General features: G+C 63.3%; 40 protein-coding genes and 1 pseudogene. 8 read left to right on the top strand and 33 right to left on the bottom strand.

The window, feature by feature from the left end; all coding sequences use genetic code 11:
• Nucleotides 1–584 precede the first annotated feature (584 nt).
• From ACX80L_RS15620 to ACX80L_RS15640, 5 genes are all read right to left on the bottom strand, one after another.
• Complete coding sequence (locus ACX80L_RS15620) at nucleotides 585–1,235, bottom strand: ATP-binding cassette domain-containing protein (protein ID WP_459290775.1); 651 nt, start codon at nucleotides 1,233–1,235, stop codon at nucleotides 585–587.
• Between the two features lie 2 nt (nucleotides 1,236–1,237).
• Nucleotides 1,238–3,505 (bottom strand): hypothetical protein, encoded by a 2,268-nt coding sequence (locus ACX80L_RS15625; RefSeq protein WP_459290777.1) that lies wholly within the window; start codon nucleotides 3,503–3,505, stop codon nucleotides 1,238–1,240.
• Between the two features lie 197 nt (nucleotides 3,506–3,702).
• The gene (locus ACX80L_RS15630; RefSeq protein ID WP_459290779.1) at nucleotides 3,703–4,143 is read right to left on the bottom strand and encodes a lactococcin 972 family bacteriocin; all 441 of its coding nucleotides are present in this window, start codon (nucleotides 4,141–4,143) and stop codon (nucleotides 3,703–3,705) included.
• Between the two features lie 148 nt (nucleotides 4,144–4,291).
• On the bottom strand, nucleotides 4,292–4,819 hold the full coding sequence (locus ACX80L_RS15635) for a hypothetical protein (protein WP_459290781.1): 528 nt from the start codon (nucleotides 4,817–4,819) through the stop codon (nucleotides 4,292–4,294).
• A complete protein-coding gene (locus tag ACX80L_RS15640) occupies nucleotides 4,813–5,310 on the bottom strand; it encodes a hypothetical protein (RefSeq protein WP_459290783.1) in 498 nt (165 codons plus the stop codon). The genes ACX80L_RS15635 and ACX80L_RS15640 overlap by 7 nt, the downstream gene beginning before the upstream one ends.
• 38 nt (nucleotides 5,311–5,348) lie before the next feature.
• Here ACX80L_RS15640 and ACX80L_RS15645 point away from each other — a divergent pair, with 38 nt between their 5' ends.
• Nucleotides 5,349–5,615 (top strand): hypothetical protein, encoded by a 267-nt coding sequence (locus ACX80L_RS15645; RefSeq protein WP_459290784.1) that lies wholly within the window; start codon nucleotides 5,349–5,351, stop codon nucleotides 5,613–5,615.
• Between the two features lie 119 nt (nucleotides 5,616–5,734).
• On the opposite strand, the gene ACX80L_RS15650 is transcribed toward ACX80L_RS15645, so the two are convergent.
• The 4 genes from ACX80L_RS15650 to ACX80L_RS15665 all read right to left on the bottom strand — a co-directional run bounded on the left by ACX80L_RS15650 (nucleotide 5,735) and on the right by ACX80L_RS15665 (nucleotide 9,661).
• Entirely contained in the window at nucleotides 5,735–6,256 is a 522-nt protein-coding gene (locus tag ACX80L_RS15650) for a hypothetical protein (protein WP_459290786.1), read from the bottom strand.
• A gap of 71 nt (nucleotides 6,257–6,327) precedes the next feature.
• On the bottom strand, nucleotides 6,328–6,906 hold the full coding sequence (locus ACX80L_RS15655; protein WP_459290788.1) for a DUF6504 family protein: 579 nt from the start codon (nucleotides 6,904–6,906) through the stop codon (nucleotides 6,328–6,330).
• Nucleotides 6,907–7,586: 680 nt separating this feature from the next.
• Nucleotides 7,587–7,967 carry a DUF2256 domain-containing protein gene (locus tag ACX80L_RS15660; protein ID WP_459290790.1) on the bottom strand — a complete coding sequence of 127 codons (381 nt, stop codon included), beginning with the start codon at nucleotides 7,965–7,967 and terminating at the stop codon, nucleotides 7,587–7,589.
• A 623-nt stretch (nucleotides 7,968–8,590) separates the two neighbouring features.
• On the bottom strand, nucleotides 8,591–9,661 hold the full coding sequence (locus tag ACX80L_RS15665; RefSeq protein ID WP_459290792.1) for a DUF6602 domain-containing protein: 1,071 nt from the start codon (nucleotides 9,659–9,661) through the stop codon (nucleotides 8,591–8,593).
• Between the two features lie 81 nt (nucleotides 9,662–9,742).
• On the opposite strand from ACX80L_RS15665, the gene ACX80L_RS15670 reads away from it, so the two are divergent.
• On the top strand, nucleotides 9,743–10,477 hold the full coding sequence (locus tag ACX80L_RS15670) for a GntR family transcriptional regulator (protein ID WP_459290794.1): 735 nt from the start codon (nucleotides 9,743–9,745) through the stop codon (nucleotides 10,475–10,477).
• A gap of 33 nt (nucleotides 10,478–10,510) precedes the next feature.
• Here ACX80L_RS15670 and ACX80L_RS15675 read toward each other — a convergent pair whose 3' ends face one another.
• The gene (locus ACX80L_RS15675) at nucleotides 10,511–11,281 is read right to left on the bottom strand and encodes a hypothetical protein (protein WP_459290796.1); all 771 of its coding nucleotides are present in this window, start codon (nucleotides 11,279–11,281) and stop codon (nucleotides 10,511–10,513) included.
• A gap of 475 nt (nucleotides 11,282–11,756) precedes the next feature.
• Between ACX80L_RS15675 and ACX80L_RS15680 the strand changes: the two genes are divergently transcribed.
• On the top strand, nucleotides 11,757–12,437 hold the full coding sequence (locus ACX80L_RS15680; protein ID WP_459290798.1) for a DUF4145 domain-containing protein: 681 nt from the start codon (nucleotides 11,757–11,759) through the stop codon (nucleotides 12,435–12,437).
• Here the strand turns inward: ACX80L_RS15680 and ACX80L_RS15685 are convergent.
• Nucleotides 12,431–13,045, bottom strand: coding sequence for a toll/interleukin-1 receptor domain-containing protein (locus ACX80L_RS15685; RefSeq protein WP_459290800.1), 615 nt, complete (start codon nucleotides 13,043–13,045; stop codon nucleotides 12,431–12,433). The two genes, ACX80L_RS15680 and ACX80L_RS15685, sit on opposite strands and share 7 nt — an antisense overlap.
• A 270-nt stretch (nucleotides 13,046–13,315) precedes the next feature.
• Between ACX80L_RS15685 and ACX80L_RS15690 the strand changes: the two genes are divergently transcribed.
• Together ACX80L_RS15690 and ACX80L_RS15695 are read left to right on the top strand one after the other, a co-directional pair.
• On the top strand, nucleotides 13,316–13,909 hold the full coding sequence (locus tag ACX80L_RS15690; RefSeq protein WP_459290802.1) for a recombinase family protein: 594 nt from the start codon (nucleotides 13,316–13,318) through the stop codon (nucleotides 13,907–13,909).
• Nucleotides 13,910–14,049: 140 nt separating this feature from the next.
• Nucleotides 14,050–14,928 (top strand): hypothetical protein, encoded by an 879-nt coding sequence (locus tag ACX80L_RS15695; protein ID WP_459290804.1) that lies wholly within the window; start codon nucleotides 14,050–14,052, stop codon nucleotides 14,926–14,928.
• A 143-nt stretch (nucleotides 14,929–15,071) separates the two neighbouring features.
• Here the strand turns inward: ACX80L_RS15695 and ACX80L_RS15700 are convergent, their stop codons facing one another.
• Nucleotides 15,072–20,087 (bottom strand): multicopper oxidase domain-containing protein, encoded by a 5,016-nt coding sequence (locus tag ACX80L_RS15700; protein ID WP_459290806.1) that lies wholly within the window; start codon nucleotides 20,085–20,087, stop codon nucleotides 15,072–15,074.
• A gap of 241 nt (nucleotides 20,088–20,328) precedes the next feature.
• Nucleotides 20,329–21,693 (bottom strand): BTAD domain-containing putative transcriptional regulator, encoded by a 1,365-nt coding sequence (locus tag ACX80L_RS15705; RefSeq protein ID WP_459290808.1) that lies wholly within the window; start codon nucleotides 21,691–21,693, stop codon nucleotides 20,329–20,331.
• Nucleotides 21,694–22,128: 435 nt separating this feature from the next.
• Here ACX80L_RS15705 and ACX80L_RS15710 point away from each other — a divergent pair, with 435 nt between their 5' ends.
• Nucleotides 22,129–22,896: a hypothetical protein gene (locus tag ACX80L_RS15710; protein ID WP_459290810.1), complete on the top strand. Its 768-nt coding sequence runs from the start codon at nucleotides 22,129–22,131 to the stop codon at nucleotides 22,894–22,896.
• A gap of 480 nt (nucleotides 22,897–23,376) precedes the next feature.
• Here ACX80L_RS15710 and ACX80L_RS15715 read toward each other — a convergent pair whose 3' ends face one another.
• Together ACX80L_RS15715 and ACX80L_RS15720 are read right to left on the bottom strand one after the other, a co-directional pair.
• A complete protein-coding gene (locus tag ACX80L_RS15715) occupies nucleotides 23,377–24,072 on the bottom strand; it encodes a GNAT family N-acetyltransferase (RefSeq protein WP_459290812.1) in 696 nt (231 codons plus the stop codon).
• A 134-nt stretch (nucleotides 24,073–24,206) separates the two neighbouring features.
• A complete protein-coding gene (locus ACX80L_RS15720; RefSeq protein WP_459290857.1) occupies nucleotides 24,207–24,515 on the bottom strand; it encodes a GAF domain-containing protein in 309 nt (102 codons plus the stop codon).
• Nucleotides 24,516–25,272: 757 nt separating this feature from the next.
• Between ACX80L_RS15720 and ACX80L_RS15725 the strand changes: the two genes are divergently transcribed.
• Nucleotides 25,273–25,563 (top strand): hypothetical protein, encoded by a 291-nt coding sequence (locus ACX80L_RS15725; RefSeq protein WP_459290814.1) that lies wholly within the window; start codon nucleotides 25,273–25,275, stop codon nucleotides 25,561–25,563.
• A gap of 117 nt (nucleotides 25,564–25,680) precedes the next feature.
• Here ACX80L_RS15725 and ACX80L_RS15730 read toward each other — a convergent pair whose 3' ends face one another.
• The 10 genes and pseudogenes from ACX80L_RS15730 to glsA all read right to left on the bottom strand — a co-directional run bounded on the left by ACX80L_RS15730 (nucleotide 25,681) and on the right by glsA (nucleotide 33,430).
• Nucleotides 25,681–26,160 (bottom strand): hypothetical protein, encoded by a 480-nt coding sequence (locus ACX80L_RS15730; RefSeq protein WP_459290816.1) that lies wholly within the window; start codon nucleotides 26,158–26,160, stop codon nucleotides 25,681–25,683.
• A 474-nt stretch (nucleotides 26,161–26,634) separates the two neighbouring features.
• The gene (locus ACX80L_RS15735; RefSeq protein ID WP_459290818.1) at nucleotides 26,635–26,850 is read right to left on the bottom strand and encodes a hypothetical protein; all 216 of its coding nucleotides are present in this window, start codon (nucleotides 26,848–26,850) and stop codon (nucleotides 26,635–26,637) included.
• Between the two features lie 371 nt (nucleotides 26,851–27,221).
• On the bottom strand, nucleotides 27,222–28,109 hold the full coding sequence (locus ACX80L_RS15740) for a universal stress protein (RefSeq protein ID WP_459290820.1): 888 nt from the start codon (nucleotides 28,107–28,109) through the stop codon (nucleotides 27,222–27,224).
• Between the two features lie 135 nt (nucleotides 28,110–28,244).
• A complete protein-coding gene (locus ACX80L_RS15745) occupies nucleotides 28,245–28,670 on the bottom strand; it encodes a hypothetical protein (protein WP_459290822.1) in 426 nt (141 codons plus the stop codon).
• Complete coding sequence (locus tag ACX80L_RS15750) at nucleotides 28,660–28,851, bottom strand: helix-turn-helix transcriptional regulator (protein WP_459290824.1); 192 nt, start codon at nucleotides 28,849–28,851, stop codon at nucleotides 28,660–28,662. Before ACX80L_RS15750 ends, ACX80L_RS15745 begins: the two co-directional genes overlap by 11 nt.
• 147 nt (nucleotides 28,852–28,998) lie before the next feature.
• On the bottom strand, nucleotides 28,999–29,352 hold the full coding sequence (locus ACX80L_RS15755) for a YciI family protein (RefSeq protein ID WP_459290826.1): 354 nt from the start codon (nucleotides 29,350–29,352) through the stop codon (nucleotides 28,999–29,001).
• A gap of 62 nt (nucleotides 29,353–29,414) precedes the next feature.
• Entirely contained in the window at nucleotides 29,415–29,894 is a 480-nt protein-coding gene (locus ACX80L_RS15760; protein ID WP_459290828.1) for a mycothiol transferase, read from the bottom strand.
• Nucleotides 29,891–30,292, bottom strand: a complete 402-nt coding sequence (locus tag ACX80L_RS15765) for a VOC family protein (RefSeq protein ID WP_459290829.1) — start codon at nucleotides 30,290–30,292, stop codon at nucleotides 29,891–29,893. The genes ACX80L_RS15760 and ACX80L_RS15765 overlap by 4 nt, the downstream gene beginning before the upstream one ends.
• Before the next feature lie 890 nt (nucleotides 30,293–31,182).
• Nucleotides 31,183–31,779: pseudogene (locus ACX80L_RS15770) on the bottom strand (recombinase family protein).
• A 682-nt stretch (nucleotides 31,780–32,461) separates the two neighbouring features.
• Nucleotides 32,462–33,430, bottom strand: coding sequence for a glutaminase A (glsA, locus tag ACX80L_RS15775; protein ID WP_459290831.1), 969 nt, complete (start codon nucleotides 33,428–33,430; stop codon nucleotides 32,462–32,464).
• A 170-nt stretch (nucleotides 33,431–33,600) separates the two neighbouring features.
• On the opposite strand from glsA, the gene ACX80L_RS15780 reads away from it, so the two are divergent.
• Entirely contained in the window at nucleotides 33,601–33,816 is a 216-nt protein-coding gene (locus tag ACX80L_RS15780; protein ID WP_459290833.1) for a hypothetical protein, read from the top strand.
• 41 nt (nucleotides 33,817–33,857) lie between these two features.
• Here the strand turns inward: ACX80L_RS15780 and mnhG are convergent, their stop codons facing one another.
• The 8 genes from mnhG to ACX80L_RS15820 all read right to left on the bottom strand — a co-directional run.
• Nucleotides 33,858–34,250 carry a monovalent cation/H(+) antiporter subunit G gene (mnhG, locus tag ACX80L_RS15785; protein ID WP_459290835.1) on the bottom strand — a complete coding sequence of 131 codons (393 nt, stop codon included), beginning with the start codon at nucleotides 34,248–34,250 and terminating at the stop codon, nucleotides 33,858–33,860.
• A gap of 5 nt (nucleotides 34,251–34,255) precedes the next feature.
• Nucleotides 34,256–34,513, bottom strand: coding sequence for a monovalent cation/H+ antiporter complex subunit F (locus ACX80L_RS15790; protein WP_459290837.1), 258 nt, complete (start codon nucleotides 34,511–34,513; stop codon nucleotides 34,256–34,258).
• Nucleotides 34,510–35,058, bottom strand: coding sequence for a Na+/H+ antiporter subunit E (locus tag ACX80L_RS15795; RefSeq protein ID WP_459290839.1), 549 nt, complete (start codon nucleotides 35,056–35,058; stop codon nucleotides 34,510–34,512). The genes ACX80L_RS15790 and ACX80L_RS15795 overlap by 4 nt, the downstream gene beginning before the upstream one ends.
• On the bottom strand, nucleotides 35,055–36,665 hold the full coding sequence (locus ACX80L_RS15800) for a Na+/H+ antiporter subunit D (RefSeq protein WP_459290841.1): 1,611 nt from the start codon (nucleotides 36,663–36,665) through the stop codon (nucleotides 35,055–35,057). Before ACX80L_RS15800 ends, ACX80L_RS15795 begins: the two co-directional genes overlap by 4 nt.
• Entirely contained in the window at nucleotides 36,662–37,180 is a 519-nt protein-coding gene (locus ACX80L_RS15805; RefSeq protein WP_459290843.1) for a Na(+)/H(+) antiporter subunit C, read from the bottom strand. Before ACX80L_RS15805 ends, ACX80L_RS15800 begins: the two co-directional genes overlap by 4 nt.
• Entirely contained in the window at nucleotides 37,180–40,176 is a 2,997-nt protein-coding gene (locus ACX80L_RS15810) for a Na+/H+ antiporter subunit A (RefSeq protein WP_459290845.1), read from the bottom strand. Before ACX80L_RS15810 ends, ACX80L_RS15805 begins: the two co-directional genes overlap by 1 nt.
• Nucleotides 40,177–40,441: 265 nt before the next feature.
• Nucleotides 40,442–41,170, bottom strand: coding sequence for a phosphatase PAP2 family protein (locus ACX80L_RS15815; protein WP_459290847.1), 729 nt, complete (start codon nucleotides 41,168–41,170; stop codon nucleotides 40,442–40,444).
• Between the two features lie 224 nt (nucleotides 41,171–41,394).
• A partial coding sequence (locus tag ACX80L_RS15820; protein WP_459290849.1) for an AI-2E family transporter occupies nucleotides 41,395–42,274 on the bottom strand: 880 nt, incomplete at its 5' end.

Consider the following 42,274-nt stretch of genomic DNA (forward strand, 5'->3'; position numbering starts at 1 on the left):
GAATCCTCCACACCGTGATACGGCATAGCCCAGTTCTCCAACTCGGGCCGCTGAGACCACTCGCGTATCCGGTTTCGCGCGGTGATTTCAGTCGTCGCAAAGTACGTAAGAGCTGCAACACCCAAGGTCGTCAGCGCGACCGCCGCTACCCAAATCATCCGCTTCATAAGACCTCCCTTCACACAAGCAACCCTTCATACAGGCAACACTTTTTAGACCCACGCGATCGGAGTGAACTTATCGACCACCAGCTTGTGGTTCCGCACACTGTCTTCCTTGGCGCGCCTGGCGTGACCGCGTCGGTCACAACCCGCAGCGCCATCATTCATCGCCCGTAACTCTGGCGATGAACGATCGGTATACGGCATTGATTCGTCTCAACATAGAGAGACGCCACCGCAAGCTACTCATAGCTCCGCCTCACCCCGAATGTCGGTCGCAGCTCACTGGCAGAGTTGCACCTTGAGGCGCTTTAGAGTGCCTTCAGTCGAAGGGCGCGCGCCTGTCACGAGTTCGCATTTGCTGATCAAGCGAGTTTCCGGTGTCCTTGGCCGCGAGGGTGGGAGCGATGCGGTATCACGCGCTTACTCAGATGCGCTTAGTGAGGAGATCCTGGAGCAGCGGCCGGCGACGAGGGGGTCGTGGGTTGCTAGAAGGATCGCTTTTCCCGCGTCAGCGAGCATTTGGAGTTGGTCGAGTACAGATGCGGCGGTGTCCCCATCCAGGGATCCGGTGGGTTCGTCCGCGATCACGATGTCGCAGGATTTCAGCAGCAGGCGGGCGATGGCGACGCGTTGTTGCTCGCCACCGGACAGTGTGTGCACGCGCCGCTTCTGAGTCCCTGGTAGCCCCACCTGCTCCAAGGCTGCATCTATCGCGTCGGCTTCAGAGGTGCCTGGCTTGGTGTATGCCATGGCCACTCGCAGGTTCTCGGCCACCGTTGCTCCGTCGATCAGTGCGTAGTTTTGAAACAGGTAGCCCAAGGTGTGACGACGAAGGAGTAACGCTGCCTTGCTGTGAGGCGCCGGCGCCGGCCGTTGAGCCAGCGAAATGCGCCCAGCATCGGGGGCTTCGAGGAGGCCGACGAGATTGAGCACCGTGGACTTGCCTGACCCGCTAGGCCCGGTGAGGGCCACCATCTCTCCAGCGTGTACATGGAGGTTGAAATTACGGAGGACGACGTGGTCTCCAAACCGTCTGGTAACAGATTCCAACTGCACGCTCGGTTCAGTCATCATTAGCCTTCCTTCAAGCCCGTGCTTAGTGATCGGCGTTCTACAGCCGTGATTGCCACGAGGATCGCCACGGCCTGGGCGGCTAGTACCGCTGCGCAGGCCAATATCACCGTCGGTGCGGTAGCTCCTTGGCCGTCGGCTGTGACGGGGCCGGCAATGGACAGCGCAGCGGCCGTGAGGATCACTTGCGCAGCGAGTGAGGCGCTGAGGATAAGGAAGACCTCTCGGTTGGCGCGGAAGATCCCGTGTCCGTGTAGGCGGCGAATAGCCCGTGCGCGGTTGAATTTGTCGGCCAACATGAGCACGACGGCCACTGCGAAACCCGCGACGGCGAGAGCGGAGGCGCCGGCAACGGCTGCGGTCCGGTTCAGTCCCTCCTCGAGCTCGCTGAGGTTTTGCAGGGCGGCTTCGTCGGGTGTCACCAGATAGCGGAGGTTGTCATCGAGGCGCAGGTTCTGGAGTGTCGGTTGCAGCGCGGTCAGGGTACGAGCGGAATCGCCGTTCACCTTGACTTTGAGTGCTGTGCCCAGAAATCCGGTGACTGCGTTGAAGCGGTCGATGGGAAGACTGTTGGAGGGTGTCATGATTTCGATGATGGGGTCGGTGACCATGCTGCGGTCAGTGGGTGCGACCGCTGGGTTGAACGTGAATACCTGCTGGCCGGGTTCGGTCCAGATGATGCGCACGCGCTGATCAGCGAAGCGTTCTGCAGGGGCGCCGACGATCCGCGTTTCGCCTTGGTAGGCGCCGTCTCGTTGCGCGTTACCGGTGCGTCGTACCTGGAACATGTCCTGAAGGATCTGACTGTCCGCCTTGTACTTGGCGGGAACAGCCACTACCCATTCCTCCTCGGATGACGGTACCGAGATGGCCTGCCCAGCTTCATCGTAAACCGGGTACTCCTGCAGATAGTTGGTGTTGACACGTATCGGCGGCGGGAATGGGCCCTGGTCGATGAGGCCTTGCTGGGGGTCGACCTCTTCGTAGGCAGATGCGTCGATGAAGAGCGCTCCGCGGGAGTCGAGCAGGGTGTACAGCTCGCGGGCCTCGGAGATGGTCGAAGCGTTGCCGCCGCTTGTCAGTTCCACCGCGTCGTCGCCGACGAGGCGAGGGTAGAAAACCGCGTAGTCACGGTTGCCTTCTTCTGCACTTGCCAACTGTCGCTGGGTCGTCAGCTCGCCCCGCTCGGTCCACAGATGGGCCAGGCTGGCCGATAGGACGACGCCGCTACAGGTACTGGCCACGAGGAGGGCTCCGAGCGCCGCCTTGCCAGCAACCGGGGCGGACTTGACGAGGTTGCTAATCCGGACACCGCGGACCACGAGAGTGGCCGCCCCGATTGTTGCGCCCAATGTGGCGAGCGAAAAGAGGGTGAGAGCGCCAAGGGCGGCGACACGCAACTCCCAGTCAGCTCCCGGGAGTACGGACAGGACGGCCAGAGACGCGACGGCAGAGGCTACGGAGACGATGATTTGGAGGCGGCCGACCACCGCGAACCAGATCCGGCTGGTGGAGTAGCCGTTGAGGCGCAGGACGCCGATACGGCGCCCATCGCGGAGGAGGATGTATAACGCCAGCAAGAACGTGGTAACCATGAGGAGCAGCGTGATGCCGGTCAGGTTCACCGGGGACTCCTGCGGAAGGGCAGCGTTGCTGGGGGCGCTTTGCAGGTCGCTGGCCGACACGGGTAGACCCGCGGCGGTCAGGCGGGCCGCGACGATGTCGAGGAACTGTTGTTGCGCGGCCGGGGTCGGCGCCTCGATGACGTACGTACCTGCGGCCGGAAGTGTCTCGTAGGCGGCGGGAAGGCCCAAGACGGTGATGTCGTAGGCGTTCAGCAGTACCGAAGGCTTGCCGATGACCGAGACGCCGGGTGCCTGCTCTGTGGTCGAGACTGCCACCGCTGCGCTTTTTAGTTCCTCGCTGTCCGGCCAGCGCCCGCTCGAGAGGTTGTAGGCGTCGAACAGGGCCGTTGTTGGCTGTTCAAGCAGGACGTACTGCGTGACCACTGTTCGATTACTAGCGGTGATCCCTACTGATGTACGCACGACATTCGACTGGGTTGTCTGGGCCGCCTGGGTGAGGATCGACAACGTCAGTGCCGGGTCGGCGCCCGGTCCGGCGTCGGGCCAGGTCATGGTGAGTCCGATTTTGCTGGCAGCGGCCTGCTCGTCGGCGCGGCGGTTCTGGATGTTCGCCACCAGAACCAAGGCGGACACCATCGCTGTGATCGCCAGCAGGGCTACGACAAAGAGCAGTCGACTGCGCACGTATCTCCCGGTTCTTCGTGGTGCCTCGCGCCCTTCGGGCGTTGCACCGCATAGGCAGACTCCCGGCCGTGCAACGGCGCGGCGATGCGCGTCGGACGACCGGGAGCCTGCGTCAGTTTCATGTCGCTCAAGCCCTTGAGGCCTGGCCTACTATCTCATGGCTGCATGCTGGCTCAGCTGGCCAGCGGCAGGGGCTCTCAGTAGGTGTTCCAGTACGTCCTGCAGCCGGTGGTGAAGAACCCGTTCTTGGTGACTGAGGAGTTCGCGTACAGCGAGGGGTCGGCGAATCTCTTGCTGTTTCCGTCGCCGAAGATAGTGGTGGCACTGTGGTACACCGAATTGTGCACGTAGTTGGAGAAGCACTTGTCGTTGGGGAATGCCACGGCCTGCCTGCCGTAGGTCCAGGTCCCACCTCCGACCTTCGTCGTGGTGGCGAGTGTCGACGCCATACCGGGCTTGGGCTTGGTGACGTCGCTGATGGTCGTCGTGCCCCGTTGGTCCACGACGGCCGAGCCGCCGTTTTGGGCGACCGGCTCGCCACTGCCTCCGGCGACGGCTACCCCCGCCGATATGGTGAGAGTGAGACTGGCTGCTGCGCCGATGAGCGCGATTGTTCGGCCGATTCGAGATGTACCCATGACTGATTCTCCTTCGAGTTTGATCTGCTGTGGTGGAGCGGTGATGTTGGAGCGCTCCGGCTCGTCTGGCCGCGGCGCTTGAGACTGGTGTGTGTTCCGACACCAGGTTGCGGTCGCGCAATTCGTTCTCTGCGCGAGGACTTCGACGTTAATCGGGGGTGTAGGGGCTGATGTCCAGCTGGTCAGCTCCGTGATCGCGCAATGCCTCGGCGACACGCTGTGTGGCAATAAAGGCATAGTTTTGATGTGTCTGGCCGTAGAGGTTCTGAATATCAGAGCCTGGGGACGGATCGGTCGCGAAGCCGGTGTATCCCTCAAGAGGCGAGCCGGCGTGGTCTCGAACTTCGACGTCGAAGGTTCGATATCCGGTGACCTCAGCTGCGCGAAGAGCCTCGATGAAGCGGGTGGAGGCAATCTTCAGCGTTATTCCACCGGTCCACAGCATGTCACCGTATTTCTTGCCCCCGCCGTAGGGAGCAAGCCATACCGGGAAGGGAAGTTCTTCAGGACGCCAGTCCTCGATGAACGGGTAGACATTCGTGACGCCGTCAGGCATATACCAAGGTTCTCCGGTGATCTTTGGTTTACCTTGCCCGTTTACGTCGAGCCATACGTCATTGCGTCCTGAATTGGCCTGGATGCGAACCCACCCGGACGAGTGCTTGTCTTTCAGCACCGGTAGTAGCTCTGGTAACGAACCTTCATCGACGTGTTGAACTGAAGGACGGTTGTCTTCGATGCGTTCGGGTTCCGGTCAATCCAGTTCTGCCAGTCACGGTTGTACTGCGCGGACAGAGCCGAGTGGTTATTGGCCACCCCAGCAGTCGAAACCCACCACAGCCCGTACTGCGGGTCGTGGATCTGAATGCCCTTGGCCCCGAAGTACGTGCTGAAGGTCTGAGGCATGGTGTGGTGCGCCTGGCACCGCGTCCCGGGGTTGTAACCGGTTCGCTGGATCAGGTTGTACCGGAAATTCGCCGACGTGTACGGCCTGTACACCGCCGCCGCCACCATGATCCTGTTCTGGACTTGGGGCGCTGCAACGGTAGTGATGCCTACCGTTGGTTTCGACGTGATCGACGAAGCCGATGCTACCTGGCCTGACGTCACGACACCTGCTGCCATCAAAGTGGCAGCAATCAATGTCCAAAACTTACGGATCCTCATGGGTTTCCTCCCCCTGAATGTCGTGATAATCGCTATCGATGACCACCGACGATGTGAATGTAGCCGTCGCCCTAGGCTTTACACAAGAGTTTCCTCAAAAATTTGTGACGACAGCTTTAGGCGGTTCGCTGAAACGGACATTTCTGGCCCCACTTCAGGACCTGCCCTGGCGTTTCTTGGCGGCTATATGCGACCCCACGGCCACCTTTTCAACACGAATTTGCGTTTTTGACCTTTTAGGTCAACTTTCGTATGAGGTCAATACCGGAGAGCTATTGTGGGCACTCTTTTCCCGCTGGTCTTGACAACAGACACCGTCACCGCGATACAGCTGTAAGTGGAGAGGGGAGAATCAGTGCGGGGACGAAGACGACGAACCCGGTTTTGCGCCATTCCCTCTAGCTGTCCCGTCAGGGGGTCCGGTTCAGGGTCTGGAGGCCGTGTCGGTTTCTCGGGCCGCGATTTCGTGAAGGAGGAGGTCGATCCATCGGTCGAGGGTCTCGACGGGTTGGCCGCCGGGGATGTTCTGGGCGAGTAGATAAATGTCATTGATTGAGAGGTCGGAGCGGACGGCGCCGTCGACGCGGGCTTGATTGATAATCGACTGCAGAGCTGAGCTGGCTCGTTGTGCGTCCGATGCATCGCCTGCGTCGGCGTCGAGAGCGGCTGCGGCGGCCTTCGCGGCTTGATTGGTTGCGGTCGCGATGACGATGTCCCGCAGAAGGGCGGTGAGCTCGGTGTATGCAGGGCTGCCATCGCTCACGGCTGCCGCTGCGGCCTCGCTGCGATCCGCTACCTGCTTGAGGAACTCGCTCACCACCGATGCGACGAGGTGCACCTTGGTGGGGAAGTGACTGTAGAGGGTTGCGTGCGTGGATCGATGAAGCGCGGAATCCAAAGGAGTCAGTTCCTCGCGCATGACGAACTCCTCGATCCGCTCGTCCATCAGCCTGGCGTAATGATTCGTGTACCGCTTGGACCCACCCATGGGCCAGCCACGACCCGCCTACCGCCTACTCAAAACCCGTTGACGCCGGCGACCCTGCGCAGCCGCCAGTCCTGCCACCGAGGATCCGCACTCATGTCGAACTCGAGCACCGGCGACGCTGGTCCGGTCTGCGCCTGGAACCGCCAGAATCTCGTCGTCAGCATGCGACCCTGCCCGCCCTGCCCGCCTTGACCGCCCGGGGGAGTGGTTGAGGGCTCCCACCAGCTGCTTGAGCTGGACCATGACATCGGTGTCCCGATGACCTGCCACAGGCGGCCCCGCCAGCGCAGTGCCAACGGCAACCCCGAGGGCAGGAACCGGACGTCAGCTACCTCGTCGAGCACATGCCAGGCCGTCGCAGCCGAGCACGGCTCGTCCTGTTTCGTGGCTGTGGTGTGTGTCTTGTCGACTGGGTGCGCTGTCATCGTCCGTGCCGTCCTGATCCTCTGCCGTCCCTCGTGCAGGGTTTGAAATAGAACCCAGGTTTGATTATTTGGAAAGCTGTCTGAAGTGTCGGCGGGGCATGGCTGATTCAATGGGCTGATGACCCGATACGTCCTGAAGTCCATGAACAAGACCTTCGCTGGCGTTATGGCTGGGGTGTCCATCGTTCTAGCGGGGTTTCTAGGTTTGCTGTCCGTGTTGGCGTTACTGCTTGGTCAGGTGGAGTTGAGCTGGGACGGTGCATGGTTCGTACTCAGGAGCATTCTGCTCATTGGCCTCTACATCTTTAGCTTCCGGTACTTCCGCGTCCGGGCGCGATAGCGCTTCCTTCGTAGCACCCCAGCATGAGGAGGCTGTGCACATCCACCATTTACTCGAGGTGAGTTCTCCGGTGTCGGTGACGCGGGTGGGTGTGTGCAGGCGGGCTGATGGTTCCTGCTTGTCCCCCTGTGTGTGGAACAAGCAGCGGAGCGAGGGGAAGTGTGTTCCGTGCACCTGGGGGCAGGAGGCGCAGCATTCTGACAACCATTCAGCTCTCGGTCTTCGTGACGATGGTAGCGCTGCGCCGGCCCGTGAGGAGGCATCCGTACAGGTCGGCGCAGCGGAGCCTTAGTTCACCACACCGACGATGCTGTGGCGAGAGACGGGCAGAATGACCGGTATGCGTGGACGTTTCGTGATCGCAGGGAACAAGGCTGTGTCATGCGCATCAGGAATAGCGTTGATGCCCACCCACAACACCAGCGCTTCGAGCCATCCGCGCGCCGAGCACGGACGACGGCGGAACACCCTGCCCGCGCACGGTGCGGTCAACGGGGTCATGCATTCAGCGGGGTCAGCAGGATCAGCGAGGTCTGCGCAGTGTGACGGGGCCCTTGGCGGTCGAAGGATCTACGACGGCGCCGCGCTGCACCATCTCCGCGAGTCCGCGGGCGACGAGCCTGCGGGCAGCGTTGCGTGCAGGCTCGTGCAGCGGGCTGTCACTGCCGCCGAGGGCCGCTGCGGCGTCGGCCGGGTCGATCCCCGAACCGCGGGCTGCGGCGTCGAGCCGCGCGAGCAGCCACTCCTCGAGCGCGGTGTCGATGGCACGGATTTTGCGGGACCGGCAGGCGTCGCTGCAGTAGGCGACGTCCTCCCAGTTCCGCTCCCACTTCTTCCGCCACTCGATGCGGCGTCCGCAGGAGCGGCAGGACTTGGGCTCGTGCGCCGGACCTGCCGACCTCATCACCGGGCCACCGCAGCCGTCACATGCGTCCGGAGATGGAGCGGATCACGGCGAAGGCGCCGTCGCTCAATGGGCGAGAGCGGTCGCACATTTTCGTACCCCTTACACAACGCGAGTCGGGCGGCTTTGCTCGTCGGAACTGGTGGTGCTACTGGAATGCCATCAGTGGCCAGTGTGCGCAGAAGCCGCATTTCAAACTGCCTCCCCAATGGTGGCAGAGGATGCCACATCTCGGCGAGGGCGACCTGCTCCGGATGATCTGACGCCTATAACAGCGCATATGAAATGTGTATCGGCTTCGGTTGTTGAAGCTTCGGTCTACTTAGGTGGTGTCGCGCAGAGTCACCTATTTCGTGCAGCGGATCCAACCAAGACATCGGCTAAGCTGTGACGGCCGGGGAGAGATGGTGTCTCGTCCTCGTGTGTTGCAGCCCATCGAATGCGAGAGGCATACCGTCTTGCGGATGCGACCTTCCCGTAAGAAAAAGTACTCGAAAATCGGCCAGCGGGGAACACTGACGGAGGTCGTTGATAATCGGGTCTTTCATTTGTAGGGAAGACGTCAAAACATCAACTCCGTCCACATTTGCCTTTTGCGCCTGGCCCTTTCTTAAGACGCAAAGTCACTTCGTTTGCACGGTGGGTTTTGGCGCCGTTGTCCAGGGCACATGCTCAAAGCCCCACGAAACCTTGGTTCCAACCTTGCGCTCAACCCATGCGAGCAGGAACACGCGCATGGCCTCGACGGGTTCGGGGTCCTCTGTCGGTTCGGGGATTTCGTTAGATCTCTTCGCGGGTTCGGGCTCCTCCGTGTAGTTGATGTCAAATTCGCGAGCTAGACGCATCCACAGATACTCGAGTAGAATATTTAGTGGATTGAAGTTCGTTGAGGCATAGAATGGCCAACATTCATCAATCTCCTCCGCCATATAAGGCAACCCGTTCATCTTGCACAATGAGTACCTGCCACTCACGATGAGTTGAGGGAATGATCCAGGACTATACAAGTTGGTTCCAGATCCGTTGGACGCTTGGCCAGCGACGACCACGTCGCTAATCTGTTCAGCGAGTTTTTCACGAAAGCTCTGCTCGGATTCGTAACCGTTATAGCCGAAAACTACCCTCAGGATGCCCCATGATTCCAGGAGGAGGTTGTGGAGAATTTCAAGCTCTGTTCCATCAAGAAGTTCTTCCGCCGTTTCGATGGTGTCGAATCTTATATTAATGGTGTGAGCCAGGGCGCTTAGGACTCTTTCCGTATCCAAAGCCATCATAGGGTAGGTTTTTCGGGATTGAAGGTACTCGAGTTCAAGGTCGCGAATCGACTTCGAGTGTTCGAAAGCACTTTTAAGGTCTTTACCGTAAAGAGTTTTTTTGATTTCAAAGACAGCGACTACGTTTTCTATATCGCAGACATAGTCATCCGTGTATGGGATCTCTCTCTCGGTAGTACGCACCAGCATGCAGTCGATCTGTCTCGAGTATTTCAACCCCTTGGGGCCAGGGATAGAAATGAAGCCGCCCGTGATATTTAGATTGACCCCCTCAGGTAGTGCTCGCTTGAGGACTACTTTCTTGAAGTGACCCTCGTACATTTTGCCGATTGTGACGCCATGCTTAATGTCGTCCTCGTCGAGTCGCCTTTTTTCCTCTTCCATAAGCTTTGTTAAAAGCGCAGCATAAGTTTGGATCATGTAACTAAAGGTAGTACCTCCGTGTCGAAGTGGCTACTCCCGGCGACTGCTGCGCTTCGTCGCTGCAGCATGCACATAGCAATGTCCCGAAATCATTCTTTGTGCGCTCTTCGGACATCCTGTCTGCCGCCGGAGTCGTTGCTTCCCAGCGAGAGCGAACGGGGTGAAGCCATGGACGTCAGCCGGACGGTCGTGCGGGAGGCGCTGCTGCTGCTCGAGGAGGACGGGCTCGTCAGGTCACGCCGGGGAATCGGCCGGGTCGTCTCCGCCACCCGACCGGCCGTGGGATTCGAGCGTCTACGCCCGATGGAGCAGATTCTCCTGGAGCGCTTCCACGACCTCACCGTCGACCGCACCGATATGACGGTAGCGATCCGATCAGCATCCTCCGTCACCGAGGGCCTCGGTATCGCCCCGACGTCAGCGAGTACGTTCATCGAGTCCGTGCTCTCCAGCAACGGCAGGCCCGTCGCGCTGGTCCAGGAACACCTCCCGGCAGGGGAGGATCTCCAGGGGTTCGGCACCCAAGTGCAGGACCTCGTCGAGACCGTCGACGAGGAGCGCACATGCCTCGGCGCCCTGATGTCCGAGCTCGGGCCAGCCCTCGGCGCAGGACGCTCGGAACTGGCATCAGGCACACCGGTAGTGGCCCACGCAAAATTGCTGAGGACACAACCCATGTCACCTGTACTGATCGTGACGCAAACAGTTCACCTGGACTCCCGACCGTTTTACCTGGCCGAGATCATTCTTCCCCCGGGGGCAGGTCCGCTGGAGATTAGTCACCCCACGCGACGAGGACGCCCACCAGCGTGATCCCCGGGCTGCTTGGCCGCGCCGAAGGATTTGCTACTCGAAGGTAGCCACCCCTGTGCGTTCCCGAGCAAACCTGATCATCGCGGCGACAGCCTCTATCTTATTTTTCAACGCGACGGCCCCAAGAGTTGTGGGGTGATCTCCATATCGTGCCGCGTTTCTCTCCCTTTTCAGTAAGTCGAGGACCTGTTTGTGCTCAGCCGGGACATTACCAAGAGTTACGTTCGATTTCAGCCAGTTCGCCCGCTCGCTTTGAGCTTTAGAATGATCACTACGCAGTTGTGTGTGTTCTGTGCCGCTTGTCATCTGAGCCTGCACCGTGAGCTCAGCAGCAGAAAATAGATTATCGATGGCTGGGCGTGGTGCCGTGGAATAGCCAACCTCGGCAGTCGCCAAGTACTCGCTTGCGAGGCTCAGCAGTTCGCGGATGCGTTGCTTGTTATACCGAAAGTCGAACTCGAGATACCCGCGACCGTCGATGTTCACATACACGAGCCAGCCACTATCGGGATCTACGTTGAGAGGGATTAAGTGGTCAAGGCTTTCGAGGTTCTCGGCTGTCAGCGTCGTTCCTCGTTCCACGCCGGCATCGAGCTTCGCCTTCGCCGCCACTTGGACTTCCTCATTCAAAAAGACTGTGTGTTCACCGCGTGAAGGCAGCTCGACGAGAGCAGCCCAAATGGTTACGCGGTCCGCTGCCAGGCCTCTACTTACCAGCTCTGGTTCTACCCAAGTGACGAAGAAGTTTTCTATGACGTTAGCTCCGAAGTCGGAGTCAACGTCTTCTACAGGTCTCTCGCTCATCTCTACAGTGTGTACTCGCTTTGTCTGTGCCCGCACAAGCGTCACGAAGCCGTGTAACGCTGTGCTCCGCAGTCGGTCTCTCATCAGTTACACACCGACACCCACTACCTCACCAGCGAACATGAGGGCCGGGCCTGGCCGGGGTTCCGAGCGGGAACGGACGCTGCTACCCCGGCTGACAAAGGCGCGGCAACTCAGAATCACGTTGCCGCTGAGGACATCGACTGGGGATCTGCTGCCTGACCCGACCGTGCCCCGTTCCCCAGTGCTATTCACCCAGTGCTGATCACGCAGCGCGGGAACGCTGAACAACTGGTGATCGACGTGAGCCTCCGTCGTATAGTCGCTCCTCCGTATGACCTTTCTACTGTGACACGATGCTCCCATGCAGGAATATGCCGCTCCGTACTTCGAGGCCCCGAGTTTCAACTGTCCCCGATGTGGTGCTTTCACATCTCAGAACTGGGATCCCTTGATGATCATTGATGAGAACGTCAACATGTGGTCGGTATCAGACCCTGAGTACATGGTTTGGACTGACGAGGGTAGAAAAGAGGGCACTCCTGACTGGTCAGTCAGTAAGTGCTTTGCATGTAAGAAATACTCTCTTTGGATTGAAAAGGATCTGGCTTATCCATACGTGTCAAGCCCTCACTTCAGGGGCGGTCAAAACTCTAACCACGTTCCGCACGTTGACATGCCAGCGGATGCCGCCGAACTATTCAATGAAGCAGTGGCAGTCCTCCCTTACTCGAAGCGAGCCGCTGCGGCACTGTGTCGTGCATCCATGGAGCGTCTGGTGAAAGGTTTGACGAAGGACGCCGTTGGGAAGAAGAAAAACCTAGATGACAGGCTAGTGATACTGCAATCAGAGGTTTCTACTCCAACGATTCAAGGGTTGAACTTTATCCGGTACATGGGAAACATGGCCCTGCACGGGGACGGTGAGCAAGGCGAATCTGCGGTTATTCTCCTTACTGACACCGACGCTGGCGTAGCGGAGGTGTTTTTCAAAGTAATGAACTCGCTCGTCGATGAGTTGATAACAAAGCCGAAGACGTATGCGGACCTGCACGCCTCGCTGCCTGAGGGCGTTCGGAAGAGTTTTGAAGACAAGGTTGCTAAGCATCAGGCTGAGCAGGGGAAGCCTCAGTAGGAGGACACTTCGCCGCCCCCACCGCTCCATTTGCATTTCGTACAGCGGATGTACCCGTAGGTGGTCTCACGAGTCGGATCAGGCACGACGAACTCTTCGATCTCCGGGATGCCAGCACCGCAACTAGGGCAACCTGCATACGGGCCGTAACCCTCGTTGAACGCAACGTCGATACCCCAAGTCTCCAAGGTGTTTTGAACAGCCTTGATGAGCCGTGCACCGTGCTGGAGACCTAGTATTTCCCGAGCGATCATCTCGCGGGCTTCCTCAGTGTCCGCCTTAATATACTTCTTATAAGCGAGTGTTTCGGGCAACGGTGTGTCATCCAGCATGACTACGAGGAAGCCCTGTTCGTCGGCTCGGAACTTGGCCCAAGCGGCTTGCCTCTCCACCTTCACCCAGTCCGATTTCGCCGCTGTCGCAGACCAGAACAGTACGAAGACATTGACTGTTTCGAGGGCATCTTCGATGCGCCCAGGTATGACCTCGCCGTTGAGGATACTCAGTTCATCGAAGAACGGCTCGGCACCCATCAGAAGCAGTTCGCTTTGTACCTGACGGACGATGGGCTTGTCGTCGCTTTGGTGCGACAAGAAGATTCTCTGCATCTCGTAATCCTAGTGCTGCTCGTCTGACCCGCCTCGACAATCAATGCCGAGAAAGTTTGGACGCTCGCCCAGATCCGAACGTCGGTCCACCGCCTTTCAGACTGCAAGCTAATTCCGTCCTCTCATCAAAGGATCCTTTGACTGAACGAACGGTGGAGCTCGCCACCGGGTCGGTGGACTCCAGCATCGGCGGGGGAGTGGGCGTCCGCGTCGCGTCCCAACAATGTGTCTCACCTCGAGTATTCTCAGGAATCAGGAAAGCAGCCTTTGATGAGTGCGCGGGGAGTCGACTTGGGAAGTATCGGGTATGCCAGGGTCAGCACGCTGGAGCAGAACGCGGATCTGCAGCACGCAGCGCTCACCGCGGCGGGCTGCAACCGGATTTTCACCGACTACGGGGTAAGCGGTACGACGGCGAGTCGACCCGAGCTCGACAAGCTCCTTGATCACTTACGCCGCGATGATGAGGTGGTGGTGTGGAAACTGGACCGGTTGGGCCGCAACACCCGGAACTTGCTGGCCCTGATCGATGACCTCGAACACCGGGGTGTGCACTTCCGGAGTGTCACCGAGGGCATCAGCACGACCGGTCCCATGGGTCGGGCGATGCTGACCGTGATGTCGGCGTTCGCGCAACTTGAGCGGGACCAGCTTGCCGAGCGGACCAGGGCCGGTATGGCTGCAGCCGCCGAGCACGGGAGGAGGGCCGGCCGGCGGGAGGTCACCGCTGAGCATGCGAAGGTGAGGCGCGCCCACGAGTTGAAGGCGCGGGGGCTGGCACCGGCGGATATCGGAAGGATTATCGGCGTTAGCCGGGCCACGGTGTACCGGTATCTCAGCCTGGGAGCGAACGGAAGGTCCTGAGGTGACGAGGACAGTTACCGCCTCCACCGCAGAGCGCCTCACAGGCAGCGGTGTGCCGCCTCGCCTCGCGCACGAGCCTAACCTCAGCGGCCCCGGTCGTCCGTGGTAGACAAAGATCAACCCATCTGAAAGGACAACTCGTGACGGAAGCGAAGCGGCACCCATTATCCGATCCGGCGTCCCCGGTTTTCGGCATCTTGTCCACGCTAACGATGGGAGGCCTCTCTCTCGTCGATGGATCGACGCTCGATGACCGGCAGCGCCGCGCTGTCCATGTCGGAACCGCTGTCTTCACTGGCCTATATGTCGGGGTCACTGTCGGCGGCAGGCACATACCACGGCGGGTATTGGCCGGGCTCGCCGGGGGCGCGGTCGCGCTTCGTTTCGCTGATCTCGGAGACGTCATCGAGGCCCGTCTCGAGGAGAGGCTTCGGCGGGCCGGTGCGCGGCACCCGCGCCGCTGGATGGCAGCATGCGCCGCAGCCTTGACGTTCGCTGGGTTCCTCAGTGACCGGGCCGCGGCTGATCGAGCGTGGGGCATGGCGATGCTGGATGACGACTCTGAGCAGGTCAAGCCACTGAATGCCCACGTTCGAAGCCTCATCGAAGGCATCCTTAACGCCAGCGACATAGCGGGAGCACGAGAGCTCCGCGCACAGCTCGCCGTCGCACAGGAACTCTCCTGGGGTGACGAATTCACCTCCAACGTGTACTTTGACGTTCCCGCCGACCTGCCACGCGCTGTGCCGCACGATCAAATCTTCCCGGTGCGCGCCCAATTCACTGGACCGGGGGGTGCAACATATCAAGTCGTCCTGCAGCTTTCAGCCGGCCACTTGGATCACTTGGTCGTGGAACCGACAGATCAGGAAAACGTCGATCTCGCTGACGGCCTCCTGGCGGAATGGCCCGATCCCTCCGAGGTCGCCCACGTCCTCGACGGCGTTGATGGAGCGAAAGCTGTCTTGCAACCGACTCCTCCTTCACCAAACACCAGCCCCACCAACGAGACAAGGTAGCAAGACGCACCAGGAGCGGCAGTGACGGGGAGGGGCAAGTGTCTCGTCCCGGTGTCTTGCTACCCGGCCGTGGACGCCTGCATGCCTGGCAACCTCGGGGAGGTTGCCAGGCATGCGTGGTCGTGCCTGCGCCGGGTTTCCGGTTACTTCACGCGGAGCAGGTCGGGCTGGGTGGTGGTGTGGACCCTCAGCAGTCCCCAGAGACCGGCGTTGGTCTGGTTGACCTGGTTGCCGTCGCGGTAGAGGAAGTCTCCGCTGGTACCGCGGGGCCCGCCGGCTCCGCCGACCAGGTCGTGCGACGACGCCTGGCCGGCGACGAGGAGCCCTCGTGCGCTGACGATCGTGGAGGCGGGGTCGGCCGGCTGGTAGTTCCATCCGTGTCCGTTGAGCACGAAGGTGTGCGCACGGCCGCGGTCGCTGCTGGCCAGCAGCCGGATCTTCACCGGGTCCCCCACGTACGCCCGGACGATGGGCGTGGCTGGGTCGCCGTGTACCACCGAGCTGAGCACGTTGGACTGCAGCGGGTCCCTGGCCAGGCGGGGCGCGAACCGCTCGGTACGGTAGCTGACCCCGCGGTTGCCCTGGTCGTACGGGTCATCGACCTCGCCTGCTGTTGGAACGGCTGCCCCGGACGGGGTGCGCAGGTTCAGACCGTCCTGCCACTCCAGCGCGTGCTCGCGGTAGACCTGCGCCTTACCGGCCGCATCGGTCCAGCGGATGACCGCACTGGCGCCGGTGACGATCGCCGCGCCGGTCTGCGGGTGGGTCCAGGTGGAGCCCTTGGGCTCGATGAGGAGCCCACCGTGCAGGCCGTGGTGGCGGTGACCACGCCGGTCGCCGAAGTCGGCCAGGGTCACGCTGGCACCGGCCAGCTCTGCCGGGACGTACCAGTACTGGGTGATCGATTGCCCCGGTGCCACGGTCTGGTCGAAGTTGCGGCCCACCGTGGCGCCGTCGGCCCGCTTGACGTCGAACTCCAGCAGGGCCGCGTGGATGGAGACACGGTTGCCGGACGGGAACGGTGCGTCGGCGGGGAGCGGCACATCACCGGTGTGCTTGGGCAGGCCGGCCGCCGGGAGCTTGTTGGTGAGCTTCATAACGACGCAGTCACCGGCGTTGGCCCGGATGAACAGCGGCTCGATTGGCTTGGTGCCGGCCCGCACTGCAGCCTCGTCCGCGGTCAGGACGTACAGCGCCCCGGCGGGGTCGTGGTCCCCGGTCTTGGCGTTGTAGACGATGTCCTTGTGGATGGCGGCCACGTCGTAGGTCCGCAGCGGTGCGCCGACCGGGCAGGTGTTGACGGCCTGCGGCGGCCGGGAGTTCAGCGCCTGGCCAGGCTGCAGGGCCGGCCACGGGGTGGCCTGTGCTGCGGGCGCGCCACGGTCGGGCAGCGGCTGGAGGTCGCTGACCTGACCGTCCGGCACCCGGAAGATGCCCCACATGCCCAACCACTGGTCGTCCAGCGGCGTGGATCCGTACAGGTAGTCACCGGGGCGCCCGGCGCCGCCGGCAAGGATGTTGGGCGTGCCGTTGGCGGTGTCGTTGCGGGCCTGCTTGAGGGTGTTCTCCGTGGTGCGGGCCTTGCGGCCGAGCTTGGCACCGGACAGCTCGTAGTTGTAGTACTCGGACAGGGCCAGGCTCTGGTTGTCCACGATGGTCGAGGAGGCGTTGTCCGGCTCGTTGAGCCACTTGTGCCCGTGGAGGTTGAAGGTGTGGACCTCTTCGTGGCTGCCGGTGACGTTGCGCACGACGACCGGGTCCCGGGTGTATGCCCGGAAGACCGGGGTTGAGGGGTCGCCGTGGACGGTGGAGGAGTAGACGTAGGCGGGGTCGCCCTTGGGGCCGGTCACGCCGGGCTTGACCCGGATCTGGAAGGGCTCGTTGCGGTAGTTGATCGCGTAGCCACCTTGGTCGGCGCCGTAGTCGTCCACTGCCGGTGGCGGGTTGATCGGGTCGCCGGCGCCGTTGTTCTTCCACAGCGGGATGCGGTCCTGGTGGAACACGCTGATCTCCCGGAAGTCCGGCCCGCTGGGCGAGCGGATGTCGGCGACCGTTCCCACACCGTTCGTCGCGGTGCCGGTCTTCGGGTCGTGCCAGGTCGCGTCCGCCGGCTCCACGTGCAGCGCGGCGAACAGGCCCTTCTGCTGGTGCAGGTTGGCGTACTGGTGGTCGTGGAAGAACACCGTGCGCAGCGGCTGGTCGATGAACCAGCGGTAGCCGTAGGTCTGGCCCGGCATGGCGCTGGAGCTGTAGTTCCAGCCGACGCTGGTGCCGTCCGAGGCGAGCTCGTCGAACTTCACCAGGTGCACGTGCGTGGACACCTCGCTGGTCTCCTCCTCGTGCATGAAGTCGCCGTCGAGGCGGTTGACGTGGTCCAGGGGGACTCTGGGGTCCTCGTCGAGATGGAGGTCGTTGGTCGTCAGGACCTGGACGCACTCACCCAGTCGGGCGCGGATGGTGAACGGCTCAGGTGCCACCGTGCCGGCGCGTACCGCGGCCGCCTGGGACTCCTCGACGTACACCCGGCCCTGTCGGTCCTTCCAGCCGGCGCTATTGTAGGTGATCGGGACGTCCACGACGTGCGGCCGGTAGGTCCGGGTGGGTGCACCGGTCGGGCACGGGTCAATGTAGCCGTTGCCGGGCTTGGCCGGGTCGAGCGCCGGCAGGCCGGCCGCCTCGAGCGCCGTCGGGTTGCGGGGGGCGTCGCCGGGGCGGCGGATCGCCGCGAAGTCGTCCTTCACGACAGCGTTCGGGGGGCGGTACGCGCGCTGGCCTAAGTCGCCCTTTACGAACAGCGGGAAGCCGGGCTGTTCGGCGGTCGGCGCGGCGGTCTGGCCGGTGCGGGTCGGCAGCTCGCGCAGCGCCTGGATCGGGGTGCCGTCGGCGTAGGTCTGGGAGCCGTCGCGCAGCTTGTCGAAGATCCGCAGGTGGCCCCACATGCCCTGGGCGAAGTGCGGGTACAGGTGGCAGTGGAAGATCGAGTCGCCCACCGTGCGCTGGATGCCGCCGGCGCCGCCCTCGAGCTCCATCCGGTAGCCCTCGCCGGGGCCGATGGACTGAACGTCGTTGCGCGGGGAGTCGGGGTTGTTGGGGTCCTTAAACCAGCGCTGGGTGTGCTGGTGCCACGGGTGGCTCTCCTTGGCACCGGGGTGCACGACGTGGAACTGGACCGGGTCACCAACGTACGCCTTGGGGATGAGGTTATCGGAGTCGACGGCGATCGTGCCGTCGGCGAGCTTGCGCACGAGCTTGCCCTCGTCGCCGAAGATCCACGACTGCAGGTGGGCCTCCTCGTTCAGGCACTTAGCGCCCGGGTCGTCCACGACCCGATCGAGCTCGGGCACGTAACCGTCGCAGAAGTGGTCGGCCGGGCTGTGGACCTTGCCGTTGGGCAGCGTGATGGTCTTCGCGATGCCGTCCGGGTTCTCCGGGGTGACCGTGCCGCGATGCTCAAGAATCGCCCGCATCCGGTTGCGCAGGGGCTCGGAGCGGTAGTTAATGCCAAACGTGGAGTCCGGCAGTCCGGTCGTCGGGTACGTCGGCTGGCGGCCGTCGCGGTCCTTAACGTCCTCGTTCTCGTCCATCAGGACCATGGCGTATGAGCGCAGTGAGCCGGTCAGGGTCACGACGTCGGCGAAGGCCTGGGACTCGACCGCGCGGCCACCGACCAGCAGGTCCGCACCGGTGGCGGAGTTGCGCCACACCGACCCCTTGGGATGCACCACGACCGCGCCGTACAGGCCGTCCTGCACCGTGGTGTGGCCCGGGTCAGCGGAGTCGGTGTTGGCGATGTCGCTGATCGGCGCCTCGCCCTGCTTGTCGGCGTACCAGGTGTAGGTCAGCGATTCATCGGGGGCCACCGTGGTGTCGGGGTTTTTACCGACCCGGGCCCCGTCGGACGCCTCGGGGTCGAGCTGGACGAGCCCGTCGGGGTGGATCCCCACCCGGCGGGTCAGGTCGTTCTTCAGTGTTACCTTGACGCAGTCACCGACGTTGGCCCGGATCACCAGGGGCTGGGTCAGGTTCGGGTTGGCGAGCATCTCGGTCTTGCCCAGGCGGGCGTCCTCGCCGTTGAGCGCGTAGATCGCCCCGTCCGGCAGCGTGTCACCCCAGCCGTTCAGCGGGATGGCGATCGAGAACGCGGAGATGTCGTAGGTGATGGTGCGCGATCCGGCCGGGCAAATGCCAACGGTGGAGGCGGCCTGCGCCGATGGCAGCACGACCAATGAGGCGCTGACGACGCCGAAGGCAGTGGCGCCGGCGAGGACCGCCAGGCGGGGGCGCAGCGGGCCACGGGACACCCACACGGTGCGCAGCGCCCTGACCCCAGCCAGGGCGCCGGAACCGACCAGGGCCACCAGAACCGTCACCGGCGCCGCCAAGACGAGCACCTCAAAGCCGTGCTGCACGGGACCGGCGGCCGGCGCCTCGAAGAGCAGGCCGTGGCCAGGGCTGGCGATCGCGAGCCCGGCCGCGGCGACGATGCCACGACCCTCCGCGCTGGCCAGCGCGGAGGAGCGAAGCCAGTCGACCGCGACGATCCGGCGGGCCAGCGCCGCGGAGACCACTCCGCCGAGCAGGAGCGCGAGCAGCACGACGGGTACGGCGAGGGTGGCGTCACGCAGCCAGTGCTTCACGGCACTCATGCCGGCCAGGTCGTGGTGGCCCTTGGCGGCGCTCGAGGCCTGTACGGTCGCGACGTCCGTCGTCGCGCCGGCGTTGGTCGGTAGCGAGGGGCCGTCCATTTGACCGGACTGGATCGCCATGGCGGTGTGGTCAACGTGGCCGGTGGCGTCCGTCGGTGCGCCGGCGGCAGCGGCGTCATCGGCGTGCTCGTGCGGGGCGGCGGCGGCCACCTCGCTCGTGTGCTCGTGCGGGGCCGACGCTGCGGCGGGGTCGGTGTGCTCGTGCGTAGCCTTGGCCGGGGCGGGCGTCTCGGCGACAGCGTGCAACGAGGGGCCATCGGCCGGCGCCTCGTGCTGGTGGACCGGACCGGCGGCGTCGACTGGGGCGACCACCACGGTCGAGGTAGCCGCGGACTGCTCGAGCCCGTGCGTGTACTGCAGCCACCCCACGGCGGGGTAGGTCAGGACGGCGCTGAGGAGGAGGGCGGGAAGCACCGAGCGGTGTCGCGGGAGGTGAAACGGTCGAGCGGGCATCTGACACTCCAAGCGGAACAGACACGGGAACGAGTTCTCGGTTCGGGATGAGTGGTGCGACCTTCAAGGTGGAGGAGGACCTGCCCGAAGAGGGAATCCCCGAAGAGGAAGTGGCGGCAGACCACCTACCGGAAGGGGACCACCTGCCGGAAGAGGAGCTACCAGAGGACCACCTGCCGGGGCAGCTGTGACACCGCAGCCGGTTTCTCCTGCGTGTTGTCCGTGCACAGTCAATGCCTGGCTACTCTTGCGCACGAGCGGGCGCGGGTCCGGGAGCGTTGCAGAGTCTTACTACAAGTGACGGATGCACGATCATATTTCCCGGGCGGGCGTGCCGGAGGGTGTCCAGCATGATTCCCAGGGTGCCGTCTTTTGGGAGGAACCCGCAGATCCCCATGCAGGCGGCTTCCCGTAGCGCTTCCTGAGACGGGTTGCCAGTCAGCATGACGATCCGAGCCTCCGGTGCTTCAGCAAGGATCCGCCCGGCAGCGTCGAGTCCGGACCCGCCGGCAAGACACAGGTCCATGACGACGACGTCGGGCCGCACCTGCCGGAACATGGTCACGGCTGACTCCACCGATGTCGCAGCTCCAACACTGGTGAAGCCGGGTTCCCGGTTCAGGGCGCCGGCTAGCAGGTCTGAGAACGTGGTGTGATCGTCGACGATCAGGATTTTCAGGCGATCTGTTTCCGTCTCCGGTATGGACAGCGGCGGCGCCTCGGGGCGGCTTCCCGCGACCACGTGCGCCGGTACCCGGGCAGTGACCGGACCGCTCATAGCGGCGGTGACCCTGAGCAGCCGGGTGTGTGCTTCCTTCAGTGAAGCATTCGGAGCGCAGCCCAGTTCCTCATCCAGGATTCTGCGGCAGCGGTCGAAAGCCCGTAGCGCTTCCGTGGTCTTCCCGTCCTGCTCCAAACCCAGAATCAATGCAGTCCACGCTCGTTCGTTGAGGGGATCCTCCTTTGTGGCGGCGCCACCCCAGGCAACTGCCTGAGCCGCTTCCCCCAGGATGAGCGCGGTTTCCGCGGCCAGGACGCGGGTGTACGTGACCCGCTCGGCGTGCAGGGCCCGCTCCTCTTCGGCCCACGGCGGCAGCAGTTCATCCCCGAGCAGCGGAGCAGACGCCAGGTCGAGAGCTTCGGTGAAAAGTGGCAGCGCGGCAGGGGGCGCTGCCACGGCGGCCTGTCGGGTCAGCGTTGCGAACCGATCCGCATCAAGGTCGACCAGTGCCCGGTCCAGTACGTAGCCGCCGGTGACCGTGCGCAAGGGGCCCGTCCGGCCGGCGCCGGGCTGCAGGCGCCGTCGGAGCACGCTGACGTAGCTTTCCAGGGTCGGCAGTGCAACAGACGGAGGGTTGCCGTTCCACAGGAAATCAATGATGCGGGTCTTCGAGACGGCCGAACCGAGATTCAGAAGAAGAATTTCGAGTATCTGGCGGGGTTTGGGCCCGCCCAGATCGTTCGCGGTAAGGACCGTGTTTCCCAGGCGGATCGATAGCGGACCCAGCACCGAGATCTGCAGCACCGACGACTGCCCTGACGCTTCGGAGGCATGAGCCAAAGGAACCGGTGTTCTGAGTAATTCCAAGGCAATCACGATGTTCACCCCAACTGATTCGCTACCGTGCGTTTCACCAGTGAAGCGTTCAACGAATGCGTGCACACGAGTAGTCGATACGCGACACCTAAAGGCCCGTACTCAGTACGTGTGTGGCCGGATTGCGGAAGGGTCCCGTGGACTCGCGACCTGGCTCAAACCCATCGAGGGCACCTCGGCCGGGTGACGCCCAGCGACACGGCACGGAACTGATCGCGGGGGCTCCAGTAGGCAAGGCCGCTCTTCCGGGTATGGCTGGGGCAGGCTCCACGACGAACGATCGAGGATTCCCGGCCCGGGCGCACCATCGGTGCTGCGTCCCGGCGGCCAGTGAGCTTTCTGGAGATTTTCACAAGTGAGAGGTTGCCAATGGTGCCCTTCGCTTCGGCCGGTGTCGCTAGTATTCCAATAGCGGCGCAGGCCGTCATCATCTCTGGGGGATCCATGAACACCCGCTTCACGTCGATCGCCGCTGCCCTCGTGGCCGGTGGCCTCCTGCTCACTGCCACGGGCTGTGCCGGGGGTGAGCCGGCCGACGCACCCGCCACCAATGACGCCGCCTCGCCGTCAGCAGAAGCAGCTACCCCAGTGCGCCCCGACACGGTCCTGCTGGACATGGCGAAGGCGGAGATCGACCCCGCGCTCATCGAGGCGTACGCCGACCCGGCCGTCGGCACTGCGATCGGTGAGGCCGCCGAAGAGTTCATCCGCGTCGGCCTGGGCTTCCCCGAGCTGCAGAAGGGCAGCCACGAGCTCACCGCTGCTGACACCGCCGCCGTCGCGCCCCTGCGGCCCCTGGTCTCCGACTCGTACTGGACCGAGGTGGAGGAGAGCTTCTCCTCGGGCACGGGCACCGCCTTCCCGCCGACGCTCTCGGATGGGGTCACTCTCAACGCTGCGGAGGATCCTGCCGATAACGGCCACTACGACGCCGACGACAGCGGCGTCACCTTCGTCTTCCGCAATGACGACATGAGCGCGAAGTACATGGAGTGGGAGAACGGCGCCACCGGTGTCACCATCGAGAACCTGCTGGCCCGGCTGATGTTTACGACCACGGACGGCGAGATCGTCTACCTCGACCGGACTCTCTACCTCACGATGACCAGAGCCGAGGACGGCACCTGGGACGTCTGGGAGTACGACGGGACGATCGATAGGGAAGGCCTGGCCAGCACCCAGGCGGAGCTCGACGCCCTGCCTCCGATCTGACCGGGCCCAGCGGCGGTGAGTCGCGCCTTCCCCCGGAGCCAAGTCGCCCGCCATGAGGTGAAAGCCGACCAGCAGGACGGAATGATACGAAACGTCAACGATGGCATGCTGATGCCCCCGCTCACGGTCCCGTCATGTGTCCTGAACCCCAGGATGGAGTGCTGATGCGGTTTCGAGGAACTCGCACAACGCCACCGCCCGGGTGAGTTCCTTCGCGAGGTCCGGGGTTTGGCTGCGCTCACCACAAGGTTCTGCTCCCGCGACCCGAGGTTCGCTCCCGGGTCGGGTCACCATGCCCGGCCTAGTCAAGGGAGACGCCCAGGAGAAAATCCGGTACCCGCATCACCACCCGCCCAGTGTCAGATCCTGCACCGCCGTCACGACGGAGGACCCGTACTCACTGTGTGAGTACGGACGTTGAGGAACCTTGCCAGCGGTATGCGGTTCGAACGGTCGCAGCGGGCGTTGTCCTTCGTGCTTTCAGCGCGGACGCTGGCCAGGGGGAGGCTGGTTGACGAGGGTCTGGTATTGGGGGTTGTCGGCGAGGAAGGTGAGTGCCATGGGGCATCGCGGGATAAGGCTCAGACGGCGTTTGTGAGCATTGAGAACGACGTGGCGCATCAGGGTCGCGTCGAGGCCCTGGTCCCAGAATCCGGGCTGTTCCACCCCGTCGATGAGGACGAGCTGTCCGCCGTTCATCGCGTACTTCACGTAGGCGGCGATGGTGCCGTCGATGATGAGCTCGAACCGGCAGTACAGGGAATTGTCATGGAAGGTTTCCTTGAGCTGGTGTATGTCGCCGGAACTGGCATCATGGTCCGCGGCTTGTTGTGCGCGGTGTTTGAGTTCCTCGACGATCATCTCGTAACGCTCCAGGGCACTGCCGGGCGGGTAGTCGGTGTCCATGAGCCTGTAGGCCTGGTTCACCAGAACCCGCAGTTGCCTGGTCGACAGTGCTCCCACAGTGCCGGAGGAGACATCATCGAGCGCTGCGGTGTTCCGCTCATGACCAATAGCCTGCTGATCAGTTGCCTGCTGTTCAGGTGCCTGCCGGCTGGCGGGGACTCCGGGGGAGAGTCCGGCGACTAGTCCGGTCCGGGGTCGGACGGTTTCTAGCTCATCAGGCGCAGCGGCAGCCGGCGGTTCGCTGTGGACTGGGTGCAGGAGTTCTGTCATGCCTGTTCCTCTGCTCGTCAGAACCATGGCCTTTGGCTGGACCCCGGTGTCACCATGAGGGTAGCGAACAGACACCCGTAAACCAATGAAACCGGCCTAAGTCCTACGGCGGGATCAGGACCCGGGCGTTCGGGTCACACCCAAATGTGGAGCTGGACCTGCGCCACAAGACGCCTGAGGACCTGGACATCTTCCTCGGTGAAGGTCCTCGGTTTGTCGTCGATCAGGCAGAGGGTACCGATGCGCCAGCCGCCGGCCGTGCTGATGGGGTGGCCGGCGTAGAAGCGGATCCTTGGCTCACCGGTGACGAGGGGATGATCCCGCCAGTTCGGGTCGAGGGCGGCATCGGTGATGACGAGGGTTCGGTCATGTTCAATGGTCTTCGCACACAGTGCGATGCCTCGGGGGAGGTCCTGCCCGATGGGTCCGACGACGGATTTGATGACCTGCGCGTCTTCGGTGACAAGGGGATGGAGGCCGAGCCGACGCCGAAGTGGTCGCGGGCCTGCCGGGTGATCCGATCGAAGCGTTCCTCCGACCCGGTCTCGAGCAACCCGGACTTGTGCAACGCCTGGAGGCGCAGGAACTCCCTTTCGCCTGAGTCAGGGCTGTCCTGGTCTTCACCTGCGGCAAGGGTGTCAGCAGCGGCCTCCAAAGAGGAGCCGGTGCTGGTGCTGGTGCTGTGGTCCCCGGCCGGCGGGGCAGCGAAGTCATAACCATCGGGGGAGAGGTGCAGGGGGCGGAGGTAGTCGCTGTAGCCGGAGGAGGACGTAGCCTCCTGGTCGCTGTAGTGCGCACCATCAACCATGGAACCCACGCCGTCCAACAGTTCATTGATGGCTTGGGCGAGCAGGTCCCGCTGCAACGCCGGAAGCGTCACCAGGCCGGACAGGTAGCCCTGGACCTCGATCTCATCGGCGTCCCCGGCGAGCCCCATGTACGTGATGAACACATCGTCGAGGCGTAGGTCGGCCGCTCGGACCGTCTGAATCGCACTCCACTGCTGCACAAACTCATCGAGCACGGTAGGTTCTTCACCACCTTGTCCCTGTATCGCCTGCGTATCGCGTGCGTGGCGATTTCACCGGATCCGCGGTCCTGATCAAGATTAGGCGTAATACAAGTCCCAGGGGCGGGTCTCACCACGTCAACATCCGGGTCGACACGAGTGCTCAAACCTGCAAAGGGAGCCTGCTAAGCATGCGCGAGATCCAGCAGCGGAACGTCTTCGGCGCCGCCGGCAAGACTGCCGCCGAGCAGACCACCCCTGAGGGCGTCCTGCAGATGTTCCGGCACATGACCCAGCAGCCCAAGCCCCTCGACTTCACCGGATACATCACATACCACCACGGCGGCAAGGTGAACCGTCAGTGCCTTGGCTTCATCGACGACGCCCGGCAGCGCGCCGAAGCAGGCGGCCAGGACGCTACCGCCCTCCGCGAGCTCGCCCGCCGCCTCCAGAATGCGTCATCAGACCTTGAAGATAGGTAGGGCCAGTGTGGGAACGTTCCGCCTAGCGGCGGCACGTCTCAGCCGCACGGCCCCGACCGCACCGCCCTGATCGCCGCCCATCAGTTCCGATGATGTGTGTAATTGATGGGGTGTGGGTTATTCGGGGAGGTATGGCTTGTAAGGGTCGAGGGTCCCGTCGACGACCGGGACGAGTAGTTCCACGTCGCCGGCATCAGTCGTCGCGGTCAAGCTCGTGCGGGCCCCGGGGGCGTCGCCGGCTGTTTGTAGGAGAGTTTGGACAGTATCGAGTCCGACCGAACCCTGGGCCGTGACGGTCACGGTGACGTCCTCGTCACCATCGCTGATCACCACGTCGACGTCCTGATCCCCGTTGTTCTCGAAGGTCCCCAGGAGCCGGGCAGGGGCGTCTTCATTGTCGGTGACCAGGAGGACGCTGCGCAGATCGAGCTCGCCCACGCTTTTATCGTCGCCGACCGCAGTTGAATTCCAGTTGTCCTCACCGCCGGCCACGCAACCCGTTATCAGAACCATGCCTGTCCCGAGAGAAGCGACCAAGATCGTTACGAGCTGCCACTTCGCTCGCACAGTGTGAAGCCGTACATGGGTCTCAGTCATGGCTGTCCTTTGTCGGTGGGGGGTACTGAGTGCAGGATTTCCCTTCCACGGTACGGACCCCCACGGGGCAAACGGTCGATGTTGCCGGACTGCAACTAGATGCCCAGCGAATCATCAGCCGCAACCGCGGCAACGATGACATCGAGTCAGCGTTGATAAAGACGTGGACGTGCGTACTGGTGGACGTGCCTAAAACAGGTTGGTGTGGCCAGGAACGTCGAGGTAGCCCGCTTCCTGATTGCAGAGGACCCGTGTCCGTGAACCGAGCACCTCACGTGCGTAAGCTGTCGCGCTTGACGGTGTGCTGTCGCTCGGGCTGCTGCTTCTGAGGTTTTGTAGAGCCCCGGCAGGGCAGGAATAGCCGCTTCTGATACGGCACTGGTAGCCCTGCGCTACGCGTTGTTGGTGATCGAGTCACCTTCGGCCGTGAATGGATCCCACAGGTTTTCTTCGGGCTTCGGGCTCCACGGCAACTCAGGTAGAAAGTTCACGGGCCGCTTCAGCCAAGAGCAGGTGCTCGAGTTCAGGCAGGGCCAGCAACCCGTACAGGAAAGCCTCGATGTCGAGCTCGTCGAACTGCCCGCCGAGACCGTAGTACGCCACCCACAGGTCGAATACATTCAGCTCGTAATTGCAAAGCGCCCGGAGTGCGCACTGCCTGTGGTGCTCGCTGTGCGCATCCCACTCCATGTTGCAGCCCTACCTCACGATGATCAACCGATGCAGTCCCTTCCCTTCACCGTAGGACAGGTGAAAGAACGGTCGCAGGCCTAAATTTGGCTTGCTCATCACTGGCATCACACCCAACTGTCACCAGCGTCACGGGACCGGGAAGCCCGTATCTCACATGATCTCGGCGTGATTTGGTGACGATCCGCCGTCGCCTTCGACGAAGGTGGTGCTCGTGGATAGATCCTGGCGAGGTCTCGGGCGGCGCTGTCCCCTGGCCGCAAAAGAGCGCCGAAAGCCACACTGTCCGGTGTCGGACAGCCCCCATCGTTCCCGGGCTTTACGTCCTCGAGACACTCGTGCGTAGGTCAGGTACTGGGGGGTGGTGGGTGTCAGCTGACGATGAGGACGTTTGTTGTGGAGTGGTGGAGGACGGCGTGGACGGTGGATCCGAGGCGGGCGCCGATGGTGTTGCGGCCTTTGGCGCCGAGGACGACATAGGACGCGGTGCGGGCATGATCGATGATCGCCCCTGGTACCGATATGGCCGTGATGGTTGCGTCGGCGATGGTGAGGTCGGTGTCAGCTGGGAGCAGGTTCAGTGCCTGTTGGATGACGGGGTCACGCTCGGCCGAGGCGGCAGCGTCGTCAGTGTCGTCGGTGTCCTGGACTGCCGGTTCGATGACTCTGTCGAGCATGTGTCGTCGGTGGGGGAGTGCGTGCAGGAGATGAAGGGGCTGGTGAAGCGTTGCGGCCAGGCGTGCGGCTGCCAGGACCGCGCGGTCGCTTTCAGGTGATCCATCCACGGCGGCGAGGATGATCCCGTGGGTGGGCTGGTCATTGCGGACGACCATGATGGCGCAGGAGGCGCTGGCCGCCAGGTGCAGGCTGACGGATCCTACGAGGAGGCCTGCGAAACCACCCAGCCCGCGGGTGCCGGTGACCAGCAGGGATGCGTCTGTCGAAAGTCTGGTCAGGGTCTCTGCCGGGAAGCCGGTGAGAAGGCGTCTGCTGGCTTCGATGTCGGGTGCTGTGGTGAGGGCGAGCTCAAGGCCTTCGGCGGCAGTTGTTTCCGCGTGGTGTTGCAGTCCGCTGTCCTTAACACCTGTTACGGGGCCCAGGTTGTTCGTGAGCAGCGGCCACACCGAGCAGTGCACGACGATCAGGGAGTGTCCGGTCACGGAGGCGTGCCGGGCTGCCCAGCGCACTGCCAGCTGGGATCCCTCCGAACCGTCGTATCCGACGATGATGGGTTTTGCGGGGGTGCTGGTGGTGTTCATGCTGGTACTCCTATGCCGGGTAGCTGCAGTGCCCATGTGAGATTTCACGTGCCGCGTCCGATAACAGCCAGGTACCCCAGTGTGCACCCTGCCTGTTCACGTCCCAGCAGGCCAACCGTCCATGCCCCGGTGTAATTAGTTGCGGTGGCTGAAGACCGCGAACGAACCGACGCCGCTGACGAACAGGGTCCCCATGAGCAGGGTCATAACCATGGGTGGTTCGGCTCCGAAGCCGATGGCGAGCGTGGCGATCCCGACCAGGGGAAGGCAGGCCAATCCGACGACGGCCAACGAGCGGGTGAGGAGTGTGTCCTCGCGTTCATCGCCGGTCTGCGTCCATGCGCGTTCGAACGTCGAGGCGCGCTCGGGCCGGCGAAGTACCCTCCATGCCATGACCAGGGCGCCGGCGATACCGATTCCGAGTCCGACGAGGAACCCCGGAATCATGTTCCCTGGGGCGTGCTCGCGGAGCAGGACCACGGTGACGGCCACCAGTCCGAGGATGACTCCGAGGATCCCGAGGGCCACCACGGTGCGGGAAGCGCGCGTGTCAGTCTGCATGAAAAATCTCCTCTACAGGGCGATGAAAATAGCGGGCGATGGCTATGGCCAGGGGCAGGGATGGGTCGTAGCGGCCCGTCTCGATCGAGTTGACGGTCTGCCTCGAGACCTGCAGGGCCTCGGCCAACTCCCGCTGCGACATTCCTGTGTCGGCGCGAAGATCCCGGATACTGTTCTGCACCCCACCCCTTGATGTAAAACATACTTGTCCTGACAAGGGTGCTTTACACAGGGGTGGTTGTCAATGATTCCCCCAGAGAACTGTTGCTCCTACCTGTTGCTTCAACCCGGGTAGCTTCGTCGGCGCTGCTGTCCCTGGGCAGTACACCTAGTCGCTCATGGTGATGCCGCCGCTGTGGACGGGGCGGACTTCGACGCCGCCGGTGCTGGTGCGGACGGCCGGGTTCAGGCGGGCGATGGCGATCGCGGCGTCGAGATCGGGTGCTTCGATGACGTAGAAGCCCGCGACGAACTGGTCCGCCTCAATGAACGGTCCCGCAGTTGTGCTGTGGCGTCGGATGGACACGGCGCTGGCCCTGGGTGTGAGGGCGTAGGCGAGGGACATCGAGCCTGAGTTCTGGAGGTCGCGTGCGTGCTGGTCGTTCTCCTCGAGGTCGGCGTCAGCGGCTTCGAGGGCGTGGAGGGACTCATCGGCATAGATGAGGATGGCGAAGGAGGGCATCGGGTGGCCTTTCGGTTGGGTTCTTGAGCAGCTGCAAATGCAGGTGCAGGTGTGTGTGTCGGCTAGTTCACGACGAGGTTCTGGTGTCCGTCGATGAGTTCACGCACGATGTCGAGGTGGCCGGCGTGGACGGAGGTTTCCGCGAGGACGCGGAACACGACCTCGCGCCCGTCTGCCATGGGCGGGTGCCCGAATTGGGCAACGGGCGGCCACCAGAGGGGAGGTGCATCCAGGTCCAGGCCGGCGAGGATTCCATCGCTACTGGTGATCTGTTCCCGGTAGAGACGGACGGCGTCCGCGCCGGTCACGGGTGTGGAGTGCCACCCATCATGGAGGGCATCGATCGCAACAGAGTCCCCGCCGAGGACGGCTGAGATCCAAAACATCTCGTCGTCAAACGCCAGGTGGTTCAGCAAGCCCGTCATGGTCCACCCCGACGGTACGAGCGGTACGCTCATCTGCTCTTCGGTCAGCCCCTCGACGGCGTCCAATAGGTGGTTTCGCACGGCCGTCAGGTGGGCGAGCAGCTGGGCGTCGCTCACGCCTTTGACTCGTAGCCGATCAGCCACCGGAGCCCGTGCCGGTCGGTGACCTGGCCGTCCGCGCCGTCCCACGGCCGTTGCATTAGGGGATCTATCGCCGAACCGCCGACACTGAGCTTGTCGAACCACTCATGCAGCACTGCCGGCTCAGCTGTGCCCAGCAAGGACAGCAACAGGCCCTCGCACCGCACCGAAGGCTCTCCCTCCGGCGTGTCAGAACCCGCGAGGGAGACAACACCATCAAGGACCCCATGGTCGACAGCCTCTGGTGGGCCGTCGATCCTCCCGTGATTCTCGTAGGAGCTCGGGAACAAGTCGCCTCCGAAAATATCGGCATAGAACCCGAGTGCCTCCCTCGCGGTTCCAGGGAAGCTGATGTACACAAGGGGTGCCGCCATAGTAATTACTCCTGACATTGGTTCTGCGAAGCAGGCCGAACAGCCTTCCACTACCTTTCAGACGGTCCTGCGACCGCAAACTCATCGGCCCTCGATGTCGCCCGCGCATGTGAGTCGCAATACGGGTCGGTGCGGTGCGGGTTGGACAGATTTCCGTCGAGCCGATGGGGGATCCGGGCACAGTGCCGCGTCTAGTCACAGGCGACTTCGTGCAAGCTCGGGTAAACAGGATTATGACCGTCTCCGTGCACCAGTAGTGCTCCACTTTCCGATCCCCAGGACAACTCGTACTGTTCGTTGTCGATTGGGCGAATTCCGTCGTCGGCGGTCCATGATCCTGAACGCCAGCCCACACCCATCGGGTGCACCGAGTAGACCTGGCCTCCACCTGACATGAGAAATGAACTCTCCCGGGCGACGGCCCGGCATTCATCCGATGCGGAAGGTTCTAGAACCGTATATGTAGCACCGAAGGCGGCGTCTCCGAGGAACGCGACGACGCACCCGCCAACAGCCAGGGGCGTAACACTCCTCCACACCGGCGCTACTCGACGACCACCCGGAGATGTTCTTCGGTCGTCCTCACCAACGACCAGACGCCGATGGACAAGACCGAGGATGACGGAGACGACTGACAGGACAACACCCACGACCCATGGCGGAGGGACAAACGCACCGAGGACAAGGATCAGTCCGCACCACCCCAGGACCAGAATCACCAGTGCAGCCACTCCGCACAGCACCGAAGCCCAATGAAGCCGCTGCACTAGCGAGTGGCTGATAAGGTCCCGCGATGACGTCATCGCGAAAGCCTACCGGTGGCTCTCGAGCGACCGGCCCAACGGTTGCCCTGGTAGTGCGACCCAGCGAGAGTGAAATTGCCGTGTGCGTTATCGGGGTAGAGAAGTCTGAGTGATCGCCGCGGTTTGCTGGTGTCGGTAGGGGGTAGCCCGGCTCCAGCCCACGAGACGGGCAGCTTCCTCGGCCCTCCAACCCTTCGCCCGGGCATCGGAGGCAATCGCGAGCTTGTCGGCGCTGTCCTTCAAATTCACGGCTGGCCGGCCGAAGCGGGTGCCGTTCTGCTGAGAGGCAGCGATGCCGACGTTGATACGCTTCACGACAAGCTCCCGTTCGTACTCGGCCAGGGTCACGAGCATGTTCAGCATCAACCGCCCGGTCCACGGCGCCGGATCGATCCCGTCGGAGAGGGACCGGACGAGGATCCCGGGGTCGCCGAGCATGTTCACCGCGTTGAGTACATCGATGAGAGCGGCCGAGCCGGTCGACGCGCCGCACCCCGACGGTGTCTCCTTCGTCGGCGTACTCGAGCAGTTTTTCATTCCAGGCCGCTCAATCGCAGCCCTCGTCCCCGAAGTCACATCAGCGAACACCTACCGTTTGTGTACGCCGGAGGCGATCAATGCACCGAGCTGTAATTGCGCGTCCTGAATCGAGGTGCTGACCCTGGTGTATCCGAGATGCCTTATCTCGCCATTCTGGCTAAAGAACCCTGAATGCGAGCACTTTTGAGACGAAACACGGCGAGACAAGTTTCCAAGACAGAAGAAGGCCCGTGATTCCGGGGGAGTGGTTGCGCGGTGCTCGACCAGTCCAGGTGTCTCGCAAACCTTTAGGTTTTCGAGACGTAGTAGTGCGGACCGGCGGTCCGTTCTGATGTGCGTAGACGGGTTGACGTCTACGAAGCATTACGTCGGACAGGTCTTACAGAAACGCGTCCGTCTGGCGCAAGCGGGTGAGATCAGCTCGGGGTGGAGCGTCTGACCCGTGGCGGGACCAGCTTGCGGGCAGCACCGAAAGGGTGAAGTGATCCAATCGGGCCGGGATAGGAGTGAGACGGGGCGGCAGGACATGTGCATCCCACAGCGTTCCTGCCGCCCCTTCAGCGGCTCCGGCCCTCTGCTAGACCCATAGGGCCGCTCCCTCCAGTAGGCGCCTTGCTGCGTCGTGAAAGAGGGAGGGAACCTCACACCCGGGAAAATACTTAACCGCGCAGCACTGTGCAACGCGCGCAGGCGTGCCGCTGGGCGTAGTTGCAGTACTTCAGATTCCATGCGGTGAACCCACAAATTCCTCTAGGCACCAGCAGAACACGGCTTTGAATTATGGGTGCGGGCGCATGGGTCCGCATTTGTCACGGCAGACCCGAGCTTATGGCTTGATGCGGGATGCGCGTGCCCCGTGGTCACCGCTCATCGCCGAGCCGAAGGCGTGCAGATCGAGCTCGACGCTCAGAAGGTCGGAGGCGATTCGCCCGCGCACGCTCGTTCCCTGCTCGTCGAGAGGCGGGCTCATGACCGCGGCACCGAGCCGCCCGGGGGCGGAGAGCACGATCGCTCCGGAGACGCTGGACTTCGCGGGGATGCCGATTGCACGCATCCACCGGCCTGAGCCGTCATACACACCGCAGGTCGCCATGACCGAGACGACGTCGCGGGCCACGGCCGGCGGGACGACGCGCTCACCCGACACCGGGTTGACTCCGCCGCAGGCGAGGGTCGCCCCCATCACCGCGAGTGCCTTCACGTCGACGAGGACGGCGCAGGCTCGAGCGTAGACGGCGACGGCATCGTCGGCACCGACGTGCAGCGTTCCCTCCGCCCGCATGAGATGTGCGAGGGCGTGGTTGCGGTCCCCGAGGAGGTGCTCGTTGTGGGCGACGCTTTCATCGACTTCGAGCTGACGCCCGGCGAAGGCGGAGAGGCCTCGGAGGATCCGCTCGTTACGCTCGTCGACATTACTGCCGTCGATGAGCGATGCCGTGAGCAGCGCACCGGCGTTCACCATCGGGTTAGGTGGGCGGCCGGTGCCGCTCTCGAGCTTGATCGCGTCGAAAGCTTCGCCGGTCGGTTCGATTCCGATAAGGTCCAGGGCGTCACCGTCCGTGTCCAGCAGGGCCAGGGCAAACAGGAACGGTTTGACCGCCGACTGCACGCTGAACGGCGACTCCGCCTGCGTCGTGCCGCGCACCGTCCCGTCGGGCAGGGCCAGGGCCACCGCGCATTGGTCGGCGTCCGCGGCGGCGAGTTCGGGGATGCTGTCATCCACCGATCCGCCGTTGTTTTGCATGACCCGCGCCCGCAAATCCTCGAGGTCATAGGTTCCTGCGTCCGGTGTCATCCATCCACCGTGCCACAGGTCGTGCTGAAAGAAGGAAGTAACGTGTGCAACCGACTGCGTGCAGGGAAGTGTGTCACTGAGTTTGTTGTGATGGTTTGTGTGTCTGCGGGCAGTCTGTTGTGCTGGATCTGAGGAGCCACGGCTCAATAGACAGGGCGGAGAGAGTCATTATGAGCGAGAAGCCAGTGCGACGAGGTCGGCTGTTGGCTGCTGCGCTGGTGAGCGTAGTGATTGCCGTTTGGTGGCTTAACCATGCGGTGTTCAGTCCTTTGATCGTCGGTCCGCTGTTCTACATCGCACTGTCGCTCACATGTTTTTTTCTGGCGGTTGGTTCCCACTACCACCACCGCTGGTGGTCGATGGTGCGTCCCTACCGTGAAGAGTGATGAGCAGCAGTCCATGGCGCCTGCCCTGAAACGTCTTGGCCTTACTCTTGATCGTTTGTCTGCGCCTGAGTTCTTGATCCTTGAGGTGTGTCGTTGCGAGCCGCGCGCGTGACGACGTCGTCGAGCTCGTCGAGGGTGAGGAGATCGCGTCGCAGGTGCCGTGTGCGGTAACCGGCTCTGCCCACCATGTGCGCCGATACGGGGCTCGTGAGCAGCTGGAACACCCAGCACAGGATCAGCACGGGCACGAGTGGCCAGCTTCCGGTCTCCACCGCGAGGGCCAGGAGGAAGAGCAGGAGTCCGAGGACCTGCGGTTTGGTCGCGGCGTGCATCCGTGTGAGGAGGTCGGGGAAGCGGACGAGGCCGATCCCGGCGGCGAGGGACATCAGCGCTCCGCCGATGAGGAGGACGGAGACGATGACGTCGTTGATCATGGCCGTTACTTTCTGTCGGTGACGAAGCGGGCAACGGTGACGGAGCCGATGAAGCCGATCAGCGAGACGGCGACGAGGAGGATCAGGTTGTCGAGGTGCCGGTTCGCCACCATGTTGAGGACGAGCCCGGCGCCGATGATGGCGAGGACGACGTCGAGGGCCAGGACGCGGTCGAGGATCGACGGTCCGCGCACGGCACGGTACAGCGCAAGGGCGGCCGCAACGGAGAGTATCCCTCCGACCAGGTAGATCACGGCGTTCATCGGCTTGCCTCCTCGGCGCGAAGGGAAGCAAGATCCGCCCTGGTGCCCATGATTCGGACGAGCCAGGCCTCCGTGGTCAGGACATCACGCCGAATCGCCTCTGCGTCTTCGGGAGAATCTACGTTGAGGCAGTGGAGATAGAGGGTCGAGGTGGAGCGGTCAACCTCCAGGACGAGGGATCCTGGGATGAGGGAGATGGCGTGGCCGGTGGCCGTGACGAGGAAGTCCGAGTGGCTCCGCAGTGTTACGGCGACGACGGCGTTGCGGAGCCGCGGCCCCCGGGTGAGAGCCAGCCAGAACACGTCGGCGCTGGCCGTGACGAGTTTGACCAGGAAGCGCCCGAGGAAAGGAATCAGCCAGAGGACATTGAACCGGCCGGTCAACTCGACGGGAGGCAGGTAGAAGAAGTTTACGACGACGTAGGCCAGGACGGCTCCGAACACGAGGTTGCCGGGGCTGAAGTCCTGCCAGAGGGCGCCCCAGACCAGGACGAGCCAGATGACGAGCGGGAGTTCGGTGACGAGGGGGATGTGCTGGCGGCTCATCGGTCGGCCCCTGCCCCGAGGACGGCCTCGATGTAGGGGGTGCGGTCCAGCATCTCCTGTGCCGCACTGTCGCTGAGGGTGAAGAGCGGGCCGGCGAGGACCGTCAGGGCGAGGCCGAGGACCACGAGGCCGATGGTGGGCCCGGTCATGGTGCGGGGCAGTAGCGTCACCGGGTCCTTGCCGGCGAACCGTCCGGTGTCCTCGCCGGTGACGTGGCGGGACGTCCCGATGCTGGTGCCGTCGGCCTTGCTGGCGAGGAGGATGGGGTCGGGGTCGTCGGCGTCGGCAGGAGTGCGCCAGAAGGCGCGGTTCCAGACGCGGGCCATCACCAGGAGGGTCAGCAGGCTCGTGGTTACCCCACCTGCGACGAGGATGTAGGCCAGTGGTGTGCCGAGGTCCACGCCGGCCTGGATGAGTCCGAGCTTGCCGAGGAAGCCGGAGAAGGGCGGGATGCCCGCGAGGTTCATGGCCGGGAGGAAGAAGAGGATGCCGAGCAGGGGGGAGAGCCGCGCGAGGCCGCCGAGCCGGTCCATGTTCGCGGTCCCGCCGCGGCGCTCAATCAGCCCGGTCACGAGGAACAGGCTCGTCTGGACGGTGATGTGGTGGGCCACGTAGTAGACCGCGGCGCCGAGTCCGATCCGTGTGGAGATGGCCAGGCCGAAGACCATGTATCCGATATGGCTGACGAGGGTGAAGGACAGCAGTCTTTTGATGTCGTCCTGCGCGAGGGCACCGAGGATCCCCACGATCATCGTCAGCAGGGCGACCACCATCAGGAGGGAGTTGATGCGGTCACCGGGGAAGAGCAGCGTCTCCACCCGCACCATCGCGTAGACGCCCACTTTGGTGAGCAAACCGGCGAACACCGCGGTGACCGGTGCGGGCGCCGTGGGGTAGGAGTCCGGGAGCCAGAACGAGAGCGGGAACACCGCGGCCTTGATACCGAACGCCACGAGCAGCATGAGGTGGAGCACCATCTGCGTCGCCGGGTCCACCGTTTCGAGCTTCACCGCGAGGTCCGCCATGGTGACGGTCCCGGTGGCCCCGTAGATCATGGCGATCGCGATGAGGAACAGCATCGAGGACACCACGCTCACCACGACGTAGGTGACACCCGCGCGGATGCGCGGCGCGGTCCCGCCGAGCGTCATGAGGACATAGCTGGCGGTGAGGAGGATCTCGAAGCCGACGTAGAGGTTGAACAGGTCGCCGGTGAGGAAGGCGTTCGAGACGCCCGCGACGAGGATCAGGTAGGTGGGGTGGAAGATCGACACCGGGCCATCCTCGTCGCCGTCGGCCATGCCCTGCCCCGCGGCGTAGATCAGCACCGAGAGGCTGACGGCGGAGGAGACCACGAGCATGAGGGCCGAGAACTGGTCCACCACGAGCACGATGCCGAACGGCGGTTCCCAGCCGCCGAGCTTCACGGCGTGCGTGCCTGCGGACGGCGCGGCCAGGAGCATGACGACCTCGATCAGCAGCGTGATGCCGAGAGTGGTGATGCTCACGGCGCGCTGGGCGCGCGAGTGCCGGATGAGCAGGAACGTCACGGCGGCCCCGAGGAACGGCAGGACGATCGCGAGGGGAGCGAGGTCGGCGGCGATCATCGTAATCCTTTGTGATTCAGTTTGTTGACGCGCTGCACTCCGGGGCGTTCCTCTGCCTCATCGACGCTGCCCCGGGCCGGGTCAGCGGGATCGGGTAGTTCATGAACGAATTCTGTGGTCTCGGTCGGGACGTCGGCGTCGTCCTCGTAGTCGTAACTGTCCTGGTCCGCCACGCGCCGGTCCTCGGGATCGTCCTGGACGACGTCTTCCCGGCCCAGCACCCAGGACCTGTAGATGATGCCGAGCATGAACGCGGTCACGGCGAACGTGATGACGATCGCCGTCAGGATCAGTGCCTGCGGCAGGCTGTCCGTGTAGTCCTCCGCCGGCGTCCCGGAGACGTAAAGCGGGGATTTGCCCCCGCCTCCGCTCATGGAGAGCAGGAGGATGTTCGCCCCGTTGCCGAGGAGGATCAGTCCGAGCAGCACCCGGGTGAGGCTGCGCTCGAGCAGGAGGTAGATGCCGGCCGCGAAGAAGACGGCCATGAGCACGATGAGGGTGATGTTGATGGTCATTACCGGGCTACCGTTTCGCCGTCGTCCGTGCGCTGCTGGTGTCGAGTGAGCAGGCCATCGTCCTCCGGGTCGGATTCGCTGCGTTCGTCGATTTTTGAGCCCAAGCTCCGGAGCACGTCGAGGACGAGACCGACGACGATGATGTACACGCCGATGTCGAAGATGGTCGACGTCACGAACTTCACGTCGCCGAAGACCGGCAGCCAGAATTCGAGGATGTAGCTCTCCAGGACCGCACCGCCGATGAGCAGTGGGGCTGCGGCTGTGAGGGAGACGATCGCTAGGCCTATGCCCAGGAGGGCGCCGGCGCTGACCGGGCTTGCTTCGGCCAGTTCCAGCCGACCCCCGGCGAGGTACCTGATCGCCAGGGCCAGACCGGCCACGAGACCGCCGGCAAAGCCGCCACCGGGCAGGTTGTGGCCGGCGACCAGCAGGTACAGGGACACCATGATGATTGTGTGGAAGAGCAACCGCGTGATGACCTCGAAGATGATCGACCGGCGCTCCGGGGCCAGGGTTTGTCCGGCGACGAGCCACGGGTCGTTCGACGAGCCGGCGAATTGGGCTGCGAGGTGACGTGCTGCGCTTCCGCGACCCCACGCGTTCAGGGATTCCTGGCCCCGGTCCACGGAGCCGTCCTCCACATCAGCGGCCCTGTGTCGTTTGTCGCCGCGCCCGCGGACGAAGATGAGGCTCGCGACACCGGTTGCCGCGATTGCAAGCACGGTGATCTCCCCGAAGGTGTCCCACGCACGGAGGTCCACGAGCAGGACGTTGACGGCGTTCGCGCCCCCACCGTCGTCGTAGGCCATTGACGGATACGCGAGCGAGATCGGGGCGGCGTTCCGTGAGGCCATCGCAGACATGGCGATGACGGCCATGGTTGCGCCGAATACAATCCCCAGGCCTGCCCTGAACCAACGGTTAACACTCGCCGCACGATCTCCCAGCCGGGCGGGCAGGGACCGTAGGGCTAGGACGAAGGCAACCAGCACGATCGTTTCCACCAGAACCTGTGTGAGTGCAAGATCCGGGGCGCCGTGCAGGGCAAAGATCAACGCCATCCCGTAGCCGGTGATACCCACCATCAGTACAGCCGTGAACCGTTTCTGCGCACGCAAAGCCGCGACGATCCCGGCGATGATCACCACGCCGACGATTACTTGGGCAGATGATTCCGCGAGCACAAACCCGGATGGCATGGGGGCGTCAAAGATAATCAAAGCCGTCAGGGGAGTTGCCACGGCCATGGTCAGGATGACGAACAGGTAGAAGGATAGGGAGCCGCGCTGGGTTTTCCCTGTTACCCATACGGCGACGTCGTCGAGTACACCGATGCTGTTCCTGTAGGTGCGTTCTGCATCGAAGACCGGATACAACGTGTCCTGCCATCGTTCGATCCGCAGTCGCGCGTAGAACATCACGGCTCCGCAGATAAGGGTGATGATGGACAAGACCAGGGCCAGACTCACGCCGTGCCAGAGGGCCAGATACGGGGCTGATTCCGGCGCCTCGAACAGCGACACGTACGGTTGCACAGCAGCGTTCAAAGGGGAAGGCCACACACCGAACGCAACGGTGCCTGCGGTAAGAATGCACGGGGCGATCAGGAAGGACTTACGGATCCGCTTGATCGGAGTAGGGCTCAGGCCCGGTTTCGCGGCAAATCCCCCCCACACGAACCGCGCACTGTACGCGAAGGTCAGGATGGACCCGAGCACGATCCCTCCGAGCAGGAAGATACCAGCGACACCGTCCTCGGCCCGATGCACGAACGCCTCGTACACGGACTCCTTCGCGACGAACCCGAAGAACGGTGGAACCCCGCCCATGGAAGCAGCCGCCACAACGGCGGTGAGGGCCAGGACCGGGGCGCGGTGACCTACCCCTGAAAGGTTCCTGATGTCTCGGGTTCCTGTCTGGTGGTCGATGATGCCCACGACCAGGAATAGGGTGGCTTTGAAGAATCCATGAGCCAGCAGCAAACCAAGACCGGCAAGCGCTCCATCGGCTCCGCCCAGTCCTACGACCATGGTCAGGAAACCGAGCTGGCTGACCGTGCCATAGGCCAGCACGAGTTTGAGGTCGAACTGTCGCAATGCCCGCCATCCGCCAACCAGCATCGTCGTCATCCCCAACACGAGGATCACCGGGTACCAGAAGGCAGTCTCACTGAACCCGGGCGCGAAGCGGGCGACGAGGAAGATGCCGGCTTTCACCATGGCGGCAGCATGAAGATAAGCGCTTACCGGGGTGGGAGCCGCCATAGCACCGGGCAACCAGAAGTGGAACGGTACGAGCGCTGATTTCGTGATGGCGCCAACCAGCACCAAGGCAATGGCAACATCAACTACTGTTCCCCGAGCGACCAACCCGTCAGCATCTGCGAGGATCTCGGAAATTCGGTACGTGCCTGCGGACTCGCCGATCATGACCAAACCCACGAGCATGGCGAGCCCGCCGAAGGTCGTCACGATCAGTGCCTGGAGCGCGGATCGCCTCGCTGAGAGCCGGTGCCGGGAGTACCCGATGAGCAGGTAGGACAGGATCGTTGTCAGTTCCCAGAAAATGAACAGCAAGATCAGGTCATCCGAGATAACCAGCCCGAACATCGCTGCAGCGAACGCGAGCAGCTGGGCTCCGAACGCCCCGACGTCAGGGTCATCACTCTTGAAGTAACGCGCGCAATAGAACAACACCAGCGCGCCGACGCCGAGGATGAGGATGCAGAGTACGGCCGCGAGGGCGTCGATCCGGAAAGCCAGTTCGAGCTGCAGACTGGGGATCCAGGAGACCGTGATCGACGGCGGGGCGTTTGGCTGCCCGGGCAAGGCCCGCTGGTCGGCAGTCAGAACGGCAGGCAACGAAAACATCAGCCACACAAAAGCGACAGCGGGAAAAGCAGCTAGCACGAAGAACGCTGACCGGCCAAGGCGCGCGAACAGCAAGGGTGCGATCAAGGCACCGGCAAACAGACCCATCAGGATGATCAGCACCAGACCATGGCCTTCCGATAGTGGACGGTCAAGGGGCTTTCCAGCCTACTGGACCTGTGCGGGCCCCCTCGAATCCCTGACGAGCGAACATCCCCGGCGACTGCCTCCCTAAGACCTAAGGGTTCCCGTCGTCCGAGCGAAACCCAGGTCCCTGTCGAGGCTCCTAACCCTGCCATTGCACTTCGCAACCCGTTCCGCTGCGGCGAAAAGGTAGGCCTCGACGGTGCCTCCCGGAAACTGAAGGGACGAGGAATGCGAAAGCCGTTCACCGCGCTCTCCTACTGGTTCGTGCCGCCAACCGCGCTGAGAGGTAAAGGCGGTGAGTGGTGACGACGATGATGAGCCAGAGCGCGCCGAGCAGCCAGGCCATGAGGACGTCGGTGAGCCAGTGGTGGCCGAGATATACACGGCTGATACCCATGGTGATCGCGAAGAGGATGGCGATGACCGCTGTCCATGCCACGGTTCGTCGTGTCTGTCGGCGGAGCATCAGCAGGTAGGCGATGATGCCGGCCAGTACCAGGGAGTTCAGTGCGTGGCCGCTGGGGAAGGAGTTGGAGTATTCGTACGGTGGGATGGCATTGCTCAGGGGTGGTCGGGCGCGTCCGATGAACTGCTTGCTGACGACGGTGATGAGAACGGAACCTGCAGCGGCGAGGACGACAAGCACCACGGGGGTCCAGGATCGTCGCCGGATGGCCAACACCATTATGATCGTGCCGGCCAGGGCGCTCATGCCGATGGGTCCGCCGATCGTCGTGTACGCGGTGAGGGCCTCATCGACAGGAGGTGACCGTATCGCCATCGCCGCTTGGAGTGCTGGCATGTCGAGGAGTTGGGCGCCGTCTCCTTCCACGGTCGCTTCGTACAGTTCGGTGGCGCCGGTCGCAGTTCCCAGGGTCAGCAGAACCCCGGTAAGGAGCACGACGGCGAGGGTCACCACGGTGCCAATGCGCGAGCTCAGTCGAAAGAGGAAGGCGACGAAGCGCTGCATGACTCGCGAGTTCCATGCCGTTAGATCAAGGCTCAGAATGAACCTTTCGGTAGGGATGACTCCTTTCGCTCCCGTCCGGAAGGCGCGCTCACTCATCGTGGCTCCGTCCTATAGGAATGCCTGGCTGGAAGTGTCCCGATCCTTCCTCCACTAATTCACCGTTCCTGACCTGCTACAGCTACCTCCGCTACCGGCCATCGCGGGCAGGTGACGATGTGTGACGCTCACGAGCGAGAGTCCGGTGCAGGGTGTGGGCGTTCCGTCGTGGAAGGGATGTTGGCTTCTGTTTCGGTCCTGATAAGTTCCTCGCCCGTGTCAGTGTGCGGGACCGCGGCGGGTTCGAGCATCTGCTCCCGCGCGTACTGGAAAGCGGTCATGCCGACGGCGATGACCGGGGTCGCGAGGAACGCCCCGATGAGTCCGAAGAGCGTACCGCCGGCCGTGACGGCGGTGAGCACGACGGCCGGGTGGAGTTTGAGGGATTTGCCGACGAGGATCGGTTGCAGGACGTTGCCTTCGAGTTGTTGCACGAGCAGCACGATGCCCAGCACGATCAGTGCCGTGACCCACCCGTCGGCCAGGAGCGCGACGAGGGTGGCGAGGAAGCCTGATCCGACGGCCCCGATAACGGGGAGGAATCCGCCGAAGAAGACCAGGACCGCCAGTGGTAGGGCCAGCGGCACACCGAGTATCCAGAGGCCGGCACCGATGAAGACGGCGTCCACGAGTGCCACGGCTGCCTGTGAGGAGACGTAGGCGGAGAGGGTCTTCCAGCTTCGCGATGAGATCTCGGCGGTGTGCACGAAGACCGTGCCGGTCGTCCAGCGCAGGAGCCAGGCGGAGAACCGGTCGCCGTCCTTGAGGCAGAAGAACGTGAGGACGAGGGTCAGCAGGATCGTCACGGTGACGGACCCGATCGTGCCGAGACCGGAGGAGACCCGGGAGAGGATCTCGCCGACGTTCTCCTGCAACCAGGACAGGCCGGAGGTCAGGAGTTCGTCGATGTCCGGTGCATCGAAGGGGAGGGACTCGGCGAACTCGCCCAGGTTCCTGACGTTATCCACGGCCTGGCTGGACAGGTCCTTCACACCATCGACAGAGAGC

It is taken from the genome of Arthrobacter sp. MDT1-48-3, from assembly GCF_054511015.1.

Bases quoted from the DNA above. Each gene is read 5' to 3' on its own strand.
- ACX80L_RS15620 (WP_459290775.1), bottom strand. From the start codon at position 1,235: ATGACTGAACCGAGCGTGCAGTTGGAATCTGTTACCAGACGGTTTGGA.
- ACX80L_RS15630 (WP_459290779.1), bottom strand. From the start codon at position 4,143: ATGGGTACATCTCGAATCGGCCGAACAATCGCGCTCATCGGCGCAGCA.
- ACX80L_RS15640 (WP_459290783.1), bottom strand. From the start codon at position 5,310: ATGAGGATCCGTAAGTTTTGGACATTGATTGCTGCCACTTTGATGGCA.
- ACX80L_RS15645 (WP_459290784.1), top strand. From the start codon at position 5,349: ATGACCACCGACGATGTGAATGTAGCCGTCGCCCTAGGCTTTACACAA.
- ACX80L_RS15650 (WP_459290786.1), bottom strand. From the start codon at position 6,256: ATGGACGAGCGGATCGAGGAGTTCGTCATGCGCGAGGAACTGACTCCT.
- ACX80L_RS15655 (WP_459290788.1), bottom strand. From the start codon at position 6,906: ATGGACACCCCAGCCATAACGCCAGCGAAGGTCTTGTTCATGGACTTC.
- ACX80L_RS15660 (WP_459290790.1), bottom strand. From the start codon at position 7,967: ATGAGGTCGGCAGGTCCGGCGCACGAGCCCAAGTCCTGCCGCTCCTGC.
- ACX80L_RS15665 (WP_459290792.1), bottom strand. From the start codon at position 9,661: ATGATCCAAACTTATGCTGCGCTTTTAACAAAGCTTATGGAAGAGGAA.
- ACX80L_RS15670 (WP_459290794.1), top strand. From the start codon at position 9,743: ATGTCCCGAAATCATTCTTTGTGCGCTCTTCGGACATCCTGTCTGCCG.
- ACX80L_RS15675 (WP_459290796.1), bottom strand. From the start codon at position 11,281: ATGAGCGAGAGACCTGTAGAAGACGTTGACTCCGACTTCGGAGCTAAC.
- ACX80L_RS15680 (WP_459290798.1), top strand. From the start codon at position 11,757: ATGATCATTGATGAGAACGTCAACATGTGGTCGGTATCAGACCCTGAG.
- ACX80L_RS15685 (WP_459290800.1), bottom strand. From the start codon at position 13,045: ATGCAGAGAATCTTCTTGTCGCACCAAAGCGACGACAAGCCCATCGTC.
- ACX80L_RS15690 (WP_459290802.1), top strand. From the start codon at position 13,316: ATGAGTGCGCGGGGAGTCGACTTGGGAAGTATCGGGTATGCCAGGGTC.
- ACX80L_RS15700 (WP_459290806.1), bottom strand. From the start codon at position 20,087: ATGCCCGCTCGACCGTTTCACCTCCCGCGACACCGCTCGGTGCTTCCC.
- ACX80L_RS15710 (WP_459290810.1), top strand. From the start codon at position 22,129: ATGAACACCCGCTTCACGTCGATCGCCGCTGCCCTCGTGGCCGGTGGC.
- ACX80L_RS15715 (WP_459290812.1), bottom strand. From the start codon at position 24,072: ATGACAGAACTCCTGCACCCAGTCCACAGCGAACCGCCGGCTGCCGCT.
- ACX80L_RS15725 (WP_459290814.1), top strand. From the start codon at position 25,273: ATGCGCGAGATCCAGCAGCGGAACGTCTTCGGCGCCGCCGGCAAGACT.
- ACX80L_RS15730 (WP_459290816.1), bottom strand. From the start codon at position 26,160: ATGACTGAGACCCATGTACGGCTTCACACTGTGCGAGCGAAGTGGCAG.
- ACX80L_RS15735 (WP_459290818.1), bottom strand. From the start codon at position 26,850: ATGGAGTGGGATGCGCACAGCGAGCACCACAGGCAGTGCGCACTCCGG.
- ACX80L_RS15740 (WP_459290820.1), bottom strand. From the start codon at position 28,109: ATGAACACCACCAGCACCCCCGCAAAACCCATCATCGTCGGATACGAC.
- ACX80L_RS15745 (WP_459290822.1), bottom strand. From the start codon at position 28,670: ATGCAGACTGACACGCGCGCTTCCCGCACCGTGGTGGCCCTCGGGATC.
- ACX80L_RS15755 (WP_459290826.1), bottom strand. From the start codon at position 29,352: ATGCCCTCCTTCGCCATCCTCATCTATGCCGATGAGTCCCTCCACGCC.
- ACX80L_RS15765 (WP_459290829.1), bottom strand. From the start codon at position 30,292: ATGGCGGCACCCCTTGTGTACATCAGCTTCCCTGGAACCGCGAGGGAG.
- glsA (WP_459290831.1), bottom strand. From the start codon at position 33,430: ATGACACCGGACGCAGGAACCTATGACCTCGAGGATTTGCGGGCGCGG.
- ACX80L_RS15780 (WP_459290833.1), top strand. From the start codon at position 33,601: ATGAGCGAGAAGCCAGTGCGACGAGGTCGGCTGTTGGCTGCTGCGCTG.
- mnhG (WP_459290835.1), bottom strand. From the start codon at position 34,250: ATGATCAACGACGTCATCGTCTCCGTCCTCCTCATCGGCGGAGCGCTG.
- ACX80L_RS15790 (WP_459290837.1), bottom strand. From the start codon at position 34,513: ATGAACGCCGTGATCTACCTGGTCGGAGGGATACTCTCCGTTGCGGCC.
- ACX80L_RS15795 (WP_459290839.1), bottom strand. From the start codon at position 35,058: ATGAGCCGCCAGCACATCCCCCTCGTCACCGAACTCCCGCTCGTCATC.
- ACX80L_RS15800 (WP_459290841.1), bottom strand. From the start codon at position 36,665: ATGATCGCCGCCGACCTCGCTCCCCTCGCGATCGTCCTGCCGTTCCTC.
- ACX80L_RS15805 (WP_459290843.1), bottom strand. From the start codon at position 37,180: ATGACCATCAACATCACCCTCATCGTGCTCATGGCCGTCTTCTTCGCG.
- ACX80L_RS15815 (WP_459290847.1), bottom strand. From the start codon at position 41,170: ATGCAGCGCTTCGTCGCCTTCCTCTTTCGACTGAGCTCGCGCATTGGC.